Source organism: Mycolicibacterium peregrinum, assembly GCF_001665625.1.
GTDB lineage: Bacteria > Actinomycetota > Actinomycetes > Mycobacteriales > Mycobacteriaceae > Mycobacterium > Mycobacterium peregrinum_B.
Window position 1 is genome coordinate 1 of the sequence record NZ_LZSY01000160.1, and the last position, 49,710, is coordinate 49,710.

General features: G+C 66.0%; 48 protein-coding genes and 2 pseudogenes. 23 read left to right on the top strand and 27 right to left on the bottom strand.

What is annotated here, in order from left to right:
* Window positions 1–156: 156 nt before the first annotated feature.
* From A5779_RS25425 to A5779_RS25470, 10 genes are all read right to left on the bottom strand, one after another.
* Entirely contained in the window at window positions 157–849 is a 693-nt protein-coding gene (locus A5779_RS25425; protein WP_064886503.1) for a DUF8548 family protein, read from the bottom strand.
* Window positions 850–953: 104 nt separating this feature from the next.
* A complete protein-coding gene (locus tag A5779_RS25430; RefSeq protein ID WP_064886504.1) occupies window positions 954–1,481 on the bottom strand; it encodes a hypothetical protein in 528 nt (175 codons plus the stop codon).
* Between the two features lie 6 nt (window positions 1,482–1,487).
* Window positions 1,488–2,468 carry a hypothetical protein gene (locus tag A5779_RS25435; RefSeq protein WP_064886505.1) on the bottom strand — a complete coding sequence of 327 codons (981 nt, stop codon included), beginning with the start codon at window positions 2,466–2,468 and terminating at the stop codon, window positions 1,488–1,490.
* 74 nt (window positions 2,469–2,542) lie between these two features.
* The gene (locus A5779_RS25440) at window positions 2,543–2,884 is read right to left on the bottom strand and encodes a metal-sulfur cluster assembly factor (protein WP_064886506.1); all 342 of its coding nucleotides are present in this window, start codon (window positions 2,882–2,884) and stop codon (window positions 2,543–2,545) included.
* Window positions 2,881–3,339, bottom strand: a complete 459-nt coding sequence (gene sufU, locus A5779_RS25445) for a Fe-S cluster assembly sulfur transfer protein SufU (RefSeq protein ID WP_064886507.1) — start codon at window positions 3,337–3,339, stop codon at window positions 2,881–2,883. Before sufU ends, A5779_RS25440 begins: the two co-directional genes overlap by 4 nt.
* Entirely contained in the window at window positions 3,336–4,589 is a 1,254-nt protein-coding gene (locus A5779_RS25450; RefSeq protein WP_064886508.1) for a cysteine desulfurase, read from the bottom strand. The genes sufU and A5779_RS25450 overlap by 4 nt, the downstream gene beginning before the upstream one ends.
* 1 nt (window position 4,590) lies before the next feature.
* A complete protein-coding gene (gene sufC / locus A5779_RS25455) occupies window positions 4,591–5,364 on the bottom strand; it encodes a Fe-S cluster assembly ATPase SufC (protein ID WP_064886509.1) in 774 nt (257 codons plus the stop codon).
* 2 nt (window positions 5,365–5,366) lie between these two features.
* On the bottom strand, window positions 5,367–6,545 hold the full coding sequence (gene sufD / locus A5779_RS25460) for a Fe-S cluster assembly protein SufD (RefSeq protein ID WP_064886510.1): 1,179 nt from the start codon (window positions 6,543–6,545) through the stop codon (window positions 5,367–5,369).
* On the bottom strand, window positions 6,546–7,976 hold the full coding sequence (gene sufB / locus A5779_RS25465; protein WP_055113723.1) for a Fe-S cluster assembly protein SufB: 1,431 nt from the start codon (window positions 7,974–7,976) through the stop codon (window positions 6,546–6,548).
* Complete coding sequence (locus tag A5779_RS25470) at window positions 7,973–8,740, bottom strand: helix-turn-helix transcriptional regulator (RefSeq protein ID WP_088304528.1); 768 nt, start codon at window positions 8,738–8,740, stop codon at window positions 7,973–7,975. The genes sufB and A5779_RS25470 overlap by 4 nt, the downstream gene beginning before the upstream one ends.
* Window positions 8,741–8,856: 116 nt before the next feature.
* On the opposite strand from A5779_RS25470, the gene mptB reads away from it, so the two are divergent.
* Genes mptB through A5779_RS25490 form a run of 4 tightly spaced genes read left to right on the top strand, consistent with a single transcriptional unit; the run spans window position 8,857 to window position 13,268 of the window.
* Window positions 8,857–10,560: a polyprenol phosphomannose-dependent alpha 1,6 mannosyltransferase MptB gene (mptB, locus tag A5779_RS25475; protein ID WP_064886511.1), complete on the top strand. Its 1,704-nt coding sequence runs from the start codon at window positions 8,857–8,859 to the stop codon at window positions 10,558–10,560.
* A complete protein-coding gene (locus tag A5779_RS25480; RefSeq protein WP_064886512.1) occupies window positions 10,557–11,489 on the top strand; it encodes an ABC transporter ATP-binding protein in 933 nt (310 codons plus the stop codon). The genes mptB and A5779_RS25480 overlap by 4 nt, the downstream gene beginning before the upstream one ends.
* Window positions 11,486–12,268 (top strand): ABC transporter permease, encoded by a 783-nt coding sequence (locus A5779_RS25485; protein WP_064886513.1) that lies wholly within the window; start codon window positions 11,486–11,488, stop codon window positions 12,266–12,268. The genes A5779_RS25480 and A5779_RS25485 overlap by 4 nt, the downstream gene beginning before the upstream one ends.
* Window positions 12,269–12,320: 52 nt before the next feature.
* A complete protein-coding gene (locus A5779_RS25490; RefSeq protein WP_064886514.1) occupies window positions 12,321–13,268 on the top strand; it encodes a COX15/CtaA family protein in 948 nt (315 codons plus the stop codon).
* A 16-nt stretch (window positions 13,269–13,284) separates the two neighbouring features.
* Here the strand turns inward: A5779_RS25490 and A5779_RS25495 are convergent, their stop codons facing one another.
* Together A5779_RS25495 and A5779_RS25500 are read right to left on the bottom strand one after the other, a co-directional pair.
* Window positions 13,285–14,088: an SDR family NAD(P)-dependent oxidoreductase gene (locus A5779_RS25495; RefSeq protein WP_064886515.1), complete on the bottom strand. Its 804-nt coding sequence runs from the start codon at window positions 14,086–14,088 to the stop codon at window positions 13,285–13,287.
* A 35-nt stretch (window positions 14,089–14,123) separates the two neighbouring features.
* The gene (locus A5779_RS25500) at window positions 14,124–15,062 is read right to left on the bottom strand and encodes an ATP-grasp domain-containing protein (RefSeq protein ID WP_064886516.1); all 939 of its coding nucleotides are present in this window, start codon (window positions 15,060–15,062) and stop codon (window positions 14,124–14,126) included.
* 32 nt (window positions 15,063–15,094) lie between these two features.
* On the opposite strand from A5779_RS25500, the gene A5779_RS25505 reads away from it, so the two are divergent.
* A complete protein-coding gene (locus tag A5779_RS25505; RefSeq protein WP_064886540.1) occupies window positions 15,095–16,069 on the top strand; it encodes a quinone oxidoreductase family protein in 975 nt (324 codons plus the stop codon).
* On the opposite strand, the gene A5779_RS25510 is transcribed toward A5779_RS25505, so the two are convergent.
* Window positions 16,066–17,010, bottom strand: coding sequence for a DUF1214 domain-containing protein (locus tag A5779_RS25510; protein ID WP_207549118.1), 945 nt, complete (start codon window positions 17,008–17,010; stop codon window positions 16,066–16,068). The two genes, A5779_RS25505 and A5779_RS25510, sit on opposite strands and share 4 nt — an antisense overlap.
* 60 nt (window positions 17,011–17,070) lie before the next feature.
* Complete coding sequence (locus A5779_RS25515; RefSeq protein WP_055113706.1) at window positions 17,071–18,003, bottom strand: heme o synthase; 933 nt, start codon at window positions 18,001–18,003, stop codon at window positions 17,071–17,073.
* 232 nt (window positions 18,004–18,235) lie between these two features.
* On the opposite strand from A5779_RS25515, the gene tkt reads away from it, so the two are divergent.
* The 5 genes from tkt to pgl are packed head-to-tail and all read left to right on the top strand — an operon-like array spanning window position 18,236 to window position 24,676.
* On the top strand, window positions 18,236–20,326 hold the full coding sequence (gene tkt, locus A5779_RS25520) for a transketolase (protein WP_064886518.1): 2,091 nt from the start codon (window positions 18,236–18,238) through the stop codon (window positions 20,324–20,326).
* A 51-nt stretch (window positions 20,327–20,377) separates the two neighbouring features.
* Window positions 20,378–21,493, top strand: coding sequence for a transaldolase (gene tal, locus A5779_RS25525; RefSeq protein ID WP_064886519.1), 1,116 nt, complete (start codon window positions 20,378–20,380; stop codon window positions 21,491–21,493).
* Window positions 21,490–23,040 carry a glucose-6-phosphate dehydrogenase gene (zwf, locus tag A5779_RS25530; protein WP_064886520.1) on the top strand — a complete coding sequence of 517 codons (1,551 nt, stop codon included), beginning with the start codon at window positions 21,490–21,492 and terminating at the stop codon, window positions 23,038–23,040. Before tal ends, zwf begins: the two co-directional genes overlap by 4 nt.
* Window positions 23,037–23,948, top strand: coding sequence for a glucose-6-phosphate dehydrogenase assembly protein OpcA (opcA, locus tag A5779_RS25535; RefSeq protein ID WP_064886541.1), 912 nt, complete (start codon window positions 23,037–23,039; stop codon window positions 23,946–23,948). Before zwf ends, opcA begins: the two co-directional genes overlap by 4 nt.
* Window positions 23,945–24,676: a 6-phosphogluconolactonase gene (gene pgl, locus A5779_RS25540; RefSeq protein WP_064886521.1), complete on the top strand. Its 732-nt coding sequence runs from the start codon at window positions 23,945–23,947 to the stop codon at window positions 24,674–24,676. Before opcA ends, pgl begins: the two co-directional genes overlap by 4 nt.
* Before the next feature lie 9 nt (window positions 24,677–24,685).
* Here pgl and A5779_RS34130 read toward each other — a convergent pair whose 3' ends face one another.
* Window positions 24,686–24,841, bottom strand: coding sequence for a hypothetical protein (locus tag A5779_RS34130; RefSeq protein ID WP_165609831.1), 156 nt, complete (start codon window positions 24,839–24,841; stop codon window positions 24,686–24,688).
* 50 nt (window positions 24,842–24,891) lie between these two features.
* Between A5779_RS34130 and A5779_RS25545 the strand changes: the two genes are divergently transcribed.
* From A5779_RS25545 to A5779_RS25560, 4 genes are all read left to right on the top strand, one after another.
* A complete protein-coding gene (locus A5779_RS25545) occupies window positions 24,892–25,269 on the top strand; it encodes a hypothetical protein (RefSeq protein WP_064886522.1) in 378 nt (125 codons plus the stop codon).
* 193 nt (window positions 25,270–25,462) lie between these two features.
* Window positions 25,463–26,755 (top strand): MFS transporter, encoded by a 1,293-nt coding sequence (locus tag A5779_RS25550; RefSeq protein WP_064886523.1) that lies wholly within the window; start codon window positions 25,463–25,465, stop codon window positions 26,753–26,755.
* The gene (locus tag A5779_RS25555; protein ID WP_064886524.1) at window positions 26,722–28,029 is read left to right on the top strand and encodes an ABC transporter substrate-binding protein; all 1,308 of its coding nucleotides are present in this window, start codon (window positions 26,722–26,724) and stop codon (window positions 28,027–28,029) included. Before A5779_RS25550 ends, A5779_RS25555 begins: the two co-directional genes overlap by 34 nt.
* 17 nt (window positions 28,030–28,046) lie before the next feature.
* Window positions 28,047–29,171, top strand: coding sequence for an FAD-dependent oxidoreductase (locus A5779_RS25560; RefSeq protein WP_165609832.1), 1,125 nt, complete (start codon window positions 28,047–28,049; stop codon window positions 29,169–29,171).
* Window positions 29,172–29,245: 74 nt separating this feature from the next.
* Here the strand turns inward: A5779_RS25560 and ppc are convergent, their stop codons facing one another.
* The 10 genes from ppc to A5779_RS25610 all read right to left on the bottom strand — a co-directional run bounded on the left by ppc (window position 29,246) and on the right by A5779_RS25610 (window position 40,954).
* Window positions 29,246–32,050 carry a phosphoenolpyruvate carboxylase gene (gene ppc / locus A5779_RS25565; RefSeq protein ID WP_064886526.1) on the bottom strand — a complete coding sequence of 935 codons (2,805 nt, stop codon included), beginning with the start codon at window positions 32,048–32,050 and terminating at the stop codon, window positions 29,246–29,248.
* 253 nt (window positions 32,051–32,303) lie between these two features.
* The gene (gene secG / locus A5779_RS25570; RefSeq protein WP_003880837.1) at window positions 32,304–32,537 is read right to left on the bottom strand and encodes a preprotein translocase subunit SecG; all 234 of its coding nucleotides are present in this window, start codon (window positions 32,535–32,537) and stop codon (window positions 32,304–32,306) included.
* A 45-nt stretch (window positions 32,538–32,582) separates the two neighbouring features.
* Window positions 32,583–33,368 carry a triose-phosphate isomerase gene (gene tpiA / locus A5779_RS34650; RefSeq protein ID WP_064886527.1) on the bottom strand — a complete coding sequence of 262 codons (786 nt, stop codon included), beginning with the start codon at window positions 33,366–33,368 and terminating at the stop codon, window positions 32,583–32,585.
* 3 nt (window positions 33,369–33,371) lie between these two features.
* On the bottom strand, window positions 33,372–34,598 hold the full coding sequence (locus A5779_RS34655; protein ID WP_064886528.1) for a phosphoglycerate kinase: 1,227 nt from the start codon (window positions 34,596–34,598) through the stop codon (window positions 33,372–33,374).
* 5 nt (window positions 34,599–34,603) lie between these two features.
* Window positions 34,604–35,626 (bottom strand): type I glyceraldehyde-3-phosphate dehydrogenase, encoded by a 1,023-nt coding sequence (gene gap / locus A5779_RS25585; protein WP_064886529.1) that lies wholly within the window; start codon window positions 35,624–35,626, stop codon window positions 34,604–34,606.
* 87 nt (window positions 35,627–35,713) lie between these two features.
* Window positions 35,714–36,706 carry a phospholipase D-like domain-containing protein gene (locus A5779_RS25590; protein ID WP_064886530.1) on the bottom strand — a complete coding sequence of 331 codons (993 nt, stop codon included), beginning with the start codon at window positions 36,704–36,706 and terminating at the stop codon, window positions 35,714–35,716.
* Window positions 36,703–38,478: an ABC transporter ATP-binding protein gene (locus tag A5779_RS25595; protein ID WP_064886531.1), complete on the bottom strand. Its 1,776-nt coding sequence runs from the start codon at window positions 38,476–38,478 to the stop codon at window positions 36,703–36,705. The genes A5779_RS25590 and A5779_RS25595 overlap by 4 nt, the downstream gene beginning before the upstream one ends.
* Before the next feature lie 147 nt (window positions 38,479–38,625).
* Window positions 38,626–39,261 (bottom strand): SOUL family heme-binding protein, encoded by a 636-nt coding sequence (locus A5779_RS25600; RefSeq protein WP_064886532.1) that lies wholly within the window; start codon window positions 39,259–39,261, stop codon window positions 38,626–38,628.
* Between the two features lie 107 nt (window positions 39,262–39,368).
* Window positions 39,369–40,307 (bottom strand): sterol desaturase family protein, encoded by a 939-nt coding sequence (locus tag A5779_RS25605; RefSeq protein ID WP_082941850.1) that lies wholly within the window; start codon window positions 40,305–40,307, stop codon window positions 39,369–39,371.
* A 5-nt stretch (window positions 40,308–40,312) separates the two neighbouring features.
* Entirely contained in the window at window positions 40,313–40,954 is a 642-nt protein-coding gene (locus A5779_RS25610; protein WP_064886533.1) for a TetR/AcrR family transcriptional regulator, read from the bottom strand.
* A gap of 95 nt (window positions 40,955–41,049) precedes the next feature.
* Between A5779_RS25610 and A5779_RS25615 the strand changes: the two genes are divergently transcribed.
* The 4 genes from A5779_RS25615 to istB all read left to right on the top strand — a co-directional run bounded on the left by A5779_RS25615 (window position 41,050) and on the right by istB (window position 44,285).
* Window positions 41,050–41,577 (top strand): hypothetical protein, encoded by a 528-nt coding sequence (locus tag A5779_RS25615; RefSeq protein WP_064886534.1) that lies wholly within the window; start codon window positions 41,050–41,052, stop codon window positions 41,575–41,577.
* Window positions 41,578–41,737: 160 nt separating this feature from the next.
* On the top strand, window positions 41,738–42,112 hold the full coding sequence (locus tag A5779_RS25620) for a DUF1963 domain-containing protein (RefSeq protein WP_064886535.1): 375 nt from the start codon (window positions 41,738–41,740) through the stop codon (window positions 42,110–42,112).
* A gap of 56 nt (window positions 42,113–42,168) precedes the next feature.
* Window positions 42,169–43,428 carry an IS21 family transposase gene (gene istA, locus A5779_RS25625; protein WP_110777732.1) on the top strand — a complete coding sequence of 420 codons (1,260 nt, stop codon included), beginning with the start codon at window positions 42,169–42,171 and terminating at the stop codon, window positions 43,426–43,428.
* Window positions 43,425–44,285, top strand: a complete 861-nt coding sequence (gene istB, locus A5779_RS25630) for an IS21-like element helper ATPase IstB (RefSeq protein WP_236734880.1) — start codon at window positions 43,425–43,427, stop codon at window positions 44,283–44,285. The genes istA and istB overlap by 4 nt, the downstream gene beginning before the upstream one ends.
* A gap of 106 nt (window positions 44,286–44,391) precedes the next feature.
* On the opposite strand, the gene A5779_RS25635 is transcribed toward istB, so the two are convergent.
* Complete coding sequence (locus A5779_RS25635; protein ID WP_064886545.1) at window positions 44,392–45,144, bottom strand: TetR/AcrR family transcriptional regulator; 753 nt, start codon at window positions 45,142–45,144, stop codon at window positions 44,392–44,394.
* An 81-nt stretch (window positions 45,145–45,225) separates the two neighbouring features.
* On the opposite strand from A5779_RS25635, the gene A5779_RS25640 reads away from it, so the two are divergent.
* The 5 genes and pseudogenes from A5779_RS25640 to A5779_RS25660 form a co-directional block, all read left to right on the top strand.
* Entirely contained in the window at window positions 45,226–46,350 is a 1,125-nt protein-coding gene (locus A5779_RS25640; RefSeq protein WP_236734881.1) for an MBL fold metallo-hydrolase, read from the top strand.
* A gap of 80 nt (window positions 46,351–46,430) precedes the next feature.
* Window positions 46,431–48,020: a zinc-binding dehydrogenase gene (locus A5779_RS25645; RefSeq protein ID WP_064886537.1), complete on the top strand. Its 1,590-nt coding sequence runs from the start codon at window positions 46,431–46,433 to the stop codon at window positions 48,018–48,020.
* A gap of 63 nt (window positions 48,021–48,083) precedes the next feature.
* On the top strand, window positions 48,084–48,608 hold the full coding sequence (locus A5779_RS25650; RefSeq protein ID WP_064886538.1) for a VOC family protein: 525 nt from the start codon (window positions 48,084–48,086) through the stop codon (window positions 48,606–48,608).
* Between the two features lie 5 nt (window positions 48,609–48,613).
* Window positions 48,614–49,126: a carboxymuconolactone decarboxylase family protein gene (locus A5779_RS25655; RefSeq protein ID WP_064886546.1), complete on the top strand. Its 513-nt coding sequence runs from the start codon at window positions 48,614–48,616 to the stop codon at window positions 49,124–49,126.
* A gap of 19 nt (window positions 49,127–49,145) precedes the next feature.
* A pseudogene (locus A5779_RS25660) lies at window positions 49,146–49,529 on the top strand (MBL fold metallo-hydrolase); the annotation flags it as partial.
* Here A5779_RS25660 and A5779_RS33190 read toward each other — a convergent pair.
* Window positions 49,492–49,710 (bottom strand): annotated as a pseudogene (locus tag A5779_RS33190) (MBL fold metallo-hydrolase); the annotation flags it as partial. The pseudogenes A5779_RS25660 and A5779_RS33190 sit on opposite strands and share 38 nt — an antisense overlap.

Below are 49,710 nucleotides of genomic sequence, written 5' to 3' on the forward strand. Positions count from 1 at the left end.
CGCCTACGCGCCGAACTCAACAACGACCTCGCCTACGAACGCGACTACCAAGCCTGGCTCGCCGAAGAATACGGACCCCCACCACCCTTCTGAGCAGGGCGGTTTGGTGCCGCTCGGTTCGGCGAAAAAGTCCGCAGTCCCCGAGCGGCAACAACCTCACGACGCGAGATCGCGTTGATGTGGTCGTCCGGATTCGAACCGCCATATCGCGTGATCGAGCGCGAACACATTCCACCCCGCGGATGCAGCTACCTCACGCACCATCTCAGCTGCGCATTCGGCGCTGACAGCCCCGATTTGGCGGCCCACGTAGGCCGTCACCACACACCCGGCCCTCGCCCCAGGGATCTGCGTGAGCTTCAACGTGTACTCCCAGGTAACGCCCGACCGCTGCCCGGACACCGCGCACCACGCCTTCGCGACCTGATCCCGACGGTCGTCCTCCTCAACCAGGGTGCGCAGGTCCGCGGACGTGCGAACATCCAGTGCGACAAGCGCTTCCGCAACCTGTTTGACGGCAATCGACTTCAAGGGCGCGTTCGCCATGGTCGAGGTGGGCCGACGATTTCCGATCTGCGTCGCCCATGAGTCCGGCCCGCCCAACTCGGCGATGTTCTGAAGAAGTTCGACCGCGCCGTCAGTATCGGCGTCCGCGCCCTGCGCAGCCCGATAGCCGCGGTATCGGGCGATGATCTTCTCCACAGAGGCACGCTGCGCCCCGGTCGAGTAGATGGAATCAATCATGCACAACGCCAGTGATTCTGGATATCCGAGCGGACTGAACCAGCGCTGCGGATCACCGAGATCGCGCAGGCACGCTTGGTGCAATTTTTCGACGTCTGAGTGCATGGGAGTTCCTTCCGGCTGTTCGGGAACCCCGTCGGCTCCCGATGCGCTGGAAGCTAACGACGGAGGCCGACAGAAAGCCGTCGAAAATCCGTGCGGTGGCGAAGTTATCCACAGGCCTGCCGGACATTGGCCAGCAGGTGCGCGTGCCGCTGCGGCCACCAGAACAGTTCCACCGCCAAGGCCACCAGGTAGACGACCGAGACGACGGCATTGCCGACCGACCCGAATACGGCGTCCCACAACGCGCTTGCCGCGGCGACGATGAGCACCACCGGCAAGAGCCAGCGAAACGGTCTGGCCGCCTCGGCGGCCTCATGCACGCCGCGGTCGTAGTCGCGGGCGGCCTCGACCAGTCGTGGGTCGTCGATGCGCTCACCACGGCGGGCAAAGGCCACGACCCTGGCCCGATCAGCGCCGGTCAGCTGTTCTGACATCGGCCAGTACCGGGCCATCCGGCGCGCCATCCAGACGCCGTAGAAGGTGCCCACGATGACGAGGACCAGCACGCCGGAGATCCAGAATCCGGAGTCCAGCCAGGAGAGCGCACCCAGCACGAATCCCACGCTGCCGCCGATCATCAGCGCTCGGCCCCAGAAGCCGCGGCGCCAGACGAACGCCGGGACGGTCAGCACCGCCCGCTACCAATCTCCATCGGCCACAGCATCACCCGGTGCGCCCTTCACCGTGACGACTTTCGCGGGATCAACAGGGGCAAAAGGCATCTCGCTTTCCCCGAACCACTCCGCGACACTCTTGACGTTCTTCAACACCTCGGTGGCTGCCAGATCCTGGGCGTCCGCGTCGTAATAGTCGAACCATGGCAGACCGGCTTCGACATAGGCGTCGCGGTCCACCGGCGTGGGCGGCGGCACCTCACCGGTGATCGCAGTCCACTGCGCCGCGCTGCAGAGATGCACGAACACCCGCCACCAACGGTCCTCGTCGTAGCCGGACAGCGGACGGTCGTCGACGTATACCTCCTGCCGCATCCTGCCGCCGGCCCCCAGCCCCATCGACGGTGCCCCGCAGGGCGCCGGGAGCGGCCCGCAGTCAGCGAAATCCACCATCGCTTCTTCGATTAGACGGCGCGCCCGCCACTCGTCGAGAGCCTGCGGCGTCAGACCTACTGCGCGCAACTGGACACCGCCATGGACTTCCTCGCCGGTGACCTGCCCTTCGACCGTTGCCCCGGAACCGAGCGGCACGGCCACGAACTGTCGGATGAACCCGTCACCGGCGTTGATGCCGTCGAGCCACGGCTGCTCGGGTAGGGCGACGTAGTTCTGCGGATCATGGGCCAGCCGGTCCGCCCAGCTCTCGCCGCTGACCGCGCACACCTTCCCGATGCCGATCTGCAGCGCGGCGGGTTCGTCTGAGCCGAACGACAGCCACATCGCCTCACGCTGATAGACCGGCAGCATGACCCCGCCGTGCGCCAGCCACTCAGCGGGGACCCGATGGGGATAGTCCTGGACCCGACGCAGCGGAAACGAACCGAGACTCGGTGGGAGCGGGTGTAATCCGATCTCCGGAATACGAAGGGTCCGCTCGAACGTCACCGTTGCCGGCCCCAAAAACGCCCGGTCACCGACGACCTTTACCTCAGGACTGTGTCCCATATGTGCCTCCGTATTCGCCTGGTGGCGATATTGGTAGCACCGAGGACCGACAGTCCGACGACCTTGGCGGCTAGCTAGACGGTGAACCCGAGCGCGCGCAACTGCTCGCGACCGTCGTCGGTGATCTTGTCCGGGCCCCACGGCGGGTTCCAGACCCAATTGATCTTGATCTCGTTGACCAGGCCCGCGCCCACGAGCGCGGTGCGCGACTGATCCTCGATCACGTCGGTCAGCGGGCATGCTGCCGAGGTGAGCGTCATGTCGATCAGCGCAACCGCGCCTTCATCGCCCTGCTCGACGTTGAGTCCGTAGACCAGGCCCAGGTCGACGACGTTGATGCCCAGCTCGGGATCAACCACGTCGCGCATGGCCTCCTCGACATCGGCGAGCAGCTCGTCAGAAGCGGTATCACTCATCGCTTGTCCTCCACGTCGTCGCTGGCCTGTGCCAACGCGTCTTTAAAAGCCATCCAACCCAGCAGCGCGCACTTCACCCGCGCCGGATACTTGGCGACACCGGCGAACGCGATGCCGTCACCGATTACATCTTCGTCCCCCTCCACGTTGCCGCGTGAGGAAATCATCTCGGTGAACGCCTCGACCGTCTTGAGGGCGTCTCCGACGCTCTGACCGATCACCTGATCGGTGAGCACCGAGGTGGCAGCCTGGCTGATAGAGCAGCCCTGCCCGTCATACGAGATGTCCGCCACCGTCTCCGCGTCGTCGGACAGCGCTACCCGCAGCGTCACCTCGTCCCCGCAGGTCGGGTTGACGTGATGTACCTCGGCGGCGAAAGGCTCCCGGAGTCCGCGATTGTGCGGATGTTTGTAGTGGTCCAGGATCACTTCCTGGTACATCTGTTCCATTTTCACGAGAAGAACTCCACGGCGCGTCTGATGCCGGCCACCAGGCGGTCGACCTCGTCGAGCGTGTTGTAGACCGCGAAGGACCCACGGGCGGTGGCGGCGATCCCGAAGCGACGGTGCAGCGGCCAGGCGCAGTGGTGTCCGACGCGCACGGCGACGCCCTCGTCGTCGAGCACCTGCCCGACATCGTGGGCATGGATCCCGTCGACCACGAAACTCACCGGGGACCCCCGATGTTCCATCGTCGTCGGCCCGATGATCCGAACCTGCGGAACCGATGCAAGACCTTCCAGCGCGGCTGCCACCAGTTCGGCTTCGTGAGCCTCGACGGCGTCCATCCCGATCGCGCTCAAATACCTTGCGGCTGCGGCCAATCCGACCACCTGCGAGGTCATCGGCGTGCCTGCCTCGAATCGCTGCGGCGCCGGCGCGTAGGTGGTTCGCTCCATCGTCACGGTCTCGATCATCGAGCCACCGGTGATGAACGGCGGCATCGAGTTCAGCAGCGCGAGTCGCCCGTAGAGCACACCGATACCGGTAGGGCCAAGCATCTTGTGACCCGAGAATGCCGCGAAATCGACGTCGAGCGCGTGAAAGTCAACCGGCTGATGGGGCACCGACTGGCAGGCGTCCAGCACCGTGAGCGCACCCACCGCCTTGGCCCGCGACACCAGTTCGGCCACCGGGGCAACGGCGCCCGTGACATTCGAATGATGGCTGAAGGCCACCACTTTCACCCGCTCGTCGAGCTCCAGGGAATCCAGGTCGATGCGGCCGTCGTCAGTCACGCCATACCAACGCAGCGTCGCACCGGTGCGCTGGACCAGCTCCTGCCAGGGAATCAGGTTCGCGTGGTGCTCCAGCTCGGTGGTGACGATGACGTCACCGGGGCCGACTGCACGCTCGAACCGCTTGTCCCCCAGTACGTATGCGACGAGGTTGAGTGACTCGGTGGCGTTCTTGGTGAACACCAGCTCATCCGGCTCGGCACCGACGAACGCCGCGATGTCCGCGCGGCCCTGCTCGTAGGCGTCGGTGGCCTCTTCCATCAGCTGGTGCGCACCGCGGTGCACGGCACCGTTGGAAGTGGTCAGGAAGCGCCGTTCGGCGTCGAGCACCTGCAGCGGCTTCTGCGACGTCGCCCCGGAATCCAGGTACGCCAACTGCTTTCCACCGCGCATGACCCGGCTCAGAATCGGGAAGTCCGCCCTGACCTCAGCCAGCACGGTGGGGTCGATAGTCCGTGCGGCTGTCATGTCAGGCTCCGACCGCCTGCGTGAAGCGCACGTATCCGTTCTCTTCGAGCTCGTCGGCGAGTTCCGGGCCGCCCGATTCCACGATGCGGCCGCCGACGAACACGTGCACGAACTGCGGACGGATGTAGCGCAGGATCCGGGTGTAGTGGGTGATCAGCAGGATGCCGCCGTGCTCGGCCTCGGCGTAGCGGTTGACACCCTCGCTCACGATGCGCAGCGCGTCGACGTCCAGACCCGAGTCGGTCTCGTCGAGGATTGCGATCTTGGGCTTGAGCAGACCGAGCTGCAGGATCTCGTGGCGCTTCTTCTCGCCACCGGAGAATCCCTCGTTGACGCTGCGCTCACCGAACGCCGGGTCGATCTCCAGATCGTCCATCGCGCCCTTGACTTCCTTGACCCAGTGCCGCAACTTCGGGGCCTCGCCGCGGACCGCGGTGGCCGCGGTGCGCAGGAAGTTCGACATCGACACGCCGGGCACCTCGACGGGGTACTGCATGGCCAGGAAGAGGCCCGCGCGGGCGCGCTCGTCGATGCTCATCTCGAGGACGTCCTGCCCGTCGAGTGTGATCGACCCTGAGGTCACGGTGTACTTCGGGTGACCGGCGATCGCATAGGACAGGGTCGACTTGCCCGAGCCGTTGGGGCCCATCACCGCGTGGGTCTCCCCCGACTTCACGGTGAGGTCGACACCCTTGAGGATCGGGATCTCGGTGTTCTCAGCGCCTTCGGCGGCGTTGACCGAGACGTGCAGGTCCTTGATTTCCAGAGTGGTCATGACTAGTTGGCTCTCGATTCAGTGATGGCAAGTTCTTTTTCGATGGCTGCGGTCAGACGCTCGCGCACCTCGGGGACAGCGATCTTGGCGATGATCTCGTTGAAGAATCCGCGCACGACAAGACGTCGAGCCTGATCTTCGGGGATGCCACGGGCACGCAGGTAGAACAACTGCTCGTCGTCGAAACGCCCGGTGGCACTGGCGTGCCCGGCGCCGACGATCTCGCCGGTCTCGATCTCGAGGTTGGGCACCGAATCGGCGCGGGCACCATCGGTGAGCACCAGGTTGCGGTTCACCTCGAAGGTGTCGGTACCGGTGGCCTCGGCCCGGATCAGCACGTCGCCGATCCACACCGTATGCGCGTCGGGCTTCTTGGAATCCGGATCGCCCTGCAACGCGCCCTTGTAGAGGACATCGGACTTACAGTGCGGCTGAGCATGATCGACCAGCAGCCGCGACTCGAAGAACTGACCGTCGTCGGCGAAGTAGGTGCCGAGCATCTTGGCGTCACCGCCGGGCCCGGTGAATCGCACGGTGGCCGAGGTGCGCACGACATCGCCACCGAGGGTGACGTTGACGTGTCCGAGCACCGCGTCCTTACCGAGCTTGGCGTGGTGCGCGCTGACATGCACCATGTCGTCGGCCCAGTCGGCGATCCAGATCAGCCCAAGACCGGCCGCATCACCGACGATGATCTCGACGTTGTCGGCGTAGGTTCCGCTGCCGCGCAGGTCGACCACCACGATCGCCCGGGACAGTTCCTCGACCCGGATCTGCAGATGCCCGTAGCCCACGGTGTCCGCGCCGGGTCCGTCGATCACGATCTCGATGGGCTCGGCCACCTCGGTGTCACGCTTGACCGTCACCACCGTCGCGGTCTCGAACGACGAGTAGGCCTGGGCAGCAACGCGATCGGTGGGTATTCCGCCCTCGCCGAGCCGCTTGTCGTCACGGCCGACGGTCTCGACCGTCACGCCCGGGCGCTCGGTCACGGTGATGCCGGCCTTACCGTTCGCAACAGCCGAACCGTCGTGCAGGCCGCGAAGCCGCTTCAGCGGGGTGAACCGCCACAGCTCGTCGCGACCGCCAGGCACCTCGAAGGCGTTGACGTCGAAGGATGCGAACAGCTCGCCCTTATTAGTCGCGATCCCCTCGACCGCTTCAGTGAGATTCTGTGCCACTTAACCGACCGCGCCTTCCATCTGCAGCTCGATCAGCCGATTGAGCTCGAGCGCGTATTCCATGGGCAGTTCCTTGGCGATGGGCTCGACGAAGCCGCGCACCACCATCGCCATCGCCTCGTCCTCGGTCAGACCGCGGCTCATCAGATAGAAGAGCTGATCCTCGCTGACCTTGGACACCGTGGCCTCGTGGCCCATCGTGACATCGTCCTCGCGGATGTCCACGTACGGGTAGGTATCCGACCGGCTGATCGTATCGACCAGCAGCGCATCGCATTTCACGCTCGACTTGCTGCCGTGCGCGCCCTTGTTGACCTGGACGAGTCCGCGGTAGGACGCGCGGCCACCGCCGCGGGCCACCGACTTGGACACGATGTTGCTCGACGTGTTCGGGGCCAGGTGCAGCATCTTGGCGCCGGTGTCCTGGTGCTGTCCCTCGCCGGCGAACGCCACCGAGAGCACCTCGCCCTTGGCGTGCTCACCGGTCATCCAGACCGCCGGGTACTTCATGGTGACCTTGGAACCGATGTTCCCGTCGATCCACTCCATCGTGGCGCCGGCCTCGGCCCGGGCACGCTTGGTGACCAGGTTGAAGACGTTGTTGGACCAGTTCTGGATCGTCGTGTAGCGGACGCGGGCGCCCGGCTTGACGATGATCTCGACGACGGCCGAGTGGAGCGAATCGGACTTGTAGATCGGTGCGGTACAACCCTCGACGTAGTGAACGTAGGAGCCCTCGTCGGCGATGATCAGCGTCCGCTCGAACTGCCCCATGTTCTCGGTGTTGATCCGGAAGTAGGCCTGCAGCGGGATGTCGACGTGCACACCCGGCGGGACATAGATGAACGAACCACCCGACCACACCGCGGTGTTGAGTGCCGAGAACTTGTTGTCACCGGCCGGGATCACCGTGCCGAAGTACTTCTGGAAGATCTCCGGGTGCTCGCGCAAGCCCGAGTCGGTGTCGAGGAAGATCACGCCGAGCGCCTCTAGGTCCTCGCGGATCTGGTGGTACACGACCTCGGACTCGTACTGCGCAGCCACACCCGCCACCAGACGCTGCTTCTCGGCCTCCGGAATGCCAAGGCGGTCATAGGTATTGCGAATGTCCTCGGGCAGCTCCTCCCAGGAAGCCGCCTGCTTCTCGGTGGAGCGCACGAAGTACTTGATGTTGTCGAAGTCGATGCCCTCGAGGTTGGAACCCCAGTTCGGCATGGGCTTCTTGTCGAACGTGCGCAGTGCCTTGAGCCGGGACTCCAGCATCCACTCCGGCTCGTTCTTCTTGGCCGAGATGTCACGCACGACGGCTTCCGACAGGCCGCGCTGCGCACTGGCGCCCGCGACGTCCGAGTCCGACCAGCCGTAGCCGTAGTTGCCCAGCGACGCGATGGTCTCTTCCTGGGTCAATGGCGTTTCGGGCGTGATGGTCATGTCGCCGCTCCTTGCTTGTTGCTCGCTGTCGTTTGGCTTGTCGCTGCGGCCGTCCGGGCTGGGCCGTCCGCATCGAGTGGAACGTGGGTGGTGCAGGCGCAGTCACCGTTGACGATGGTCGCCAGTCGCTGCACGTGGGTGCCCAGAATCTCGGCGAACGCCTCACTCTCCGCCTCGCACAACACCGGGAACTCCTCGGCGACGTGCGATACCGGACAGTGATGCTGGCAGATCTGCACCCCGCGAATCGGGCCGTCCACCGGGTTCGTGGTGGTGGCATACCCGGCCCGGGTCAGTGCGTCGGCGACACGCTGGGCGGTGTCGGCGACGCCCTCGGACCCCTCGGTCACGCCGGCCAGGATGGTGTCCATCCGGCGCCGAGCGAAGGTCCGTACGGCGTCCTTGCCGCCGATCTCGCGCAATTGCCGAATCGCGGCGACGGCGAGATCGTCGTACGTGTGGCCGAGCTTGGCGCGCCCCGCAGCCGTCAAGCGGTAGCGCTTGGCCGGGCGGCCCCGGCCGTTGTGCTGCCAGGCGGCCGCGGCACTGGCCTGCGCATCGCCGGCTTCGATCAGGGCATCGAGGTGGCGGCGTACACCGGCGGCCGAGATGCCGAGCCGGTCACCGATCTGCCCCGCGGTGATCGGGCCTTCGAGCAACAGGTGGATGATCGCGCGGCGGGTATGCCCGTCCGATGCCGGCACGACGTCGTTGACCGGCTTCGGCGCACCAGCCGAAGCAGAGCCCGCAGTCGTCCGACCCATTTTCACAACACCATTGTGACGGAATTCCGCTCAGGGATCCACCAAGGGCACCCTTACGTGACCTGGGCCACCGTTGCCCGGCGAAGAGCGCCGCGGCCGACGGTTACGCTGCCCTGATGGCAAGCCGCCTGTCGACCTTCAGCACATCAATCGCCCGGTGGCACGGCGACGAACGCACAGTCGGATCCCCACTCAACCCCGCCGAGGTCGTCGCGCTGCGTCGTACCCGGCTTTTCGGTGCCACCGGCACCGTACTGATGGCGATCGGCGCCCTCGGTGCCGGCGCCCGTCCCGTCGTGCAGGATCCGACGTTCGGCGTGCGGCTGCTCAACCTGCCGTCCCGCATCCAGACCGTGTCTCTCACCATGACCACCACCGGTGCGGTGATGATGGCGCTGGCCTGGCTGATGCTCGGACGCTTCGCTCTGGGCCCCCGCCGGATGTCACGCAGCCAGCTCGACCGCACCCTGTTGCTGTGGGCCATCCCGCTGCTGATCGCACCCCCGATGTACAGCAAGGACGTCTACTCCTACCTGGCCCAGAGTGAGATCGGGTACATCGGCCTCAACCCCTATCAGGTCGGCCCGGCGACCGGTCTCGGCCTCGATCACGTGTTCACGTTGTCGGTACCCAGTCTGTGGCGCGAGACCCCGGCCCCGTACGGACCGCTGTTCCTGTGGATCGGCGAGAGCATCTCCGCCTTGACCGGTGAGAACATCGTCGCCGCCGTGCTGTGTCACCGCGCCGTGGTGCTGCTTGGTGTCGGGCTCATCGTGTGGGCGACGCCCCGGTTGGCCCGGCGCTGCGGCGTCGCCGAGGTCAGCGCACTGTGGCTCGGCGCATGCAATCCCCTGCTCTTCATGCATCTGGTGGCCGGTATCCACAACGAGGCGCTGATGCTCGGCCTGATGCTGGCCGGGACCGAGTTCGCGCTGCGGGGCATCGGAGCCGCCAGGTCGGCGACATCGGGATCAGTCGCCGCTCCAATAATTCCCCGGCCGCTGACCTGGCCACACTCACGCGAGGACTGGGACCGCTGGTATCCCGCGGGGATGCTGCTGTTCGGCACCGTCCTCATCACACTGTCCTCGCAGGTCAAGCTGCCGTCGTTGCTCGCACTCGGGTTCGTCGCGATGGCCCTGGCTTGGCGCCTGGGCGGCACGATCAAGGCGTTCTTCGTGGCCAGTGTCCCGCTCGGCGTGATCTCGCTGGCCGTGATGGGCCTGATCGGCTGGGCCAGCGGGCTCGGCTTCGGCTGGCTGTCCACCCTCGGCACCGCCAACGTGGTGCGCAGCTGGATGTCGCCGCCGACCCTGCTGGCATTGGGCACCGGTCAGGTCGGCATCCTGCTGGGGCTCGGCGACCACACCACCGCAGTGCTCGCCCTGACCCGCGCCATCGGCGTCTTCCTGATCGCAATCCTGGTCAGCTGGCTGTTGTTGGCCGTGATGCGCGGCCGGCTGCACCCCGTGGGTGGATTGGGCGTCGCCTTGGGCGGAACCATCCTGCTGTTCCCGGTGGTGCAGCCGTGGTACCTGCTGTGGGCGGTGATCCCGCTGGCCGCGTGGGCCACCCGGCCCGGTTTCCGTGGGTCCACGATCGCCATAACCCTGGTCGTCGGGATCTTCGGTCCGACGGCCAACGGCGACCGGTTCACGTTGTTCCAGATCGTGATGGCCACGCTGGCCAGCACGTTGATCGTGCTGATCCTGATCGGCATAACCTGGCGCCGGCTGCCGTGGCGCGCGTCACGCCAGACCGACACGGACGCACCGCCGACACCTACACAATCCCCCGACGCCTACGCTGAATCCCCGTGACCTCGCGTTCTGATCAACCGGTGCTGCTCCGCGGCGTCAGCAAGCGCTACGGCGCGACGACGGCGGTGTCCAATTTGGACCTCGAAGTGCAGCGCGCCGAGGTGCTGGCTCTGCTCGGACCCAACGGCGCAGGCAAGACCACCACCGTCGAGATGTGCGAGGGATTCATCCGCCCGGACGACGGCCGAGTTGAGATCCTCGGGTTGGACCCCGTTGCCGACAACGCCCAACTCCGTGAGCGGATCGGCGTGATGCTGCAGGGCGGCGGCGGGTACCCCGCTGCGAAAGCGGGCGAAATGCTCGATCTCGTGGCCTCCTACGCTGCCGACCCTCTCGATCCGGCCTGGTTGATGGACACCCTCGGCCTGACCGAATCCGCCCGCACCACCTACCGGCGACTGTCGGGCGGCCAGCAACAGCGCCTGGCGTTGGCCTGCGCCGTGGTGGGTCGCCCCGAGCTGGTATTCCTCGACGAGCCGACCGCAGGAATGGACGCCCACGCCCGAATCGTGGTGTGGGAGTTGATCGATGCGCTGCGCCGGGACGGCGTGACGGTCGTGCTGACCACCCATCACCTCGCCGAGGCCGAGGAACTCGCGGATCGGATCGTGATCATCGATCACGGCGTGGCGGTCGCCACCGGCACACCCGCCGAGCTGACCCACAGCGGCGCCGAGAACCAGCTGCGTTTCAGTGCGCCGCGCAAGCTCGACCTGTCCCTGCTCTCCGCGGCCCTGCCGGAGAAATACAAGGCCACGGAGACGGCACCCGGCGAGTACCTGGTCGAGGGGCACATCGACCCGCAGGTGTTGGCCACCGTCACGGCGTGGTGCGCCCGACTCAACGTGCTGGCCACCGACATGCGGGTGGAGCAGCGCAGTCTCGAAGATGTATTCCTCGACCTCACAGGACGGGAGCTGCGGTCATGACGAGCGCTCCGAACCGGTTCGCCCCGGGCACCTTCTCCCCCGATCCCCGTCCGGCCAAGGTGCCGGCGATGCTCGCCGCGCAGTACCAGCTGGAACTGAAGCTGCTGCTGCGCAACGGTGAACAGCTGCTGTTGACCATGTTCATCCCGATCACGCTGCTGGTCGGGATGACGCTGCTGCCCCTTGGCTCGTTCGGCGACGACCGGGCCGGGACCTTCACCCCGGCGATCATGGCGCTGGCCCTGATCTCCACGGCATTCACCGGGCAGGCCATCGCGGTGGCCTTCGACCGTCGCTACGGCGCCCTGAAACGGCTGGGCGCGACCGCGCTTCCGGTGTGGGGAATCATCGCGGGCAAGTCACTGGCGGTCGTCACCGTCGTGTTCTTGCAGGCAATCTTGTTGGGCGCCATCGGTTTTGCGCTGGGTTGGCGGCCTTGGCCGCTGGGGTTGGCGCTCGGTGCGGTGATCATCGCGCTGGGCACGGCCACCTTCGCCGCGCTGGGGTTGCTGCTCGGCGGCACCCTCAAGGCCGAGATCGTGCTGGCGCTGGCGAACCTGCTGTGGTTCGTGTTCGCCGGTCTGGGCGCGCTGACCCTCGAAGGTGGCCCCGTGCCGTCGGCCCTGCGCTGGGCGGCCCGGCTGACACCGTCGGGAGCCCTCACCGAGTCCCTGACCCAGGCGATGACACTGTCGATGGACTGGTTCGGCGTGGCCGTGCTGGTGGTCTGGGGTGCCGTCGCCGCGATCTGCGCGCTGCGCTGGTTCCGCTTCACCTGATCCACACCGGCCCTACTACGGGTTGTAGTTCCTGATCAACTACGATCAGGCCGTGCCCGGCGGAACAGCTTTCCAGCGACTGGTCGACCTGCTGCCCCTGCCAAGTCTCCGGGTCCAGCGCCTGATCGCATTCCTGGTGATCCTCACCCAGGGCGGCATCTCGGTCACCGGGGCGATCGTGCGCGTCACCGCGTCCGGCCTGGGCTGCCCCACCTGGCCCCAGTGCTTCCCGGGCAGCTTCACCCCCGTCCCGCACGCCGAGGTCGCCGTCGTGCATCAGGTGGTCGAGTTCGGCAACCGGATGATCACCTTCCTGGTGGTGCTGACCGCCATTGCGGCCGTCGTGGCCGTGACCCGGGCCCGTCGCCGCCGAGAGGTGCTGATCTACGCCTGGCTGATGCCGGCCTCCACCGTGGTCCAGGCCATCATCGGCGGCATCACGGTGCGGACCGGCCTGTTGTGGTGGACCGTGGCCATCCACCTGCTCGCATCCATGGCAATGGTGTGGCTCGCGGTGCTGCTGTTCGTCAAGATCGGTCAATCCGACGACGGCGCGCCCACCGCGACCGTGCCGAAACCGTTGCGGCAGTTGACGGTCCTGAGTGCAATCGTCCTGGCCGCCGTCCTGGTGACCGGCACGCTGGTGACGGGCGCCGGTCCGCATGCCGGGGACAAGAGCCTCGACCGCGTGGTGCCGCGACTTGAGGTCGAGATCACCACGTTGGTGCACATGCATTCGTCGCTGCTGGTCGCGTACCTGTCCCTGATCGTCGCGCTGGGATTCGGCCTCACCGCGGTGCGCGCCTCTCGACCGGTCATGATCCGGCTCGCCGTCCTGGTCGTGCTGGTGTGCGCACAGGGGCTCGTCGGGATCGTGCAGTTCTATACCGGCGTTCCCGCCGTCCTGGTCGCCGTCCACGTCGCCGGTGCGGCCACCTGTACCGCGGCCACCGCGGCGCTGTGGGCCTCGATGCGGGAGCGGGTCCCGGCCGGCACCTAGTCCGGTCCCGCCCGCCTCAGTGGCTCCACCCGGCGGCGCTCTGTGCGTCGAAGGTCGCGTCGATCCGATCGAATCTGCGGCGGATCGACGTTCGTGACGCCTCGTGCGTCAGCACATACAGCCGGTCGGCAAGGACCGCCTCGGCGGTGAGCCGGGCAACCTCGTCGACGTCGAGAACGTCGTTGCCGGCGATGAGTTGGTCCTCGACCGCCTCTCCGCGGGCTCGCGCCGAGGTGGCAAGAAGGTTGGTGCCAACCATCATCGGGCACAACACCGAAACCCCGATGCCGTCGTTGCCGACCTCGCGGGCGAGCACCTCAGCCAGTGCGACCACACCGTATTTGGCCACGCAGTACGCGCCGAGGCCGACGTTGGGGACCAGCCCGGCGAAAGACGCGGTGAACAGCAGATGCCCGCCCTGGCCCTGCTCGATGAGGCGGGGCAGAAACGCCTCGACGCCGTGAATCGGCCCCCACAGGTCGACGTCAAGGACGAAATGCCAGTCGTCGTGGGTCATCTGGGCGACCGGGCCGTCGACAGCCACGCCGGCGTTGTTGAACACCACGTGCACGGCGCCGAGCAGCCCGAAGGCCTCGTCGGCGAGGTGGGTGACCTGTTCGAGCTCGCGGACATCGCACGGCACGCCGTGTGCGTCGTGCCCCTCGGACCGCAATTGTGCGACGGCTCGGTCGAGCGCCGCCGCATCGTGGTCGGCAAGCACAACCCGGGCGCCCCGCGCGGCGAACTGACGCGCCGTCGCCAGGCCGATGCCGCTGGCGCCGCCGGTGACCACGGCGCCCCGTCCTTCAAAGGTGTCCATCGGGCCGACTCTAGGGCGGCCAGGTCATGTGGAGGTCAGAAACCGCGGTGCGACAAGGGGCCCAGGCCGAGCCGTTCGAGCGCGCCCTCCACACCGACGGCGAACCGCCGCTCGGCGTCTTCCCGATCGACCTGATCGAGCTGCCGGAAACCCAGCCCTGGCTCGACCAGCTCCAGCTCCAACACGCGAGGATCGTCCGGGCCGCCGATCACGTCGACACGGGCGTAAACCAACTCCTCGGGCTGAAGGTAGAACGACCGGATCACCGCGTCGATCGCCAGGCGCCCGACCCGCCACACCTCGTCGTCAGGATCGGCCGGCGACAGCGACTCGTGCGCGTAGGTCCCGGTCTCCTCGAACTCGGGTGACTGTCCGGGCGGAGGCAGCATCGGTCCCTTGATGAACGCGTGGGACTCCTTGCCGCCAAGGAACACCAGTGCGGTCTCTCCTTCGGCGATCCGGTGGTCGTACGGTTGCACCAACACGGCGCGACCCGTGGCGTGCAGTGCCGCCGCGTGGGCCAGAGCCTCGGAAGTGTCGACGAATCGTTGCGCCCCGCGCGAGCCCGCACCGACCGCGGGCTTCACCACCACTTCACCGTCGGGCACGATGACCTGTTCACCGACCGCGAAGTATCCGGTCGGTACCACCGGAATCCCCATGTTGTGCAGATCGTCGAGGTAGCGCTTGTCGGTATTCCACGCCACGACTCCCGGCGGGTTGATCAGGTGACGCACCGAGCGCGTCCATGACAGGAACTCCTCGAGACGCTCGGCGTAGTCCCAGGTGGCCCGCAGGATCACCACGTCGGCGTCGAGGGTGGCCGGGTCGTCCCACGGCAGCCAGCGGGCATGCAGACCGCGGTTGCGCAGCGCCGTCACCAGGCCGGCGTCGTCGCCGTCCCCGTCTGGCAGTGCCGCGCAGCCGGCCAACACGATGCGGGGATGGAACACATCCGGACGGGCGAGCTTCACCCCCGCGATGATAGGTGTGGATGATGGATGGCGTGTATGCCATCGAAGTTGCCGAGACCGGCGGACCCGAAGTCCTGAGCTACGTCGAACGGCCCGAGCCCGCCCCGGGACCCGGCGAGGTCCTGATCAAGGCCGAGGCCATCGGCGTCAACTTCATCGACACCTACTTCCGATCCGGGTTGTATCCGCGTGACCTGCCCTTCGTCGTCGGGTCCGAAGTCTGCGGCACGGTCGCCGCCGTCGGCGACGACGTGGCCGCGCTGGCTGTCGGTGACCGCGTGGTCACCGCCAATGCGATCGGCGCCTACGCCGACTTCTGTATTGCCCCAGCTGATTTCGTCGCGTATGTGCCTGAAGGGGTGGCTCCCGACGCAATCGCCTCGGCTCTGCTGAAGGGCATGACCGCGCACTACCTGATCAAGTCCACCTATCCGGTGCAGCCGAACGACACGGTGCTGGTGCATGCCGGGGCAGGCGGCGTCGGCCTGATCCTCACCCAGTGGGCCACCAGCATCGGCACCCGGGTGATCACGACCGCCTCGACTCCGGAGAAGGCCGAACTGTCCCGGCAGGCCGGCGCGATCGAGGTCCTCGAATACCCTGAGGACCCGACCGAGTTCGGAGACAAGATCCGTGATCTCACCGGCGGGGCGGGGGTCGCCGCCGTATATGACGGGGTCGGTGCGTCGACGTTCGACGCCAGCCTGGACAGCCTCGCGGTGCGCGGCACGCTGGCGCTGTTCGGCGCGGCCAGCGGGCCGGTGCCACCGGTGGACCCGCAACGGCTCAACGCGGCGGGCTCGGTGTTCCTGACCCGGCCGACGCTGGCCCACCATACTCGCACGCCCGACGAATTCTCCTGGCGTGCAGGTGAATTGATCAATGCGATCGCAGACGGGTCGATCACCATCACCGTCGGCGGGCGCTACCCGCTGGCCGAGGCCGCCCGGGCCCACACCGACCTGCAGGGCCGCAAGACCGTCGGCTCGGTCGTGCTGGTCCCCTAGACCGGCTGCGCGGCGGGGAACGTCCAGGATCCGTCGAGGATCTCGGGCCTCGGCCGGTACAACCGCACGAGGTAATTCCAGCCCTCGGTGACGGGCAGCAGGTTGGCCACCGCGGCGCCTTCGTCACTGCCGCCGAACTGCACCGTGGTGGCGCCGTCGGCGTCCTTGACGGCGGTGACGTTGTTCACCGAATAGGCGTTCTGCGCATTCGACGTGAGGTAGCCGTCCTTGTTGTAGACCGTGATGGACCAGAACCCGTCGACCGGGACGTCTCTCACGGTCAGCCGGTGTACTGTGGCGCCGTCGTTCGCCGGTGGCACCACGGTGAGATACAGCGCATCGCGTTCCGGGTTGCCGCCCCAGGCGAACGCCGAGCCGATCAGGTGCCGCACCGGCTCCACCGCATACCTTGGACCGAACATCGATCGGGTGTCGACAAGAGTGGTCGACAGGCTGATGAGTGCGTCCCGAACTGTCTTCTGACTGGCCGGATCCCACGGCGGAATCTCGAACAATCCCGGCGCATCGTCCTGTGAGACCACGATCGCGTCCTGCAGCGCATGCACCGCGGCAAGGTCTGCGGCGTCGGCGGGATCGGCCAGGATGCGTACCGCCGCTGCCGCGTAGCGGCTATCGACGGAATCGCGACTGAACGTCAGCTCGGCAGGCGCGTAGACGACGTTGGTGGTGTAGTGGTCCTCGCTGATGATCTGCAGGGACATGAACCGGCCGGCGCACTCGGGCAGCGTGATGGTGACCGGCCCGGCATCGAGATCGAACACCGCCGCGGAGTACAGAGTGTCGCGGTTCTGCCGGATGACGATCTGATGCTCGATCGAGCTCATCTCACGGTTGTGGAAGAACTGCCCGAAACCGCCGTCGTTGACGATACTGGCGAAGTACAGGTCGGATTCGGCACGTGCGAAGTTGTCGGGACTCACCGATTCGGTCATGCCACAACGCTGCCACACCCCGCAGGTGCGGACCGCGGGTTCGTGGACCTAGTGGCCGAAGAGCGTCGGCAGCGCCAGCGCCGAGTCGATGGCCAATGCACAGAACACGACAGCCAGGTAGTTGTTCGACTGCAGGAACAACCGCAGCGGCTTCACCGGCTCACCGCGCTTCACCCCGGAGTAGAGCTGATGCGCCATCACCAGGAACCAGGCGCCCGCCAGTAGGGCAACAGCGCCGTACAGCCATCCGGTGGCCAGCGCCAGCGCCAGCGTGGTGAGGACCGTCAACCAGGTGTAGATCAGGATCTGGCGGGTGACCTGACGCTCGGTGGCCACGGCGGGCAACATCGGCACGCCGGCCGCCTTGTAGTCGTCCTTGTAACGCATCGCGAGTGCCCACGTGTGCGGCGGTGTCCAGAAGAAGATGATCAGGAACATCACCACCGCCGGCCACTGGATGGTGCCGGTCACCGCGGACCAACCGATCATCACCGGCATGCAACCGGCCGCTCCGCCCCACACCACGTTCTGGGAGGTGCGGCGTTTGAGCAGCAGGGTGTAGACGAAAACGTAGAACGCGATGGTGGCCACGGCCAGCACCCCGGACAGCAGGTTCGACGTCCAGGTCAGCCAACAGAACGACGTCACCGACAGCACCAACCCGAAGATCAGTGCATGCCGCGTCGGCACCGATGCCTGAGCCAACGGGCGGCGGGCGGTGCGCTTCATCACCTTGTCGATGTCGGCGTCGGCCACGCAGTTGAGCGTGTTGGCGCCTGCCGCGGCCAGCATGCCGCCGATCAGGGTGTTGAGGATCAGCAGCGGGTCAACGGTGCCCCGTTCGGCCAGCAACATGGCCGGAATGGTGGTGACCAGCAACAACTCGATCACACGCGGCTTGGTCAACGCCAAATACGACAGGAAGGTGGACCGTACTCGGCTCGGCGCCCCATTGATGAGCCGGCGCTCGCGAATGCTCACGCAAATAACTCCTCGGGTGGCGTCACGCGGCTTCTACTACACACGATGGTAGACCGCCGCCCGAACGCCTCGGCACCGCAGGGTCTGTTCGGGGCAACAACCGGGTAAACGAGCGGGTATCGGTGCGCCAACCAGTCTGCATCGGATGACTCCGCCCCACTAGGGTGTTTGTCGTAGCAGCATGGCAACTGCGCGCACGTGCCGGCAGATAGAAGACGAGGAAGTGAGCTTAGTGACCACCGCCGAAGAGATCACCGCTCTCACCCAGCCCAACCACCCAGATGACTGGACCGAAGTCGACAGCGTTGCCGTCGACACCGTCCGGGTGCTCGCGGCTGACGCGGTGCAGAAGGTCGGCAACGGCCACCCGGGAACCGCGATGAGCCTGGCACCGCTGGCCTACACGCTGTTCCAGCGGCAGCTCCGGCACGACCCCAGCGACACGGAGTGGATCGGTCGGGACCGCTTCGTGCTGTCCTGTGGGCACTCCAGCCTCACCCTGTACCTCCAGCTGTACCTCGGCGGTTTCGGCCTCGAGCTGGCCGACATCGAGGCGCTGCGCACCTGGGGCTCGCTGACCCCCGGCCATCCCGAGTACCACCACACCAAGGGTGTGGAGATCACCACCGGCCCGCTGGGCCAGGGCCTGGCCTCGGCCGTCGGTATGGCGATGGCCGCCCGTTACGAGCGCGGCCTGTTCGATCCGGACACCGCCCCGGGCGAGAGCCCCTTCGACCACTACATCTATGTGGTGGCCTCTGACGGCGACATGGAAGAGGGCGTCACCAGCGAAGCGTCGTCGCTCGCGGGCACCCAGCAGCTCGGCAACCTCATCGTGTTCTGGGACGACAACAAGATCTCCATCGAGCACAACACCGACATCGCGCTGAGCGAGGATGTCCCCGCGCGGTACCGCGCCTACGGCTGGCACGTCCAGGAAGTCGAGGGCGGCGAGAATGTAGTCGGTATCGAGCAGGCCATCGCCGAGGCCAAGAAGGTGACCGACAAGCCGTCGTTCATCGCGTTGCGCACCATCATCGGCTACCCCGCCCCCACCAAGATGAACACCGGTGGAGTGCACGGCTCGGCGCTGGGCGCCGACGAGGTGGCCGCCACCAAGAAGGTCCTCGGGTTCGACCCGGACAAGACCTTCGAGGTACGCGACGAGGTCATCGCCCACACCCGTGAACTGGTGACCCGCGGCAAGCAGGTCCACGACGAATGGCAGGTGTCGTTCGACGCCTGGGCCAAGCGGGAGCCCGAGCGCAAGGCCCTGCTCGACCGGCTGCAGGCCAAGGAGCTTCCCGAGGGCTGGGACGCCGAACTGCCGCACTGGGACCTGGACTCCAAGCCGGTGGCCACCCGCGCCGCGTCCGGTGCCGTACTGGCCGCCGTCGGGCAGACGCTGCCCGAGTTGTGGGGCGGTTCGGCCGATCTCGCCGGCAGCAACAACACCACGATCAAGGGCGCCAATTCGTTCGGGCCGCCGTCGATCTCGACCGAGGACTGGAACGCGACCTGGTACGGGCGCACCCTGCACTTCGGTATCCGCGAGCACGCGATGGGCGCGATCCTGTCCGGCATCGTGCTGCACGGCCCGACCCGGCCCTACGGCGGAACGTTCCTCCAGTTCTCGGATTACATGCGGCCGGCCGTGCGTTTGGCCTCGTTGATGAACATCGATCCGATCTACGTCTGGACGCACGATTCGATCGGCCTCGGCGAGGACGGCCCGACGCACCAGCCGATCGAACACCTGGCGGCGCTGCGGGCGATCCCGAATCTGTCGGTGGTGCGTCCGGGCGACCCGAACGAGACCGCCTACGCCTGGAAGACCGTGCTGGAGCGCACCGCCAGCACCGGCCCCGTGGGCCTGATCCTGACCCGCCAGGGTGTACCTGTGATCGAAGGCACCAGCGCCGAAGGCGTGGCCCGCGGCGGCTACGTGCTGGGTGGCACCCCGGAGGAGAATCCCGACGTGGTGATCATCGGCACGGGCTCCGAGCTGCAGCTCGCCGTCGCAGCACAGAAGCTGTTGGCGGACAAGGACATCAACGCGAGCGTGGTGTCGATGCCGTGTGTCGAGTGGTTCGAATCCCAGCCCAAGGAGTACCGCGATTCGGTGCTGCCGCCGGCGGTTTCGGCCCGGGTGGCGGTCGAGGCCGCAGTGGCGCAGAGTTGGTACAAGCTGGTCGGAGACACCGGCGAGATCGTCTCGATCGAGCACTACGGTGCCTCTGCCGACGACAAGACGCTGTTCCGTGAGTTCGGTTTCACCGCCGAGGCCGTGGCGGCCGCGGCGGAACGATCCCTGGACAACTGACCGCACCGCGGTCGCGACAACTAACTTCACGACTGGCAGGAGAAGGCGAACATGACTCAGAACCCGAACCTCGCGGCGCTGAGCGCCGCGGGTGTATCCGTCTGGCTCGACGATTTGTCGCGCGAGCGGTTGCAGACCGGCAATCTGCAGAATCTGATCGATACCCGCAGCGTCGTGGGCGTCACCACCAACCCGTCGATCTTCCAGGCCGCGCTGTCGAAGGGCACCGCGTATGACGCCCAGGTCGCCGAGCTCGCCAAGCAGGGTGCCGACGTGGACGACACCATCCGCACGGTGACCACCGACGACGTCCGCAACGCCTGCGATGTCCTGGCCAAGCAGTACGAGGCCTCCGACGGGGTCGACGGCCGGGTATCCATCGAGGTGGACCCGCGGCTGGCCCACGAAACCGACAAGACGATCCTGCAGGCCATCGACCTGTGGAAAACCGTCGACCGCCCGAACCTGCTGATCAAGATCCCGGCCACGCTGGCGGGGCTGCCCGCGATCACCGCGGTGATCGCCGAGGGCATCTCGGTCAACGTCACGCTGATCTTCTCGGTGGAGCGGCACCGGGCCGTGATGGACGCCTACCTGTCCGGCCTGGAGAAGGCCCGCGAGGCCGGCCACGATCTGTCCAAGATCCACTCCGTCGCTTCGTTCTTCGTGTCCCGCGTGGACACCGAGATCGACAACCGACTGGAGAAGATCGGCTCCGAGGACGCACTGGCACTGCGCGGCAAGGCCGGTGTGGCGAACTCGCGGCTCGCCTACGCCGCCTACGAGGAAGTCTTCGGCGGCGAGCGCTTCGCAGCGCTCAAGGACAACGGCGCCCGGGTGCAGCGCGTGCTCTGGGCTTCCACCGGTGTCAAGAATCCGGACTACTCGGACACCCTCTACGTCACCGAACTGGTTGCGCCGCACACGGTGAACACGTTGCCGGAGAAGACGCTGGAAGCGTTCGCCGACCACGGCAAGATCACCGGGGACACCATCACCGGGACCGCCGCGGCGTCGCAGGAGATCTTCGACAAGCTCAGCGCCGTCGGCATCGACCTGGTCGATGTATTCAAGGTGCTCGAGGACGAGGGTGTGGACAAGTTCGAAAAGTCGTGGCAGGAACTGCTCGACGCGACACAGGGCCAACTCGACGCCGCCAAGAAATGAGCCCGCTCAACGACAGGCCGGAGACCGCCTGGCGTAACCCGTTGCGGGACAAGCGCGACAAGCGCATGCCCCGCATCGCGGGCCCGTGTGCGGTGGTGATCTTCGGTGTGACCGGCGATCTGGCCCGCAAGAAGTTGATGCCGGCCATCTATGACCTGGCCAACCGCGGTCTGCTGCCACCCAGCTTCGCGCTGGTGGGCTTCGCCCGCCGCGACTGGGCGGACGAGGATTTCGGCAAGATCGTCTTCGACGCCGTCAAGCAGCACGCCCGCACTCCCTTCCGCCAGGAGGTCTGGGACCGCCTGGCGGAGGGATTCCGGTTCGTGCAGGGCACATTCGACGACCACGAGTCGTTCGAACGGCTCAAGGACACCCTGCACAAACTCGACGTCGAGCGCGGCACCAGCGGCAATCACGCGTTCTACCTGTCGATTCCGCCGAAGGCGTTCCCCCAGGTCTGCGAGCAGCTGAGCAAATCCGGGCTGGCCGACAAGCCGGAGGGCAGCTGGAGCCGGGTGGTCATCGAGAAGCCGTTCGGTCACGACCTCAAGAGCGCCGAGGAACTCAACGCTGTGGTCAACAGCGTGTTCCCGGAGTCGTCGGTGTTCCGCATCGACCACTACCTGGGCAAGGAAACCGTCCAGAACCTCCTGGCACTGCGCTTCGCCAACGAGATGTTCGAGCCGGTGCTGAACTCCCACTACGTCGACAGTGTCCAGATCACCATGGCCGAGGACATCGGGCTCGGCGGGCGGGGCGGCTACTACGACGGAGTCGGCGCCGCCCGCGACGTCATCCAGAACCATCTGCTGCAGCTGCTGGCGCTGACGGCGATGGAAGAGCCGGTGAGCTTCTCCCCCGCCGAACTGCAGGCCGAGAAGATCAAGGTGCTCTCGGCCACCCGGCTTGCCGAGCCGCTGGACGAGACCACGTCGCGGGGGCAGTACGCCGCGGGCTGGCAGGGCGGCGAGAAGGTCGTCGGGCTGTTGGACGAGGAAGGCTTCTCCAAGACATCCACCACCGAGACGTTCGCAGCCATCACACTGGACGTGGACACCCGACGCTGGGCGGGCGTGCCGTTCTATCTGCGCACCGGAAAACGCTTGGGCCGCAGGGTCACCGAGATCGCACTGCTCTTCAAGCGGGCACCGCACCTGCCCTTCGATGCCACGATGACCGATGAGCTCGGCCAGAATGCGCTGGTGATCCGGGTCCAACCGGACGAAGGCATCACGCTGCGGTTCGGGTCCAAGGTCCCGGGCCACATCATGGAGGTCCGCGATGTCAGCATGGACTTCTCCTACGGTTCGGCCTTCGCCGAGGAGTCGCCGGAAGCCTACGAGCGCCTGATCCTCGACGTGTTGCTGGGCGAGCCATCGCTGTTCCCGGTCAATGCCGAGGTCGAATTGTGTTGGAAAATCCTGGATCCCGCACTCGAGTACTGGGCTACCCACGGTAAGCCCGATTCCTACGAGTCCGGAACCTGGGGCCCTGAATCGTCGTTCGAGATGCTGCGCCGGTCAGGCCGGGAATGGAGGCGGCCGTGATTGTCGATCTGCCCGAGACCAATACCGGGGCGATCAACAAGAAGATCGTCGCTCTGCGCGAAGAGGGCGGTGCGATCACCCTCGGCCGGGTGCTGACGTTGGTCATCGCCCCCGATACCGAAGCGGTGCTTGAGGAGTCGATCGAGGCGGCCAACTGGGCCAGCCGTGAGCATCCCTGCCGGGTGATCGTGGTCATCCCCGGCGATCGCCTGACCACGGAGGCCCGACTGGACGCCCAGTTGCGGGTGGGCCGCGATGCCGGCGCCAACGAGGTGGTGGTGCTGCGGTTGTCCGGTCCGCTGGCCAACCACGCCAGCAGTGTCGTGACGCCGTTCCTGTTGCCGGACACGCCGGTGGTGACCTGGTGGCCCGACCTCGCCCCCGCCTTCCCGGCACAGGATCCGCTGGGCAAGTTGGCGATTCGCCGGATCACCGACGCCACGAATGGCTCTGATCCGCTGGCCTGCATCAAGAGCAGGCTCAACGGTTACACCGATGGTGACACCGATCTCGCTTGGAGCCGCGTCACCTACTGGCGCGCCTTGCTGGCCGCCGCGATCGATCAGCCGCCACACGAACCCATCACCTCGGCGCTCGTGTCCGGGCTCAAGGACGAGCCCGCGCTCGACATCCTGGCCGGCTGGCTGGCCAACCGCATCGACGGGCCGGTGACCCGGACGACAGGTGACTTGAAGGTCGAGCTGACCCGGCCCAGTGAAACCGTGACCCTGGCGCGGCCGCAGACCGGCGTCACGGCGGTACTGAGCCGCACCGGCAAGCCGGATGCATTGGTGCCCTTGGCCCGCCGCGAAGCCAAGGAGTGCCTGGCAGAGGATCTGCGCCGGCTCGACGCCGACGAAATCTACTACGACGCACTCACGGGAATCGACAAGGTCCAATACGTATGAGCACTGTTATCGAGCGTTACGCCGACACCGACGCGCTGGTGACCGCAGCCGGAGACCGGTTGGTAGGAGCCATCACGTCGGCGATCTCCGAGCGAGGTCATGCCAACATCGTGCTCACCGGCGGAGGCACGGGAATCGGCCTGCTCAAGCGGGTCGGAGAGCGCAGCGGCGAGATCGACTGGTCGAAGGTGCACGTCTACTGGGGCGACGAGCGTTTCGTGCCGCAGGACGACGACGAACGCAACGACAAGCAGGCCCGCGAGGCACTGCTGGACCATGTCGGGATCTCGGACGTCAACGTGCACGCGATGGCCGCCAGCGATGGCGAATTCGGTGACGATCTCACCGCGGCCGCCGCCGGGTACGCACAACTGCTGGCCGCCAACTTCGACGCTCCCGGCCCCGAGTTCGATGTGCATCTGCTCGGCATGGGCGGCGAGGGACATGTCAACTCACTGTTCCCCGACACTGCCGCGGTGCGTGAGAACGACCGCATGGTGGTGGGGGTGCCCGACTCCCCCAAGCCACCGCCACGACGTATCACGTTGACACTCCCCGCGATTCGTAACTCCCGCGAGGTGTGGCTGGTGGTGTCCGGCGAGGCCAAGGCCGACGCGGTCGCCGCCGCGCTCGGTGGTGCCGATCCGGTCGACATCCCCGCCGCAGGCGCCGTCGGTCGCGACCGGACGGTGTGGCTGCTCGACGAGGCTGCCGCAAGCAAGCTCTGAGTCAGTCGACTAGTCGTCGGAGTTGCTGCGCTTCCGCTCGGCGATTCGGTCGGCCAGGGCCTCGGCATAGCCGGCCACGTAGTCGGCCACCTGACGGTTGGGCGTGGCCAGGTCGGTCACCACCGCCGACCGGACTCGGTGTTCGCAGAATTGCCGCACAACCATTCAGACGCGGTTGGCCCGCGTTTGGTTCCCCAGCGGCCATACTGTGTGCCATGGCAGACAAAGGGGACGGCCGCGCCCGCCCGAACTCCGGGCGGCAGCGCATCCGGACGCTGACGCAGGCCGCACTCAATGCCGATATGACCGTCGAGCAGGTAGACACCCTGCTCACCGATCTCAGCAGCACCCTGGTCGACCTGAACAGGTCCACCGGCGGCCTGGATTCCACGCTGGACCGCTTCAACGAAACCATCACCCGCATCGACGAACTCGCGCCTCGCCTCATCGGTATGGTCGAGCGCCTGGAGTCGATCGTGGACCGCGTCGAGGTCATCGTCGGTATCGGCGAGGCCGTGATGGCACCGTTGGCCGCAACAGAGAGCGCGGTGCGCGGAATGATCGACCGGGTCCGCAAGAGCACAGGCCTGTAGGGCGGGTCCGCGCGGCACCTCGGTTACAGTGGTGGCCATGGGTGTCGGATTCGATCGAGCAGACGCGCGTGGCGCGGCGTTCGCACCCAGTTTGCTGGCTTCGATCTGGAATCGAGCACGTCTGGCGCCGCTGAAGAGGATCTCGGGTTAGCTTTCGCTGCCCATTTGCTCCTGCTATCAGCTTCGAGGCGTCATGAAGCCGTCCCTATATGCCGTTGCGGCATCGCTCTACCTGACCGAATACACCCTCTACTCCAATTCGTCGTCGGCTGTGCTGTTGAACTCGGCGATTGCCGAGTATTTCGGCATCCCGTTCTCACGGGCCGCCTATATCGGCGTGGCGTTCCTCGCCGGATTCTGTCTGGCGTTGCTGCCTGCGGGCCTGCTGTCGCACCGGTACCGACCCACGACTCTGTTCTTCGCCAGTTCGGGGGTCTTGGCGGTCCTCGGTATCGCCGTCGGACTCAGCCCCGAGTTCTGGGTCCTCATCGCGTTGCGCTTCCTGCAGGGCATCGCCTCGGCGGTGCTCGCACCGCAGATCTTCCGGATCATCCGGGCTCAGTTCTATCCCGACCATCACTCGGCGGTCCTTGGTACCTGGGGCCTGGTGGTCTCGGCCTCAGCCCTGTGCTCACCGCTGATCACCGCCCTGCTCAACGATCTGTGGGGCTGGCGCTCGTTCCCCTACGAAACCGTGGTGACCACCGTCGCGGCGATGGCGCTGTTGGCCATTGCGCCCGCCACGCCAGACGCCGATGACACCGCCACGACCGGACGGGTGGCGACCCCGCTGGTGGCGCTCGCGGTGGTTCAGCTCGCGGTCTTCCTGACGATCGGTCGGTCCACCACGGTGTACGCCGAGGTGGCATTGCTGATCGTGGCGATCCTGCTCGGGATCGCCGTGATCGTTCTGCGCAGCCGGTCCCAGACCCGGGTCCTGTCGGGAAGTCTGGTCGTGGTGTTCATGGCCGGCATCGCGACCAACGTGTTCACCCTCTCCGTGGTGTATGTGCTGCAGCAGGTTCGTGGACTGGATTCCTATGCCTCGGCACTGTTCCTGTTGCCGATGGCGTTCTTCGCCGGGCTGATCCCGATGCTGAGATTCGGTAGGCCCGGAGACAATTCGAAGAGCACCCGGCTGGTGTGCATCGGCTCGGTGTTCCTGATCGTGGCGGGTCTGAGCCTGTTCGGACACGTGCCGCTGGGCAGCGCCGCGTTGATGGGTTGCGCGATGGGGTTCCTGTGGAGTTCGCTGGCCAGCAACGTGTTGACGAATTCGACGCAGGTCCCCTTTGATTCCAGCCTTTACCACTACCTTCGGGCGCTGGGCGCGGCCATCGGAGTGGCAACCGGGGCGACGATGATCGACGGGCTTGGGGCCGAACTGTTCAGCGGCGCGGCCGTGCTGGTGACGGCGATCGGGGTGGTGGCGGCGCTCGCGGCCCGTTCGGCATGGCAGGCAACGAGATTGGCGCCGGTGCGATGATGCGCGACCTCACGTTCGGCTGGCCGACCCATCAGCTCACCAGCGACCCGCGCCTGGCCTACAACAGCATCTCGAAAACTTGCTGCCGGCTGATCTATGAGAGCCTCCTCGACACCGATCCGGGAACCGGCAGGCTCCTGCCGTGGCTGGCCACCTCGTGGCACTATTGCGACCCGCTGACCCTGGAGGTGACGATCGCCCCCGATCGGCATTTCTCCGACGGCACACCGCTGACCCCGGAGGCCGTCGTGCAGAGCTTTGCCGGTATCACTGCGCTCCAGGAGGTCTCACCGCGTCCTGCCGCGGTGACGATGCTCGCCGGGCTCCAATCAGTCGAGGCGGGAACCGACACCGTGACGTTTCACTTCGCGCGTCACAACGCGGCGTTCCTGCGGTCACTGGCCACTGTCAATCTGGCGATCCGCAACGCGCAGGGTCTGGGCACCGGCCGATGGCGCCCGGTCACGGGCGGGCTGACCGACGGCTCGCGCCGATTGATGTTCGAGCAGACCGATACCGGCGACCTGTACGCCGGCGCGATCGACGGCCATCACCTCGCCGACATCCACAACCCGGGGATCAGTTACGGATTGTGTCCCAACGCTTCCCGCGGCCCGCTGACCGATCCTGCTGTGCGCCGCGCGCTGTCGCTGCTGATCAACCGTTCCGCGCTGCGACCGATCCTCGATGCCCACGGATACTCCGTCGCCTCATCGGTGCTGACCCCGACGACCGACGGATACCGGGACTGCTCCGCCGAGTTGGCCTACGACCCGGTGACGGCCCGCCGACTCCTCGCCGCCGCGGATGCGCAGCGGCTTTCGTTCGACGTGGTGTTCAACAGCACGTTCTCCCCTGTCGACGCCGCCGTCCTCACCGCAGTTGCCGCACAGTGGAGAGAACACGGTATCGAGCTGGTCCTCGCCGACGTCGACTTCCCGGAACTGCGAAGCCGCCAGGAGGCCGGCGACTACGACTTCCGGTTCTTCTACTTCACCGGTGCCGACCCCGACCTGCTGCGCTATCAGTTCGCCGTGACTCAGCGAAACATGAACCGCCGCAACGCCCCAGATGACCTGGACGCCATGCTCGACGCCCAGCTCATCTGTGCGGACCCAGACGGACGCCGCGGGCTCGTGGATGCGATCCAACGCCGCATCGTCGAAACCGGGCTGTGGCTGCCGCTCTGCAATGTCCGAACCGTCACCAGTTACCGGCCCGACGTACTGCCCGATGTCCACCTCGACACCGAAGCCCTGGTCCGGATCCCATGAACCCGAGAGGAATCTCGATGGATATCGCCATCATCGGCGCAGGCCTCGGTGGCCTCGCCGCCGCCGTCGCCCTGCAGCGCCACGGTCACCGGCCCGTCGTCTTCGACAAGACCCGCGAACTCGGCGAGGTCGGCGGCCCACTGGGTATCTCGCCGCAGACCCTCCGATTGTTCGGTGAGTGGGGTGTTGCCGATGCGTTCGACGAAATCTCCTCGGCCACCCAGTACTTCGAGAACCGCGATCAGCTCGGACAGTTGGAGAAGATCACCGACTACGCGGCAACGCCGGAGGCCGGCGCCGAACACGGCCGGTTCGGCTACGCCGACTCCGATCTTGCTCCGCGTACCGTGCACCGCGCGGATCTGCACGGCCTGCTGGTCTCGGCGGTGGGATCCGAGCAGGTGCGCCTTCGCCACGAACTGTCCGGTATCACCGAGCGTGACGACCACGTCGAGCTGACCTTCACCGATGGTGAGGTGGTCCGGGCCGCCTTGGTGATCGCCGCAGACGGGCTGCGTTCGCGAGCACGGAAGATGTTCAGCGACGATGACATTCACTACTGCGGCTCGGTGATCTTCCGAGCCGTCAGCCCCGCCGAATGCCTAGAGATTCCCAACGACCGGCTGCGGTCCTGGCATTCGGCGGACTACGCCAAGCACGTCATCGCCATGCCGGTGCGAGCCGGCAGGCAGGTGGCCGTCGATGCCACCCTCGGGGTGGACGAGCCTCCGCTGCACCTGTGGTCGGCCCAGGCGGACCTGCAGGCACTCGCCGCCCAGTTCGATGAGTTCGACCCCGCGGTCGGTCGGATGCTGCGCGCCGCCACGAGTCCGGTGTACATGCATCCGGTGTACGACCGCGACCCGATCGACCGGTGGACCACTGCGCGCGTCGCGCTACTCGGGGATGCGGCACACCCGATGACGCCGTTCGGTGGCCAGGGCGCCAATCAGGCCATCCAGGACGCCGCCGAGGTGGCCACCCAGATCGCCACGGTCCCTGACGGCGACTACGCCGAAGCGCTGCAACGCTATCAACGCGTCCGAACGGAACAGACGGCGGAGATTCAGCGTGCGGCACGCGGTTATGCCGACCGCCGGGCGAGGGTGTCGTCGCGGCTGGCCGATGTCCTGATGAGGTAGCCACCGTTGCGGCAGCAACAATCTAGCCACCGTTGCGGCAGCAACAATCTAGCCACCGTTGCGGCAGCAACAAATCAGCCGCTGTTGCGCAGCGCTGTCGCCAAACCGCTCATGGTGAGCAGGATTCCGCGCTGTACCCGTTCGTCGGTATCCCCGCCGCGGTACCGGCGCAGCAGCTCGACCTGAAGGTGATTGAGCGGTTCGAGGTAGGGGAACCGGTTGAACACCGAGCGGGCCAGGGCCGGGTTGTCAGCCAGCAGGTCGTCCTGACCGGTGATCAGCTTGTACATCTCGATGGTGCGGGTGTGCTCGGCGACGATCTTGTCGAACACCCGGGCCCGCAATTCCTCGTCGTCGACCAGCTCGGAATACCGTGCCGCCAAACCCATGTCCGACTTGGCCAGCACCTGGGCCATGTTCGACAACACCGTGCGGAAGAAGGGCCAGCGCCGGTACAGGTCCTGCAACACCGAGAGCCTGGTGTCGTCGTCGGCAATCCACTGCGCGAACGCGGTGCCCGTGCCGTACCAACCCGGCAGCATCACGCGGGATTGGCTCCAGGCGAGCACCCACGGGATGGCCCGCAGATCGGCGATGGAGGTGGTCGGTTTGCGTGAGCTGGGCCGGCTGCCGATGTTGAGTGCACCGATCTCGCTGACTGGTGTGGACGCCTTGAAGTACTCGACGAATCCAGGTGTCTCATGGACCAATTCGGCGTACGCCTGTTGTGCCAGGGCAGCGAGCTCGTCGAGCACCTGGTAGGCGGGGTCGGCGTCGTCGCCGAGCCCCTCGACGTCGAGCAAGGTGGATTCCAGCGTCGCGGCCAACAGCGTCTCCAGGTTGCGGTGCGCGATGCGCGGCTCCGCGTACTTGGCCGCGATCACCTCACCCTGCTCGGTGATCCGCAGCGATCCGTTCACCGCACCGGGCGGTTGCGCCAGGATCGCGTCATAACTGGGCCCGCCGCCTCGGCCGACGGTACCGCCCCGTCCGTGGAACAGACGCAACCGGATCCCGGTCGTGCGCGCCGCTTCGACGAGGTCCAGCTCGGCTCGGTACAACGCCCAGTTCGCCGCCAGATAACCGCCGTCCTTGTTCGAGTCCGAATAGCCCAACATCACTTCCTGATGTTGTCCCCGCGCAGCGACGATGCTGCGGTAGACCGGTAACGCGAGCGCAGTCTCCAGAACAGCCGAACCCTGTTGGAGATCCTCGATGGTTTCGAACAGCGGCACGATGCCGACGGGTGCGTACACCTCGCCGTGAGCCGCACCCGAAACGTCGAGCAGGCCGGCTTCTTTGAGCAGGATCGCCGCTTCGAGCAGGTCGGACACCGACTGGCACATGGAGATGATGTAGTTGGGTACCGCCTGTGCGCCGAAGACGGCGACCGCCCGCGCTGCGGCACCCACGATGTCGAGTTCCTTGCGGGCCAGCTCCGAGAGCTCGGCACCCTCACCGATCAGTGGACGTCTGGTGGAGATCTCGGCCGCGAGCAATTCCACCCGCTGCGCTTCGGGCAGAGAAGCGTAGTCGGGATGGACTCCGGCCCAGGCCAGCAGCTCGCCGACCACCTGCTCGTGTACCTCGGAATTCTGGCGCATGTCCAGGCCGCTCAGATGAAAACCGAAGACCCGCACTGCTTCTCGCAACCGGCTCAGCCGATCATCGGCCAGCACCGCGCTGCCGTGGCCGCGCAGCGAGGCGTCCACGATGTCGAGGGCGGCCAGGAACTCTTCCGGAGTGGCATACGCGGCAAGACCGAGGTCGAGCTCGTGTTCGGGCTGGTCGTCCAGGATCTCGCGACCGGTGGCGGTCAGACGGGCGTGGATGACCCGCAACGCCCTCCGGTAGGGCTCGTCGGCGCGGGCCGGCTCGTGGCAGGCTTCGGCCAGCGCGGTCAGCTCGTCGGTGACCGTGACCAGCCGGGCTGACATCGACAGCTCTTCTTCCAGCGCGGTGATCTCGGTGAAGTAGTGCGCGAAGGCGACGTGAGCGGCACGCCCGGTGGCGAGCCGCACCACGCCCGCATCGACGTTGGGGTTACCGTCCCGGTCACCGCCGATCCAGCTTCCCGGCCGCAGGATCGGCTGCTCCAACAGGTTCTCCCCCGGCCAGCGCGCCTGCAACGCGTTCCGCACCTCGGCGTTCACCTGTGGGATCACCTCGAAGAATGCCGCTGGGTAGTACCGCAGCCCCGTCTCGATCTCGTCGGAGATCTTGAGTCGCGACAACCGTACGAGTGCGGTCTGCCACAGCGTCAGGATGTTGCGGCGCAACTCGATCTCGATGTCCCGGCCGTCGGCGGTGCGGGTGAGTCCGTTCATGCGCAGCCGCATCAACTCGGTGACCCGATGCTGGGTGTCGAAGACCGTGCGACGTCGGGTTTCGGTGGGATGCGCGGTGATCACGGGTGACACCAGGGCACCGCTCAACGCGTCAGCGACGGCGGCCGCTGCCAGGTCGGCCCGATCGAGCTTGAGATAGGTGGCGGCCAAACTGCTGTCCTGCGGTGGCTCGCCGGCGGCCTCGTGCACGGCGCGTCGGCGCTCGCGGTGGATGTCCTCGGCGACGTTGGCCAGCAGCGCGAAGTGGGTGAAGGCGCGGATGACCGGGATCGCTTGGTGCACATCGATATCGGTGAACAGGTCGGCCAGCTCGGCCCGGTCGATCTCCGAGCGGCGAACCCGGAAGGACTCGACCCGGGCCCGTTCGACCAGGTCGAAGACCTCGTCTCCGTTCTGTTCGCGCACGGTGTCGCCGAGGATCGCACCGAGTAACCGGATGTCCTCACGCATCGGCTCGGTGGCCTCGCGGCCCACCGGAGTGCGCTGAACCGCACCGATCGGATCCAGGGCGGTGTCGGGACCGTCAGCCATGTCCTCAGTATCGTTGCCGCGCCCGCGTGCCGCACCCCGGGTCAGAGGAGGAAGCGCTGGCCGGAATTTCGACATGTAGAAAGTGCCTGCCGGGAAGAACCGGGAGAACGGTCCGGCCCCATCCCGCGGACGGCACGACGTTTCCGTTCAGGGTGAACTGCGGGTCACGCCGCCCGAACGGCCGCGGCACCACGCCAGTAGCGAGCGGTCACCGCAATACCCCCGACTGGCGGGAGTATCCGGACAACCAGGGTTAGCCGTACTTGATCAGCAGCGCGACGCCGACGATCGACACCAGCCAGATGCCGGTCACGAAGAGCGTCAACCGGTCGAGGTTCTTCTCGACCACGGTGGAGCCGGACAGGCTGGACTGGACACCGCCACCGAACAGGGTGGACAGACCGCCACCTTTGGCGCGATGCAGCAGCACCAGGAGCACGACCAGCACGCTGGTCACGACCAGAGTGATCTGCAGAGCCAATTCCATGGCTGTAAGACTACCGGGTGCGGTGTCCGGCCCAGGTCCCCGGGGTTACGGCAGTGGTCCGCCCGCGGCGATCGCCGACAGCGTGGCGAACTGCTCGCCGTCCAGCGACGCGCCACCGACCAGGGCACCGTCGACATCGCCCTGGGCGACGATCTCGCCGACGTTCTTGGCGTTCACCGACCCTCCGTACAGGACCCTGACGCCGGCCGCGAGCTGCGGCGATGCCAGGTTCCCCAGTTCGCCGCGGATCGCCTTGCATACCTCCTGGGCATCGGCCGCGCTGGCCACCCGACCGGTGCCGATCGCCCACACCGGCTCGTAGGCGATGACGGCCTGACCGATCTGCTCCTTGCTCAGACCGGCCAGGGAGCCGCGCAGCGAGTTCACGTTGTACTCGACGTGGTTGCCTGCCTCACGCACCTCAAGCTGCTCACCAATGCAGATGATCGGCGTGATGCCGTGTTTGAACGCCGCGGCCGCCTTGGCAGCCACCAGCTCGTCGGTTTCGCCGTGGTAGGTACGCCGCTCGGAGTGCCCCACCACCACGAAACTGCAGCCGAGCTTCGCCAGGAACGCTCCGCTGATCTCACCCGTGTAGGCGCCCGAATCATGCTTGGACACGTCCTGGGCGCCGTAGGTGAGCCGCAGTTTGTCGCCGTCGACCAGGGTCTGCACGCTGCGCAGATCGGTGAACGGCGGGATGACCGTCACATCCACCTTGTCGAAGTACTTGTCCGGTAAGGCGAATGCGATCTTCTGCACCAGCGCGATGGCCTCGAAGTGGTTGAGGTTCATCTTCCAGTTACCGGCGATGAGTGGCTTACGGGCCATGTTCTACGACTCCAGTACTTCGATGCCGGGCAGGGTCTTGCCCTCAAGGTATTCCAGCGACGCGCCGCCACCGGTCGAGATATGAGAGAAACCGTCGTCGGGCAGGCCGAGCTGACGCACCGCCGCCGCAGAGTCACCACCACCGACGACGCTGAATGCGCCCTTCTCGGTGGCGCCGATGATCGCTTCGGCCACTCCCCGGGTTCCTTCGGCGAAGGACGGGAACTCGAACACGCCCATGGGGCCGTTCCAGAACACGGTCTTGGCGTTGGACAGCAGTGCGGTGAAGCGCTTGACCGACTCCGGACCGATGTCGAGGCCCATCTTGCCGTCAGGGATGCGGTCGGAGGCCACCGTCTCCGACTCGGCGTCGGCGGCAAACTTGTCGGCCACGACAATGTCCACCGGAAGATGGATCACGTCGGCGTAGGTGTCGAGCAGCCGCTTGCAGGTATCGATCATCTCCTCCTGCAGCAGTGAGGTACCCACCGAAACCCCCTGGGAGGCAAGGAAGGTGAAGCACATGCCGCCGCCGATGATGATGCTGTCGGCCTTGGTCGCGAGATTCTCGATGACCGCGAGTTTGTCGGAGACCTTGGAGCCACCGAGCACGACGGCGTAGGGACGCTCGGTCGAGCTGGTCAGCTGCTCCAGCACCTTGACCTCGGCGTCCACCAGCGTGCCGGCGTAGTGCGGCAGCAAGGTGGCGATGTCGTAGACCGAGGCCTGCTTGCGGTGCACCACGCCGAAGCCGTCGGAGACGAAGGCACCCGGCGAGCCGTCGGCACCCTCGACCAGGGCGGCCAGCGCCTTGGCCAGCGCCAACCGCTCGGCGTCGTCCTTGCTGGTCTCCCGCGGGTCGAAGCGGATGTTCTCCAGCAGCAAGACGTCACCGTCGGTCAGGCCCTCGGCCCGGGCCAGGGCGTCGGTGCCGACCACGTCACCGGCCAGCTGCACGTGGCGCCCGAGCTTCTCCCCCAGCGCCGCGGCGACCGGGGCCAGCGACAACTTCGAGTCCGGGGCGCCCTTGGGGCGGCCCAGGTGCGCGGTGACGACGACCTTGGCACCGGCCTCGGCCAGCGCTTTGAGTGTCGGCACCGAGGCGATGATGCGGCCGGGATCGGTGATATTGCCCTCGTCGTCGAGGGGGACGTTCAGGTCGGAGCGCACCAGGACGCCCCGCCCCTCCACACCTTCGGCCAACAGGTCAGCGAGTGTCTTGACAGTCATTGGTATTAGAGCGACTTCCCTACGAGTTCAACAAGATCGGCGAGGCGGTTGGAATATCCCCACTCGTTGTCATACCAGGAGACGACCTTGGCCTGATTGTCGATGACCTTGGTCAGACCCGAGTCGAAGATCGAACTGTGCGGATCGGTGACGATGTCGCTCGACACGATAGGCGCGTCGTAGTACTTCATGATCCCCTTCATCGGTCCCTCGGCTGCGGCCTTCATCGCGGCGTTGATCTCGTCGGCGGAAGCCGACTTGGCAAGCTCGGCGGTCAGATCGGTGACCGACCCCGTGGGAATCGGCACGCGCAGAGCGTAGCCGTCGAGCTTGCCCTTGAGCTCAGGCAGCACCAGACCGATGGCCTTGGCGGCACCGGTGGAGGTCGGGACGATGTTCAGCGCGGCAGCGCGAGCACGGCGCAGATCCTTGTGCGGACCGTCCTGCAGGTTCTGATCCTGGGTGTAGGCGTGGATGGTGGTCATCAGGCCCTTGACGATGCCGAACTCGTCGTTGAGGACCTTGGCCAACGGGCCGAGACAGTTGGTGGTGCAGGAGGCGTTGGAGATGATGTTCTGGCTGCCGTCGTACTTGTCGTCGTTCACACCCAGCACGATGGTGATGTCCTCACCGGAGGCGGGCGCGGAGATGATGACCTTCTTGGCGCCCGCGTCCAGGTGACCCTGGGCCTTTTCGCGCTTGGTGAAGATGCCGGTCGACTCGACGACCACATCGACTCCGAGGTCGCCCCACGGCAGGGCTGCCGGACCTTCCTTTACTTCGAGGGCCTTGATCTTCTTGTCGCCGATGACGATGGTGTCTTCACCCTCGAGGCTGACGTCCTGCGGCAGACGGCCCAGGATTGAATCGAACTTCAGCAGGTGAGCCAGGGTGGCGTTGTCGGTGAGGTCGTTGACCGCCACGATCTCGATATCACTGTTCTTGCCCTCGGCCTGCTGCGTTGCCAGGGCCCGGTAGAAGTTGCGCCCGATGCGGCCGAAGCCGTTAACGCCTACCCGGATAGTCACGTGATTCTCCCTACAGTTGCCGTTAACTGAACTGCCCGCCGCCAGCCTAGTGGCGTAAACGCCGTGCCGCGCGGTCCGGCCAGTGCATCAGATTTCGCGGTCGCGTAGGGCTAGTTGGTCGACTTCGTGCGGATCCTGACCCACCAGATCGGCGATCAGCCCGTCGTCCGACAAGTCCATCGGTTCGGAGTGTTTCCAGTCGTGATGGGCCACCTCGTTGAGGCGCTTGATGATGTGGTGGTCGGTCACTTCGATGGCCAATTCGCGGCGGTGGTCGAAGCTGCCCGGAGAGAAGTTGATCGAGCCGACGATCGCCCGCTCGTGATCGGCGAGGATCATTTTCGCGTGCAGCTTCATGTGCTTGAGGCGGTGGATCTTGATGCCGACGTCGTCGAGGATGCGCATCCCACTGACGCCTTCGAGCAGCTTGCCCGACTTGAGGTGGTGGGCCGCGCGGGCCATGACATGAACCTTCACCCCGCGGTGCGCCGCGCGCACCAACCGCTCGATGATCACCGGATCCTGATAACGCTCGTTCTGGACGAACAACGTGTGCTTGGCGGTGTCGATGAACTCGGCGATGCGATGCCTGCCGTTGGTGGGGCACCAGATCAGGTGCGCCCCACCGCCCGGATCGAAGTCCTCACGCGCCCAGTCGGCCTCGAAGCAGTCTATGATCTCGGCGACCTCGTAGACGCTGGGAGTGACGACGGCGTAGTCCCGCGTCACGGTGAAGTTCTCCTCTGTCCAGTTCAGCGACTCGACGAACGCTCGCTCGTCGTCGACGACCATGGACTTCTCGTGCGTCAGGTCGAAGGCCGGGTTGCTCTCGCGGACCGCGATACCGAACCGCTGCAACGTCTCCCGGGCAACGTCGTTGTCGGTCTCGCCGTCACGCCGCTCGGGGTTGAGCATGACCTTGACGTCGACACCACGCCGGTGAGCCGCCACCACCGCTTCCAACAGCGGCCGGTGGCTGAAGGCGAACATCTTGATGCGCACCGACCGGGTGGACTCCCCGATCGCATCGATCACGGGCTTCGCCGAGTCGTCGGGCAGGATGATCAGCGAACGCGTCACGTTGTCTCGTCCTCGTATTGGATGCGGTGCAGTTCGGCATATCTGCCGCCGGCGGTGAGTAGTTCGGTGTGCGTGCCCTGCTCGACGACACGGCCCTCCTCGAGCACCACGATCGTGTCCGCGTCACGAATTGTGCTGAGCCGATGGGCAATCGTGATCACCGTGCGGTCTTTCATCAACCGCTGCAACGCGGACATCACGAGACGCTCGGACTCGGCGTCCAGCGCTGCGGTCGGTTCGTCGAGGATGAGGATCGGGCTGTCCCGGATGAGCGCACGGGCGATGCCGATGCGCTGACGCTGGCCGCCGGAGAGGGTGAGGCCACGCTCCCCCACCGGACTGTCGTAGCCCTGCGGCATCTCGGAGATGAACTCGTGGGCGTTGGCCAGTTTGGCCATTTCGACGATCTCGTCGTGGTCGGCGTCGGGCCGGCCGAAGGCGATGTTGTCGCGGATGGTGCCCCGAAACAGGACCGTGTCCTGCAATACGTAGGCGATCTGGCGGCGGAGTTCGTGAAGTTTGTAATCGCGCAGGTCGACCCCGTCGACGCGGACGGTGCCCATGCTGGGGTCGTAGAACCGCGGAATCAGGCTGACCAGGCTGGATTTTCCGCTTCCAGTGTGTCCGACGACGCCGACGAGTTGACCCGGTTTCACCTCAAAGGTGACATCGCGCAGCACGGGTGTCTCGCTGTCGTAGCTGAACGCCACCCGCTCGAAGCTGATCGCGCCCTTGATGCGCTCGGTGTCGATGGCGTCGGGTTTTTCCTCGACCGACGTCTCCGCGGTGAGCAGGGCGTTGACACGGTCGACCCCGACCGAGGCCATGGCGATGGTGTTGGTGAGCTTGGCCAGATCCTGCACCGGCTTGAAGAACGAGGCCAGATAGGAGATGAAGACGGTCAACGTGCCCGCCGTCATCGCGCCGGCGAGGATGAGCGCCGACCCGCGCCACAGCACCACCGCGGTACAGGCGGCCACCACGACGCCGACGATGGGTGACACCACCGATTTCACCCGCCGCGCATTGAGTGCCGCATCGACGGCCTGCTGGCCGGCTGCCGCCAACTCCCGCTCCTGCATGTCCTCGCGATCGAACGCCTTGACCACCCGGATGGACTGCAGGCCCTCCTCCGCGACCGCGACGATGTCGGATTCCCGTCTGCGCACCTCATGGGTCGCCGCCTTCACGGCCTTCCGGATCCGGGACACGAACAGCAGGAGCAAGGGCGCCACGGCGAGCGCGATGAGCGTGAAATCCCACTGCAGCCACAGCATCATGGCCAGCATTCCCACGATGGTCAGCAGGTCGGTCGCGATGCCCAGGGTCGAGGACGACGCGAAGCTCTGGATGGTGTCGACGTCATCGGTGAGCGTGCTCAAGATGGGGCCGACGCGGTGGGTGTCGAAGTAGTTGAGCGACAACTGCTGCAAGTGATGGTAGGCGCGGGTGCGAAGGTCGTTGCCGATGCGCTGGCCGACGGTTTCGGTCAGGTAGTTGGAGATGTACGACGCGATCGCTGCCACCACGGCGATGACCAGGACCATGATCGCCGCGAGACCGGCGATGTGCATCTTGGTTTCGCCGCCCAGCAGCGGTTGCAGCATGCCATGCAGCCATCCGGGCAGCGGGTGGTGACCGACCACGCTGTCGAGTACGACCTTCAGCGGCCACGGCGCGGCCAGGCCGGTGGCGATCTGCACCAGCAGCACGGCAAAGATCCCGGCGATCAGCAACCGGTAGGGGCGGATCAGCTCAAGAATCAGTCGCATTGCGGCCGCTGCCTCAATCGGGGGTCGTGAACTGGATTGACGTCCAGTTGGTCGCCACACACTACAACGCCGCAATGACATCAGCGTGGCTCACTTATCACCCCGCTGACCTTTTGCTGAAGGCGCACGCCCAGCGAAGTGGCCGGACTACACATCGACCGGTACGGCGACCTCGTTTCGCCGCAGCGGCGGTAGCGTCCATGGTGGGTCGTAGAACCAGGCCGTCGCCTCGTCCCCGCTGTCGAAGCCGGTGGCCCGCAGCGCCTCCCGAAGTTGCTCCGTGCGCCGAGAGATGGCATCCGCTCGACGATCACCACTGAATCGCAGCACCGCGACGGTCTGAGCGGGCAACTCCACGATTCGGACCCGGTTGTCATCAGGCTCGGGAAGTGTCTGCACCGTCCACGCAGCAGGTAGATAGAACCGGACGTCCCACCCCTGCTCGGCATCGCCGTCTTGCGCCACCGGCGCGGTCATCGCGATCTTCTGCCCACCTCGGGCGGTCTCGCGTTCGGACGCCGAGGCGGCGACCGCTCCGTGGCGGTGGTTCCCGCCGAATATATAGCCGGCCAACCTGCGGAATCCGGTGTGGAGCGCAGCCTCCCTACTGTCAGCGAAGACGGTGGTCTCGGCGGCCAGGCGCGGCAGGTAGTGACGCAGCTCGACCCCATCGATCAGCGGTTCAGCCCGGTAGGACGGTTCCTCGGTGCCCCTCCGGCATCCGATGACCGACCCGGCCAGCCCAACGGTGTCGCCGATCAACCCGATGAAGCGGTCCAGCATGGCTTGCTCCTTCTTCCCGTGACGCAGCCTGCTGCGGCGTCATCAGGTATTCGGAGCCGCCGCCATCGCGGATGGGCGGCACGCCGATCAGATCTGGTCGGCCGCCCTCAGCTCATCGCGTTCTCGACCGGCACCTTCTGCACGTAGGCTTCGACAGCCGTTGTGGCATCGGCATTTTCGCTCCATCCGGGAGGACCGAACAGATAGCCGAGGCGGCCGCGCCAGGTTCGGGCCCGCCAGACGTCACCGACCATGGCCACGAACTCGTGGTAGTTCACCTTGATCGGGTTGTGGGTGTCGATGTTCTTGGTGAGGCCGTACCGGACGGGCTCATCTTCAGCGACGAAGCTCCCGAACATCCGGTCCCACAGGATGAAGATGCCCGCATAGTTCTTGTCGAGGTAGGGGTTGTTGGCGCCGTGATGCACGCGGTGGTGCGACGGGGTGTTGAACACAAACTCGATCGCGCGGGGCAACCGCTCGATGCGCTCGGTATGGATCGGGAACTGATAGAGCAGAACGATCGCCTGCGACAGGAACACCAGCCAGGCCGGGATCCCGATGAGGGCCAACCCCGCATAACCGATCGTGGACAGAAATGACCCGGGAATCAGCCAGGACAGCCGCGTGGCCGTGGAAAGGTTGAAGTACTGACTCGAGTGGTGCACGTTGTGGGCAGCCCAGAACATCCGGATGCGGTGGGACATCCGGTGTTGCAGGTAGTAGGCCAGGTCAGCCAGCACGATGGCCAGCACCCAGACCCACCAGTGCGAAGCCGAGAGATGCAGTGGTGTCACGGCAGCGGCGATCGCCACCATCGGTACCGCGATGAACTTGTCCAATGGCCGCAGGATGAAACCCAACGCGTAGATCGAGAGGTTTGTGCCGGTATCCCGCCAGGAGATGCCGGCTCGGAGCCGGGCGGAATCGCCGTTCTTGCCTGTGTCCTTGTCCCTGTCTTTGTCGAAGTGGTAGCTGAGGAACTCGACCGCCATCAGGACGAAGAATGCGGGCATGGCGTAGAGCCCGATACGCAACGGATCCATCGCGACTACCCCTTGGCTTTCTTGGGCATACCGGCCAACTGCCAGGTCAGCGCTTGGCCGAACAGTTCCTCGGGCACCCTCGTCGGGTCGATGCGGCGCTGCCGGATCAGCCCCTGGAACAGCGCGAGGACCACGACGGTGAATCCGTCCAACGAGACGCTGTCGTCGACGTTGTTGCGCTCGAGCGCCTCGGCGAGGATCTCGCGCAGAGAGGCCAGTGTGCGGGCGGACCGGTCCTGCAAGATCTGCATACCGTCGGGATTGCGCACCGCGTGCAACCAGAATTCGGCCTGGATCGACTCGAACTCGATGTCGTTGTCGGCGATCTCGACGAGCACCCGCCCCAGCGCGGCCAGTGGGCCGTCGGCGTTCTCGGAGATGGTCTGCGCCACCTGGTCGAGCCGACCGGAGGCACGTTCGTTCATCAGCTCGGAGAACAGCTGCTCCTTGCTGGAGAAGTTCGAATACACCGCACCGACCGAATACCCCGCCGCCGCGGCGATCTCGTCCACCGACGCCGCGGCATAGCCCTTGCGGGCACACGTCTGGGCGGCGGCGTCCAAGAGCGCCGCCCGGGTCCGTGCCTGGTTCTCTGCCCGCGTCCGCCGCACCGGCGTCGCCTCATCATCGCTTCGATCGTCGACCATATTTCAGATAGTAGTCGCTATCTGAGTTTTCGGATAGTGTTCGTCATCCGAAATATTCCTTGGGCCTGTCAGCGGTCGATCGGAATAATCGGCGGGTGTCCTTCTTCGGGATCCCGGGCTATCAGCCGCAGTGGCTCGTCGGCCGGCACACAATTGCTCGCGCCCACGGACGCCGATTGCACGCACAGATCGGACGCCGCCTCACCCGCAGCTGGCTGGTCTGGGACCGCGTCGCCGATGAGTGGGTCGCCGACTGCCCCGTCCTGCTGGACTTCGAAGGCGAGCAGGTAGAGCTCACCCACCAGAAAGTCGACGATCTGTCCATCACCTGGAACAACATCGACCCCTGTGAGCCGATCGCCTACGGCGAGGATCCGAAGGACATCTCCCTGACGTGGCGAGACGACGCATGTCGGCGGCTTTCAGCCTTTCACGGACAACAGCTCCACACCGTCGAACTTCTGGCGTGGAGCGGCAGCGAAACCGACCTCGCCAACGAGATGGTCGCGGTCAGCTTCGGGTTCGCCCACGACCGGATCACCATCACCAACGGCCTCGACGAGAACGCCATTGAATTCGGCCCACCGAAGCCCGAATACCGTAGCCACCCACTGCACAACTGACCCCACGGAACACGCGCCGGCCAATTGGCCCTGCCGAAACCGGTGTTCCCCCGGTCGATTCCGTGGCCCACAAGCCCCGACTGACGCCGATTGCTTATGCTGCGCCTGGACTCCCGCAACTACACGTGCCGGACTCGCGGCAGGAAAGTTCAGGGCACAGATGGAATCAATTGAGACTGTCCGCGAACGCGTCGCGACCGCAGGACGCGAACATCTGGGCGATGAACTCGGAGCGCAATGGTCGTCGATGCTCGCCGAGGGCACCCGTCTACGGGCATCCCACCCTCCCGCACAACGTCAGTTCGCTCTTCGCCCGAACGTCAGCGCCGCACCGGTCGGAAGACTGGGCGGACCGGCGCCCCTTGCGAAAGGCGCAGAGTGGCCGATTTGGAGTGGCTACGGTCCGCTGGCGCATATCGCCACCCTCGACTGTCAGGCGCTGCACCGGTACTTACCAGAGGCGCTGAAGGCGGCCGGATTTCCGCGGGACGGCCTCCTGTCGTTCTTCTACTTCGACGGTGTCGCAGCTTCGTGAAAAGTAGACCGCTGAGGGCCCCGCAATTTTGACCCACCTGGTGGTCTTTTGGAGGGATGCGTTCGGTGGAGGATTGGGCAGAGATTCGGCGGTTGCATCGGGCTGAGGGGGTGCCGATCCGGGAGGTGGCCCGCCGTTTGGGTATCGCGCGGAACACGGTGCGGTCGGCGTTGGCCTCGGACCGGCCGCCGCAGTATGAGCGTAAGCCTGGTGGCTCGGTGGCCGATGCGTTCGAGCCGCAGATTCGGGCGTTGCTGACCGAGTGGCCCAAGATGCCGTCCCCAGTGATCGCAGAGCGGATCGGTTGGCCGTATTCGGCCGGGCCGTTGAAGAAGAAACTGCAGAAGATTCGACCGGAGTATGTGGGGATCGATCCGGTCGACAGATTTGTGTACCGGCCCGGACAGATCGCGCAATGCGATCTATGGTTCCCCGCGCCCAGGATTCCGGTCGGTGACGGCCAGGAGCGGGTGTTGCCGGTGCTGGTGATGGTGTCGGGATTCTCCCGCACGATCAGCGCGGTGATGCTGCCATCGCGCCAAGCGGGCGACATCTTGTCCGGAATGTGGTTACTGATCGCTCATTGGGGGCGCGTGCCGAAGACCCTTGTGTGGGACCGTGAAGCTGCGATCGGCGGCACGGGCCGGGTCTCAAGCGCGGCCGCCGCGTTCGCCGGCACCCTGGCGACTCGCGTCCAGTTGGCCCCACCCCGCGACCCGGAATACAAGGGCATGGTGGAGCGGGCCAACGGCTATCTGGAGACCTCATTCCTACCGGGGCGCCAGTTCGTTTCGCCGGCCGATTTCAACGCCCAGATCACAGAATGGTTGGCGCGGGCCAACACTCGCACGGTCCGGTCGATCGGCGCGCGGCCAGTGGACCTGTTCGAGACTGATTGCCAGGCGATGCTCGAACTGCCGCCGGTCATGCCCACGATTGGGCTCACCCACCGCATCCGGCTCGCCCGCGACTACTACGTGCGGGTCGACGCCGTGGACTACTCAGTCGATCCGCGGGTGATCGGCCGGTTCGTCGACGTCAGCGCCTCGCTTGAGGAAGTGGTGGTGCGCTGTGACGGTCAGATGGTGGCCCGCCACCAACGCAGTTGGGCGGCTCATGCCACCGTCACGGACCCGGCCCACGTCGGTATCGCGGCCGGACTGCGCAATGTTCTGGCTGACCAACGCAATCGCCGGGCCGCGACCCGCCGTCACCATGACGGGCACCCGGTGGCGCTGCGTGCCCTACCGGATTACGACGTCCTGTTCGGCGTCGATTTCGATTCCACTCCAACAACAGTGAGGAACAGTTCATGACCCCAGCCGCCACACCGGTCAAGGCGCGACCTGCTGACGCCGGACCACCGCTGCCGGCCGATGCGCCGCCGTTGGCCTCGGTGCCCGCCGACGGGTTGCCCGCCCAGCTCGCGTACCTCACCCGGGTGCTCAAGACCCCGACGATTGGGCGGTGCTGGGAACCCTTGGCCGACCAGGCCCGGGATGAAAACTGGTCCCACGAAGAATATTTGGCCGCGATCCTGCAACGCCAGGTCGCCGACCGCGAATCGGCTGGCACCATCATGCGGATCCGCACCGCGCACTTCCCGCAGGTCAAAACCTTGGAGGACTTCAACCTCGATCATCTACCGTCGCTGCGGCGGGATGTGCTGGCACACTTGGCCACCGGCATGTTCGTCCCCAAAGCCGAGAATGTGGTCCTGCTCGGCCCGCCCGGTATCGGGAAAACACATATCGCGATCGGCCTGGGAGTTAAGGCCGCGCACGCCGGCTACTCGGTGTTGTTCGATACCGCATCGAACTGGATCGCCCGACTCTCCACAGCACACCACGCCAACCGCCTTGAAGCCGAGCTCAAGAAGATCCGCCGATATAAGCTCATCATCATCGACGAGGTCGGGTACATCCCGTTTGATCAGGACGCAGCCAACTTGTTCTTCCAACTGATCGCCTCCCGGTATGAGATCGGCTCGATCATGGTGACCTCAAACCTGCCGTTCGGGCGCTGGGGCGAGACCTTCTCCGACGATGTCGTCGCCGCGGCCATGATCGACCGCCTGGTGCACCACGCCGAAGTTCTCACCCTGACCGGAGACTCCTACCGCACGCGCACCCGCCGCGAACTCCTTGGCAAGAGTCGAACCAACAGCAACTAACCTCCACGGGCGGGTCAGTTCCCGAGAACTTTTCGATTGGGCACCTACGCAACTACGCAACCCCTCGGTCTCATTTCTAAAGATTCGAGACGTCTCGCGTCTTGTCTCAGTGGTGCGGTGAGATCCCCGGTTCCTGTTCCTTTTCTGCGGGGGCGGGGTCTTCCAAGTGTTTGATGCTGGTTGACACTGACTGCACGACGTAGTCGACGGTGGCCGCGAATTCTTGGTCGCGGTCGTAGACCGCGAGGTACGGCGCTGCCCGAGACACCTCGGGTAGCCCCGAAGCGCGCAGGTCGTGTCGTCGTCGGTCGATGCCGGCTGGATCCTCGGAGCCGAAGGTGGGCCCGGCGGAGACTTCCCGCAGTAGCGCACCGACCAGGGTGGCTACCAGTGCGCGCATGAGGTGCACGGCATGTTCGGGGCTGGCGCCGTGGCGGCCCAAGGTGGCCAGGACCGCCTCGATGGGGGCCAAGGCCGCATATCCGGTGAGTTGGCGGGTCAGCACCAGGGTCGCCGCCTCGGGATGGGCGGTGGTGACGCGTCGAAACTCGTAGGCCAGCGCACGTAGGTCGGCTGCGAGATCGCCGGAAAAGACTGGTGTTTGGAGCTTTTCGAGGATGTGTTCGGCGACCGCGTCGAGAAGATCGTCCTTGCTCGCGACGTGGTGGTAGAGGCTCTTGGCGTCGACGCCCAGGAGTCGGCTGACCGACCGCATGCTCACCGCGGCGATGCCGTCGGTGTCGATGACGTGCAGGGCGGCGTCGCGGATGGCGGCTCGGGTGAGCGCAGCCTCGGCCCGGGGTGGCCGGCCCCGCCGGGGCACGGTCGGGGGTTCGGTATTGGCCTCCACAGCGGTCATGAACCAATTCTCACGCATCTCGTTGCGTTTTTCCACACTGTGGGTTTATGGTGGGTCAAGTAATCCCACAGCGTGGAAATAATGTGGACAGGGGTACAGAACATGCAGACGATCTGGGGCGACGGCGTCGACGTCGAGGACCTGCCCGACGTCGGTACGAAGGTGGACTATCTAGGCGACCTGTCACGGGTTGACGGTGGGCCCGGTGAGCAGCTGCAGGCGGCACGCCGGTGGGCCCGGACCTTCCGCACCGATGTCCTCGGCACCGGGATGCCGGACAGTGTGAATACCTGCGATCTGGTGACGCTGCCCTACCCAACACGGTTCGGACTGTTCCGCGCTTCGCGAGCGGTGGCACCGTTCTTGTCGATCACCAACCGGATGCTGGTCATCCGGTGGCACGACAGCGACGGAACTCCGCGGGTGCTGCTGTTCGAACCCAGCGACGTCGAGATGGGGCAGCGCACCCCATACTTCGACCAGCTAACCCGACGGACGCCCCGCTTCATCCGCAATCAGTTGGTCACCGAACACGCCACCGTGCTCGAGCACCTCGCGACGCTGGGCATCGCGGCCGATGACGTGGACTACTTGATGTTCGACCATCTGCACACTCAAGACCTACGTCGATGGGTGGGCACCACGGCTCATCAATTCGACCTGGGCTGCCAACCCACCGCGGCGTTCCCACGGGCAAAGGTCATCGTCCAACGCGACGAACTGCGCGCGATGGCCAACCTGCACCCGATGCAACGACCGTGGTACCAGCAAGACTCCTACCGCGACATCCCCCCGCAGGCGTTCCTGCCCATCAACGGATCGGTGATCCTGGGACCCGGTGTCGCGGCGGTCAAGACTCCGGGTCACGTGTTCGGCAACCAGAGCCTGGTGCTGAACACCTCCACCGGGGTGTGGGTGAGCAGCGAAAACGTCATTGCCGCCGAATGCCTCACCCCGGAGCATTCCCGGCTTCCCGGGCTGGCCGGGTGGGCGCGCCGGTGGGGCCAAGAAGTCGTGCTCAACGCCAACACCATCGAAACCACCGCCGAGCAGTACAACTCGATCATCTTCGAGAAGGCCCTGGTCGACCGCAGCCAGCACGACTCGCGGTTCCTGCAGTTCTTCCCCTCCAGCGAACTCACCGGAGCGTGGACCAACCCCGGAACCACCCCCACCTTCAGCCACCGCGCCGTCACCCACCACTAAAACCACGTCAGGTGCCCGGTGCCGCCGCTCCTGCGCTGGCACCCGCACCCGCTTCACCGCTTCTGAAAGGAACTCTTCTCATGCGTGCACTCATCGGCGGCGCTGGCCCCGACTGGCAGCTCCGCGACGTCGACGTCCCCAGCCAACTGGGCGCCGCCCGAGTCCAGGTCATGGCCGCTGGACTCAACCGGGCCGACCTCTACGCCCTGGACGGCACCTACACCGCCAACTCACAATCCGACGGCGAATCGACCGCCGGAATGGAAGTCGCCGGCGTCATCGAGATCTCCAGCCCGCTCGCCCCCGACATGAAGGCCGGCACCCGCGTCATGGGCATCACCGCCGGCGCGTTCGCCGACTACGCCCTGTGCGACCCGCGGCTGCTGGTACCCATTCCCGACGGCCTGTCCTTCGAACAAGCCGCCGCGCTGCCGGTGGGGTTGATCACCGAACACGACGCCCTGGTCACCCAGGGCGGCTTCACCGCCGGTGACACCGTGCTCATCGTGGGCGGCACCAGCGCCATCGGCCTGATAGGGATCCAGCTGGCCAAGGCCCTCGGCGCGGCCACCGTGATCGCCACCACTACCAGCGACGACAAACGCCCCGCGCTGACCGACGCCGGCGCCGACGTCACCGTCAACACCACGACCGACAACCTCGCCGAGGTCGTACTCGCGGCCACCGACGACAACGGCGTCACGATCACCCTCGACCACATCGGCGGAAAACTGTTCGCCGCGCTGCCCGACGCCACCGCAGTCGGGGGCACCATCATCAGCATCGGCCGCCTCGCCGGAGCGGACACCAGCCTTAACTTGGACACGGTGGCGTTTCGCCGGCAGCGGATCATCGGCACCACCTTCAGCATCCGTACCCGCACCGAACTCGCCGACGTCGTCGCCGCCCTGCAACCCGAGGTGCTGCCCGCCGTCGCCGCCGGCACCATCGCCGCCCGCCTGGACGGAACCTATCCGCCCGAACGCGCCGGCGAAGCCGCAGCCCGACTGCGCGACAACGCCGCCCTGGGCAAGACCGTGCTGTCCTTCGCCGACGCCCACACCGGGCCCGCCCCGGCCCCGGCTCCGCGGGCCAACATGTTCGGCAGCATCAACCAACTCGGCTACGTCGTCCGCGACATCGAAGCGTCCATGCAGGGGTTCATCGACTCCGGCATAGGCCCCTGGTTCTACATCAAGAACATCCAACCGGGGAACTTCCGCTACCACGGTGAGCCCTCGGCGATGGCCATGGACGTCGCGGTCGCCAACAGCGGCGACATCCAGATCGAACTCATCGCCCCCGTCAACGACGCCCCGTCGATGTATCGGGACTTCCTGGCCGCCGGCAACGAGGGCCTGCAGCACTTCGCCTACTGGAACGACAATTACCAAGACCTCTACGACCGCGCGCTGGCGGCGGGGTTCACCGTCGGCCAAGAAGGTGAAATCGGCGGGCCCACCGGACGGTTCGCCTACCTGCAAACCGAACACCACCCCGGCACCGTCGTCGAGATCTCCGACCTGGGCGGGACCAAGAAGTTCGTCTTCGACCTGATCAAAGCCGCCGCAGCCAGCTGGGACGGCAGCGAACCCATCCACCACATCGACGCCGCCCTCCTCAGCGGCGATCCCGCTGCCATGGACGCCATGAAAGACGCCCTCGGCTGACCCCGGCACCGCCACTCAGCCCCCACACGACACCTCACCCACCACGAAAGGACAGTGACCGCCATGAGTCGCCTGTTCGGCACCATCGCGCAAATCGGGTACGTCGTCCGCGACATCGACGCCGCGATGGACAACTGGGTCCGCCACGGCGTCGGGCCCTGGTTCTACGTCGCCGACGTTCAAACCGACTACTTCCGCTACCACGGCGCCGACTCCGACATGCGCATGCGGGTCGCGCTGGCCAACTCCGGGGACACCCAGCTCGAACTCATCCAACCCCTCAACGACGCCCCGTCGATGTACAAGGACTTCCTCGACGCCGGCCGCGAAGGCATGCAACACATCGCGTACTGGTCCAAGGACTTCCAAGGGCTGCTCGACCAAGCGCTGGCCGCGGGCTACACCGTCGGCCAGGAAGGCAGCATCGGCGGCGAACAGGGCCGGTTCGCCTACCTCGACACCGAGCGAGAACAGGGCACCGTCATCGAACTGTCCGACATCAGCGGACCCAAGGGCCAATTCTTCGACTACATCCGCGACGTCGCCGCCACCTGGGACGGCAGCGACCCGATCCGTGGACGGGAGTGAACCTCATGGACTACCCCAACCTCGACAACCTGCCGCAACACCTCAAGGACATTCTGGCCAGCCACGCCCCGGTCAACATCTACAAGATGATCATGCACAGCCCCGGCCTGGCCCCGGGCTTCATGGTCATAGCCGACGCCATGTTCCAAGCCAACTCACTGCCCCCACACCTGCGCGAGCTGGTCATCCTGCGGGTCGGTTACCGCTACGACGCCCCCTATGAGACCCACCAGCACCGCATGATCGCCCGCTACGCCGAGCTGTCCGACCAGGCTGCAGCAGCCGCCGCCAGCGGCGACCTCACCGGCCTGCCCGACGACGAAGCTGACATGCTGCGCTGGACCGACACCCTCCTCGACGAGCACACCCTCACCGGCGCCGACCGCGACCAAGCGTTGCAACGACTAGGCCCTACCGGCCTTGCCGACCTCGTCCTCACCGTCGGGTTCTACCAACTGGTCTGCAACTTCCTCAACACCTTCGACGTCACCACCGACGGCGAACCCACATTCGACTAGGAGGAAGGGGTCCTGTGCGATGAAAGTGCACCATCTCAACTGCGGCACCATGAACATGCCCACTGCCCCGATGGTCTGCCACGTCCTACTCGTCGAAACCGACCACGGCCTCGTCCTGGTCGACTCCGGCTACGGCTCCCACGACCATCGCAACCCCGGGAAGCGGGTGGGACCCTCCAGGCTCGTGGTCCGGCCGCTGTTCGAAGACACCGAAACCGCCCTACATCAGATCCAGCAGCTCGGCTACCAGCGTGACGACGTCCGCCACATCGTCATCACCCACCTCGACGTCGACCACATCGGCGGGCTGTCGGACTTTCCTGAGGCCACCATTCACGTGACCGCCGCCGAAGCCCTGGGAGCAATTAAGGCCCCCTCCTGGCGAGAACGATTCCGGGGGCGATGTCGGTGAGTTCTTTGGCTGCGGCGAATCCCCGCCAATTCTCGCCGTCGGGGTGATGTTCGACAATGTTGGGTTGGTGCGACCACTGAGCGGGGCTGTAGCGCAATCGTTCTCGCCAGGAGGGGGCCTTAATTGCTCCCAGGGCTTCGGCGGCGGTCACGTGAATGGTGGCCTCAGGAAA

Coding starts and splice junctions, on each gene's coding strand:
- A5779_RS34130 (WP_165609831.1), bottom strand. CDS start 24,841: ATGGTTGTGCGGCAATTCTGCGAACACCGAGTCCGGTCGGCGGTGGTG.
- pgl (WP_064886521.1), top strand. CDS start 23,945: ATGAGCACTGTTATCGAGCGTTACGCCGACACCGACGCGCTGGTGACC.
- mptB (WP_064886511.1), top strand. CDS start 8,857: ATGGCAAGCCGCCTGTCGACCTTCAGCACATCAATCGCCCGGTGGCAC.
- A5779_RS25595 (WP_064886531.1), bottom strand. CDS start 38,478: ATGCGACTGATTCTTGAGCTGATCCGCCCCTACCGGTTGCTGATCGCC.
- A5779_RS25485 (WP_064886513.1), top strand. CDS start 11,486: ATGACGAGCGCTCCGAACCGGTTCGCCCCGGGCACCTTCTCCCCCGAT.
- A5779_RS25560 (WP_165609832.1), top strand. CDS start 28,047: ATGGATATCGCCATCATCGGCGCAGGCCTCGGTGGCCTCGCCGCCGCC.
- A5779_RS25605 (WP_082941850.1), bottom strand. CDS start 40,307: ATGGATCCGTTGCGTATCGGGCTCTACGCCATGCCCGCATTCTTCGTC.
- A5779_RS25545 (WP_064886522.1), top strand. CDS start 24,892: ATGGCAGACAAAGGGGACGGCCGCGCCCGCCCGAACTCCGGGCGGCAG.
- A5779_RS25470 (WP_088304528.1), bottom strand. CDS start 8,740: ATGGGTCGGACGACTGCGGGCTCTGCTTCGGCTGGTGCGCCGAAGCCG.
- A5779_RS25650 (WP_064886538.1), top strand. CDS start 48,084: ATGAGTCGCCTGTTCGGCACCATCGCGCAAATCGGGTACGTCGTCCGC.
- A5779_RS25440 (WP_064886506.1), bottom strand. CDS start 2,884: ATGAGTGATACCGCTTCTGACGAGCTGCTCGCCGATGTCGAGGAGGCC.
- A5779_RS25550 (WP_064886523.1), top strand. CDS start 25,463: ATGAAGCCGTCCCTATATGCCGTTGCGGCATCGCTCTACCTGACCGAA.
- A5779_RS25620 (WP_064886535.1), top strand. CDS start 41,738: ATGGAATCAATTGAGACTGTCCGCGAACGCGTCGCGACCGCAGGACGC.
- A5779_RS25635 (WP_064886545.1), bottom strand. CDS start 45,144: ATGACCGCTGTGGAGGCCAATACCGAACCCCCGACCGTGCCCCGGCGG.
- istB (WP_236734880.1), top strand. CDS start 43,425: ATGACCCCAGCCGCCACACCGGTCAAGGCGCGACCTGCTGACGCCGGA.
- A5779_RS25610 (WP_064886533.1), bottom strand. CDS start 40,954: ATGGTCGACGATCGAAGCGATGATGAGGCGACGCCGGTGCGGCGGACG.
- sufC (WP_064886509.1), bottom strand. CDS start 5,364: ATGACCACTCTGGAAATCAAGGACCTGCACGTCTCGGTCAACGCCGCC.
- A5779_RS25645 (WP_064886537.1), top strand. CDS start 46,431: ATGCGTGCACTCATCGGCGGCGCTGGCCCCGACTGGCAGCTCCGCGAC.
- A5779_RS25655 (WP_064886546.1), top strand. CDS start 48,614: ATGGACTACCCCAACCTCGACAACCTGCCGCAACACCTCAAGGACATT.
- A5779_RS25640 (WP_236734881.1), top strand. CDS start 45,226: ATGTGGACAGGGGTACAGAACATGCAGACGATCTGGGGCGACGGCGTC.
- ppc (WP_064886526.1), bottom strand. CDS start 32,050: ATGGCTGACGGTCCCGACACCGCCCTGGATCCGATCGGTGCGGTTCAG.
- A5779_RS25425 (WP_064886503.1), bottom strand. CDS start 849: ATGCACTCAGACGTCGAAAAATTGCACCAAGCGTGCCTGCGCGATCTC.
- A5779_RS25600 (WP_064886532.1), bottom strand. CDS start 39,261: ATGCTGGACCGCTTCATCGGGTTGATCGGCGACACCGTTGGGCTGGCC.
- tpiA (WP_064886527.1), bottom strand. CDS start 33,368: ATGGCCCGTAAGCCACTCATCGCCGGTAACTGGAAGATGAACCTCAAC.
- tal (WP_064886519.1), top strand. CDS start 20,378: ATGACTCAGAACCCGAACCTCGCGGCGCTGAGCGCCGCGGGTGTATCC.
- secG (WP_003880837.1), bottom strand. CDS start 32,537: ATGGAATTGGCTCTGCAGATCACTCTGGTCGTGACCAGCGTGCTGGTC.
- A5779_RS25555 (WP_064886524.1), top strand. CDS start 26,722: ATGGCAGGCAACGAGATTGGCGCCGGTGCGATGATGCGCGACCTCACG.
- sufB (WP_055113723.1), bottom strand. CDS start 7,976: ATGACCATCACGCCCGAAACGCCATTGACCCAGGAAGAGACCATCGCG.
- A5779_RS25495 (WP_064886515.1), bottom strand. CDS start 14,088: ATGGACACCTTTGAAGGACGGGGCGCCGTGGTCACCGGCGGCGCCAGC.
- zwf (WP_064886520.1), top strand. CDS start 21,490: ATGAGCCCGCTCAACGACAGGCCGGAGACCGCCTGGCGTAACCCGTTG.
- A5779_RS25450 (WP_064886508.1), bottom strand. CDS start 4,589: ATGACAGCCGCACGGACTATCGACCCCACCGTGCTGGCTGAGGTCAGG.
- A5779_RS34655 (WP_064886528.1), bottom strand. CDS start 34,598: ATGACTGTCAAGACACTCGCTGACCTGTTGGCCGAAGGTGTGGAGGGG.
- A5779_RS25435 (WP_064886505.1), bottom strand. CDS start 2,468: ATGGGACACAGTCCTGAGGTAAAGGTCGTCGGTGACCGGGCGTTTTTG.
- istA (WP_110777732.1), top strand. CDS start 42,169: ATGCGTTCGGTGGAGGATTGGGCAGAGATTCGGCGGTTGCATCGGGCT.